We start from the raw sequence: 57,671 nt of genomic DNA on the forward strand, positions 1-57,671 counted from the left end.
ATATCGCATTTTTTAGCAAAACTAGCAATTGAATTATTTTGCATTATCTCGGCAAGTCGATGCTTGAAATTTTGCACACTTTTATTCGTTCTCATTTTTATTTCCTATTCTATTCTTGGTACAAAATGTTAGGAACATCATTATAAATTAATTTTTTATTTATAACTATATGAATATTATGTAAATATTAAAAAAATCATTTTTTTATGAAAATAGTAAATGATTATATTTTGCAATTTAGTTAGCAATTAAAGCGATCGAACCTTTTTCGATGGTTGTCTTTGTAGCGGTATTATCGTTACGATAAATATAAAGATGATGCCGTCAGTGACTAATGAATGGCGATAAATTATGTTATTATTCACTCTACGAACTATAAATAAGACGAGGTTAGCGTGATTGATTTCGACGTTGCTATTGTTGGCAGTGGTATGGTTGGCTTAGCGACTGCTAGTGCTTTATATCGCCAAGGAATGAAAATCGCTGTTATAACGGATAATCAACAATTATATCACCACTTAGATAAAGAACGGGTTGAGATCAGAGCCTCTGCCATCAATCATGCTAGCCAACAATATTTTCAACAAATTGGCATTTGGGATAAATTGCTCCACAGTGGTAGAGTACAACCCTTTGATCAAATTGAAGTACAAGAAGTATCAGGTTTTGCGAAATTAGTGGAAAATTGTTCAGCCTATGCTTACACAAAACTAGGCTATATTATTGAAAATCAACTAATTCAAAATACCTTATATCAAAAGCTTATTGAACAAAAAAATGTTGTTTTTTTTTATCATCAAGTGACAGATCTAACGTTTAGTTCCGACCGTGCTTTTATCAAATTAGCTAATAATGAAAAAATTGCAGCAAAATTAATTATTGCTGCTGATGGTGCAAATTCATTTATACGCCAACATCAGCAAATCAAAATGTTAAAACAACCTTATCGACATCATGCAATTATTGCAACAGTACAGACTGAATTAGCTCACCAAGCATGTGCTAAACAGATCTTCTATCCTGAGGGTATTGTAGCTTTTCTACCATTATGGAAATCACATGAGAGTTGTTTAGTTTGGTCAACCCATCAGCATAATGTCAATGTACTTAACACGATGGCACCCGCTGCATTTGGTCAACAATTAAGTCAAATTACTGCTCGTTACGTTGGACAATGCAAAATAATTAGCGATCGTTATACCTTTCCACTTATCGCCCGTTACTGTATGGATACCGTAAAACCACGATTAATATTGATTGGTGATGCAGCACATACCATCCATCCTTTAGCTGGTCAAGGTGCAAATTTAGGTTTTCAAGATGCACAGCAATTAACAGATACCATAAATCATCTTTATGTTGCTCAGCATGATATTGGACTAGTCAAATTCTATCGCCAATATCAATTGAAACGTCATAAAGATACTTTGATTATGATGGCAGCAATGAAAGGTATTCAGGATATTTTTACTGGTTATAATCCAGTAAAAAGTTTTACCCGAGGAATCGGTATGAATGCCATTAATCATATTAATTGGCTGAAAAAAACAATCGTTGAATATGGAATGAAATAAGCCCAATCAAACTCCCATTGTGGGAGTTTTGATTATCATTGATAACTAATTTTTACAGATTAGAAATCCAAATTAGCTGCTTTTAGAGCATTCTCCTCAATAAAGGCACGTCTTGGCTCTACTTCATCACCCATTAAGGTAGTGAAAAGTTGATCGGCGGCAATTGCATCTTTAATCGAAACTTGTAACATCCGTCGACTGGTTGGATCCATGGTAGTTTCCCAAAGCTGTTCTGGATTCATTTCACCCAATCCTTTATAACGTTGGATTGTTAAACCACGGCGGGATTCTTTAACTAACCATTCAACCGCATCTTCAAATTTACTAACAGGTTCAACACGTTCACCGCGTTTAATGAAAGCACCTTCTTCAATTAATCCTCTAAGCTGCGCACCCAAATGGCAGATATTGCGATATTCATTACTATGAGCAAACGCTAAATCAAGCGGATATTGATTGTCAACACCATGCGTTCTAATCTTCACGACTGGTATATATAACTGTTTTTCTTCGTTATAGTTGATTTCAAAGTGATAAAGATTACCATGTTGTTCTTTTGCCTGTAAAGTATCAACTAATGTCTGTGCCCATTGCTGAGCCAGTTGCTGATTGTGTAAAATCGTTTCCGTCAATACGTCGTGATAAACTAATTCAGCCATCATCGCTTTTGGATAACGGCGTTCCATTTTTTCAATTAGTTTTTCAATTTTCTGATATTCAGCAATCAGTCTCTCCAATGGTTCACCGGCAAGGGCTGGCGCGTGAGGATTAACGTGTAATGAAGCCCCTTCTAATGCTAACGTAATTTGGAATTCCGTCATAGCATCATCATCTTTAATATACTGTTCCTGTTTACCTTTTTTCACTTTATATAACGGAGGTTGTGCAATATAGACATAACCGCGTTCGATAATTTCTGGCATTTGTCGATAAAAGAATGTTAATAATAACGTCCGAATATGTGAACCATCGACATCAGCATCAGTCATGATAATTATGCTGTGATAGCGCATTTTATCTGGATTATATTCATCGCGACCAATACCACAACCTAATGCAGTAATCAGCGTAGCAACTTCTTGTGAAGAGAGCATTTTATCAAACCGAGCTTTTTCAACATTAAGAATTTTACCTTTAAGGGGTAAAATAGCTTGATTTTTACGGTTTCGACCTTGTTTGGCTGATCCGCCAGCCGAGTCCCCTTCCACCAGATAAAGTTCCGACAATGCAGGATCTTTCTCCTGACAATCGGCCAGTTTACCCGGTAAACCACCAAGATCTAATGCGCCTTTACGACGGGTCATTTCACGGGCTTTACGCGCCGCCTCACGTGCTCTGGCTGCATCAATGATTTTTCCTACCACGATTTTAGCATCAGTTGGGTTTTCCAATAAATATTCAGACAACTTTTCAGCCATAATCGATTCAACAACAGATTTAACTTCTGACGAAACTAATTTATCTTTAGTTTGCGATGAGAATTTCGGATCAGGTACTTTTACTGAAACTACAGCGATCAACCCTTCTCTTGCATCATCGCCGGTTGCACTGACTTTGGCTTTTTTACTATACCCTTCATTTTCCATATAGGTATTAAGGGTACGCGTCATCGCACCGCGAAAACCCGCTAAATGCGTTCCGCCATCGCGTTGTGGAATATTGTTAGTGAAACAGTAAATATTTTCCTGATAACCATCATTCCACTGAAGAGCGACTTCAACACCAATTCCATCTTTTTCAGCACTGAAATAGAAAACTTTTGGATGAATTGGATTTTTATTTTTATTCAAATATTCAACAAAAGCACGAATCCCACCTTCGTAATGATAATGTTCACTTTTTCCAGTACGTTCATCAAGTAGTTTGATTGAAACGCCGGAATTTAGGAATGATAACTCTCTTAACCGTTTGGCAAGAATTTCGTATTCAAATTCAATGTTAGTAAAAGTCTCAGGACTTGGCCAAAAACGCACATAAGTACCACTTTCAGTCGTATCAGCAACGACTTTTAACGGTGCTTGCGGTACTCCTAAGTTATAAAGTTGGTGATGTTTTTTACCTTCACGGTAAATAATTAACTCTAATTTATCAGATAGGGCATTAACCACTGAAACACCCACACCATGTAAACCACCGGACACTTTATATGAGTTATCATCGAATTTACCACCGGCATGTAAAACGGTCATGATGACTTCTGCAGCCGATACACCTTCTTCTTCATGAATACCTGTTGGGATACCGCGCCCATCATCACGTACCGAAACCGAATTATCGGTATGAATAATCACTTCAATATGATTACAATAACCTGCAAGTGCTTCATCAATTGCGTTATCCACAACTTCAAAAACCATGTGATGTAGACCTGTGCCATCATCAGTATCGCCAATATACATACCAGGGCGTTTACGAACAGCATCGAGACCTTTAAGTACTTTTATACTTGAGGAATCATAAGAATTAGACATGTATTTCTCGCTAGAAAATTTTATTTTATAGAAAAGACGAAATTATCGGCTAATTATACCAGAATTTATGTGAAAAATCTTGTCATTTTCACTGATCATCGTTTGGATTTGCGATTGATCAACTGCCGTTATAAAAACTTGTGAATGCATTGATTTTAGGCGTTTGGCAAACAGTTCTCGTTTTGTCGCATCTAACTCTGAAGCAAAATCATCAATGAGATATAAACATGATTGCTGATTATGTTTTGCATAAAATTCACCTTGAGCAAGACGTAACGCACAAAGTAGTAATTTCAGCTGGCCACGAGAAAATAACGCTTCAACAGGAATATTATTAACTTTTAGTCTCAATTCAGCTTTATGAGGGCCTATTGTTGTATAACTTACAGCTTTATCGCGATCAAAATGTTCAGATAATAAATTTGCATAATCATTAGAATGCTCCCAACCCTGATAGAACTGACAATCTAATTGATATTCTGGTAAAAAATCCGCCGTTGTATTAAGGATATCATCACGAATTTGCCCGATATAATCAGCACGAATTTCACTGACTTTATTAGCAATCGGTACCAACTCTTTATCCCATGGTAATAATTGTTGATAAGAATTGGCATTTTTCAATAAAGCATTGCGTTGTTTAAGTAACCGTCGCAAATTATTCCATAAACCTATAAATTCCGGATAATGATGAAAACATCCCCAATCAACAAATGCTCGGCGATATTTAGGTCCACCTATTAATAGTTCGAATCCTTCAGGTGTAATTAATTGTAATGGTAATAATTTAGCTAAATCGGTTAGTTTATAACCATCGTTACTATCGATACGGATTTTATTTTCGCCATGACGTGATTTGGATAATCCCATTGTATGGATTTGTTCATGATTACCAATTAATTTACAAAATAATACCAGTTCAGGGTAATGATGCTGAATTACACGACTTGATAACTGATTGCGAAAAGCTCGGCCATGTCCAAGCATATAGATAGCTTCAAGAAAGCTCGTCTTACCACTACCATTATTACCGATAATAAAATTAAACGCCGTAGAAGGCATAATATCAGCACTTTCAATATTACGAAAATGGTGAATTTGGATTTGAGCAATAGTCATAATAGAACATTGATAACTACCAGCATATTGCTTTTTAGAATAAACAATATGCTGATACTACTTTTATAACCGCATTGGCATTACAACATAAGTTGCTGATTCATCATTGATATTTTCAATCTGCACACTTGACGTTGAATCGGTTAATAACATTTGGGCTGTTTCACATCTCAGTGCATTAAGTACATCGAGTAGATAAGTAACATTAAACCCAATTTCTAGTGGTTCGGCATTATATTGAACATCAATTATTTCTTCAGCTTCTTCCTGTTCAGGATTATTCGCCGTGATTTTAATACGATTATCATGAATATACAGACGAATACCACGAAATTTCTCATTGGATAAAATTGCGGCACGGGATAATGCACTTCTTAGCTCCTCACAAGGTGCTTGCAGAATTTTATCTGGATTACGAGGTAAGACCTTACGATAGTCAGGAAAACGGCCATCAATTAACTTTGAGGTAAAAGTTAAATCGGCTAAATTTACCCGTAAATTATTACTGCCAATTTGAATATTGATTAATTCGTCACTATCATTAACCAATTTAGCCAGCTCTAATACACCTTTTCTCGGCATAATAACAGAACAGCTAGTTGGAATTGTTTGCCCAACTGGTAAAGCACATACTGCTAAACGATGCCCATCTGTTGCAACCGTCTTAAGTAAATTATTTTCGGTTTCAAATAACATACCATTTAAATAATAACGAACATCCTGACTAGCCATTGAGAACTGCACTGAATCGATCAAATGCTTTAATGTTTTTTGTGGAACAAAGAAATCTGCTGCACATTGCCAATTTTCTAAATTGGGGAAATCACTGGCAGGTAAAGTTGATAAAGCAAATTTACTTCTTCCTGATTGAATGGTTAAACGATTATCTTCAAGTTTAATTGCAATTTTGGAACTAGCTGGCAAACTACGGCAAATATCTAAAAATTTACGTGCAGGCACCGTAGTTGCTCCAGATTCATTTGTTTCAATCAATGGTATCCGGGTAATCATCTCTATTTCTAAATCAGTTCCCGTCATTGATAATACATTTTCACTAACCTGTAATAACAAATTACCTAAAATAGGTAAAGCTGGCCGACTACTTAATGGCGCACTCACTAGCTGTAATGGTTTGATAAGTTTTTCACGATCAATAATGAATTTCATAATGGTTTCTTTACTTAAAAATAGTTATGTAGAAAGTGTACGAACTAAATTGGAATAATCTTCTTTGATATCATTACTTTCTTCTTTTAATTCAGCAATTTTTCGACAAGCGTGTAACACAGTGGTATGGTCCCGCCCACCAAAACCATTACCGATTTCAGGTAAACTTTTATTAGTTAATTCTTTTGCTAATGCCATTGCCACTTGTCGTGGTCTAGCAACTGAACGGGAACGACGTTTTGATAACAAATCCGAAACTTTAATTTTATAATATTCAGCGACAGTTTTTTGAATATTTTCAATGGTTACTAATTTTTCTTGCAATGCCAGTAAATCTTTTAATGCATCTTTGACAAAATCGATATTAATTGCTTTACCAGTAAAATTAGCGTTAGCAATCACACGATTTAATGCCCCTTCTAATTCTCTCACATTGGAACGCAAGCGTTTTGCAATGAAAAATGCTACTTCTTCAGGCAATTTAATATGATTCTCTTCAGCTTTTTTCATTAATATCGCAACGCGTGTTTCTAATTCAGGTGGTTCAATGGCAATTGTGAGCCCCCAACCAAAACGCGATTTTAAGCGATCTTCAACACCATCAATCTCTTTCGGATATCGATCAGAGGTCAAGATGATTTGTTGATTACCTTCCAATAATGCATTAAACGTATGAAAGAATTCTTCCTGTGAACGCTCTTTATTTGCAAAAAATTGAATATCATCAATTAGTAATGCATCAACTGAACGATAATATTGTTTAAAATCTTCAATGACATTGTTTTGTAAAGCCTTAACCATATCTTGCACAAAACGTTCAGAATGCATATAAATCACTTTAGCATTAGCTTTATTTTGAATAATTTGATTCCCAACAGCATGTAAAAGATGCGTTTTACCTAACCCCGTTGAACCATATAAAAATAATGGATTATAGGCTTTACCAGGGTTCTCAGCGACTTGCTTAGCTGCCGCATTAGCCAATTGATTTGATTTCCCTTCAACAAAGCTATTAAATGTGTGTTTAGGATTAATTCCAGAACGATAAATAACTTCTTCTGTTTTTTTAATTTCTCTAGTTTTTATTGATGGTACTGCTAGTTTTTGTTTTATATTTTGATTAATAATTTTGGCACTGGTATTAGATTGACGAAGTGAACCAACTTCAATGGATATCTTTGGGGACTGACCATTGGTTAATTGGCTTATTTGTGCCGATATTGTCGATAAATATTTGTTTTTGACCCAATCTAATACAAAACGATTTGGCGCGTAAAGATAAAGGTTGTCGTTATCAATTTCCACTTGTAATGGTCTTATCCACAGATTGAATTCAGTAGATGTTAACTCTTCTTGAAGTTGAGATAGGCATTCTTGCCAAACAGTCGCAGACACAATAACTCCAATTTGTTTGATTGTACTAATTATTCACAGGTAAGTGTCGTGAATGAGAAAATTATCAATAATAAAAAAATCATTACGCGTTAATAATCGTGGTGATACTTAAATATTGCATAAATTTGAGAAACAAATCCAGATTATTATTTTAATCAATGTATCTAAATAATCAATAAAAAACCCGGTGATCCGGGTTTTTTATTACTTGTACAGATGCCTGAAGAATTACTTAATATTGTCTTTTCTTTCTTCAACAACATATTCTTCAACAGTTTTAGCTTTCACTTCAACTTCTACACGACGATCTGGTGCTAAACAATCTTTAAGCTTAGCGCCTTTAAGTTCGTTACATTTATTGCCAGTTACTGACTGATTTTTACCTTCACCACGTACTGTGATTAAACCAGCAGGCACGCCTTGCGAAACTAAATAATTGCGAACTGCTTGAGCACGACGTTCTGAAAGTTTTTGATTATAGCTTGCAGAACCGATACGATCAGTATGACCAATAACGATAATCGCACTGTCAGAAGGATTAATTTTAACTAATGTACGGACTAACTCATTTAATGCAGCTTGCCCCTCTGGTTTAATGTCAGATTTGTTGTAGCCAAATAATACATCTTCATTAAATACATAGCGATTTTCACGTACATCACGTTCTACTGGTGCTCTTGGAACATCAGGAGAACCTAAACGATAAGTGACACCTAATGATAACATACCATTGTCTGGACGTGTTGGACCATCATTGCTAATTCGGTTAACCCATTGATACTCTAAACGAGTTGAAAAATCATCATTTAACCGATAATCAAGACCCAATGCAAATACTGGAGACACACCAGTTTCTGTATCACTACTATGATTATGTTGTTTCCATTTAGTGATATGAATAAATGCACCAGCACGCGCATAAATATCTAAATCATCAGAGATGAAACCTAACGGATAACTTGCTTTACCAGTTAAAGATACTCCATGTGCAGTTAACTTACCAGCTTTACTTCTATGGTGTCCTTTATATTCTAACTCACCAAGCCAATCATATCCCAATTCAGCGGCTAAATAAGGAGTAGCTTGAAAGCCAACAAAAGCACCACCACCAACACGGTTATTGGTTACTTTTCTCGCATCTTCTACTTTCTGTGATTTAGTATCAAAGAATTTAGACCAACCTATTTTACCACCTACATAAAATGTATCTTCTGGTAGTGCAGCATTTGCTACAGATGACATACTAGCAATTGCCACTGCTAGTGCTAAAGTCGTTTTTTTCATTTTATCCCTCAACTAAAGTGTTGTTGAAAACATATCCCAGTATTTAATATAAATTTACTGAGAGTTTAATTAACCTCTTTCTTTTTGTAATTTATACGCTAATACTAATTAAGATTATATCACAACATTTTAATATTAAAATGCTTTATCTTTTATTTAAGTTAAAAATATTAATATTTTTAAACAGTTATGATTTCTTCTATAATTTTTTGCATAGATTTAAAAGTATCAGTTAACTGACTGATCATGAGCATAAAATCGGCTTCTAATTTAGCATTGCTTTCTTCTGGTAAAAAATCTTCATTTTTATCCAAAATCGCGTTATCAAATTTAATTCTTTTTAAAGTATAATCACGATTCAAAATGAAACTCATTCCGCGTTCATCAAGTAACTTCAATTTACTGATTTGTTTACCTGAATCAATATGTACAAAAATTTCCTGGCTATTAATTTCTTGATTTTTACACTTTACAACAATACTATCTTCTACCGCATCTTTTAATTCAATTTCATCACCTAATATTATAGGAGGAAAACTCAAAGACTCTTTTACCCACTTAGTTAAAGTTTTTTCTAATGGCGTATCGCTTGCATAGGGCGTTAAAGCTAATGTTCCCATTTCTTTACGTAGTAATGCCAATATATCTTCTGCCTGCTTAAAACTACTACTATCAACAATCACCCGTTTATTTACCGTATCAATCCATAACCAAAAAAATTGATATTTACTAAAAGCACGAGGTAATAAATCAATATAAACTTCATCTTTTAGCGATAATTTTTCAGCTTTCTTTAATTTACGATTAAATAATTGTTCTTGCTGAGTAACCTTTTCTGCTAAAGCTTGTTTAATGACCGAAGAGGGTAAAATTTTTATCTCTTTTTTTAACCGTAATAACATTTGGCCATTATTATCAAGAACTAAGGGATTATCCTGACTTTCACCAAATGGCGAAACCCAACCAGATCGCATGCTGTCAGTATTACCACATGGTACAAACGGACAAGCATTGACCGCATTTGTAATCGCTTGTGTATCAAATAAATTATCTTTGTTTAATTGATAAACAATTGCATTTTTAAACCAAAGCATAGTTATCACTCTTTCCTAACTCATAATTCAATTAAAATAAAACCCCACACTAATGAGATTAATCGTTAAAATACATTAATATCTGGGTAAATAAGGAATAATATTTCTGTTTAAAATTGATAATTAATACCAGCATAGACATTAGGAACCGTACTATTAGCAACCATGGGACTCTTTTTCACATCACCAGTTAGTTGATCGATTCGAAATCCTATAAAACTATTAGCATGTGAAGTTATAGCATAACTAGCCGTCATAGAAATATAAGGTGTAAATGAACTTTTAGCATGATGGTACCGAAGGCCAGAACGAGCTGATTCACGATGAGATACACCAAAATAGTAATTATTATGGTTACCATCAGCCCAATTTATACCAATAGTTTGCACAAAAGTAAATTTGTTATAAAAAATTGGAAACATATAATTGGTATCTACTAGTATACTGTTACTCTCATTTAGAACATCCCCTGATAGACTAGCCGACCAAACACCTATTGGTGTGGTCAATGAATATAACAATTGTGCAACTAATGTTGAATGACGTTTATTTAACTGTTTTAGCTGCCTATTATCACTATCTTTCGGGTTAAACTCATCTGCCAGATAACTTAATCCAATCGAAAGTTCTTGATTATGGCTATTATATACATAAGCACCCAAACTGGTATCATCGATAAAAAAGTTCCCATTATCATAATCAATATGTGGTAAAGGATCATAGGTTGTACCATAACCTTTATACGGAGAATCACTGACATTAATACCTAATCCTAATGACGATGGATCAGCCTGTACCGAATGAGAAACACAAAATAGTGATGACGTCATCAACGTTATAGAAACAATATAATATTTATTCACAAAAATACTCAACAATATATGTATATCGAATTTTTCCATTATAAACCAGTTATGAAAAAATTTCTTTGCATTTAAAATTATCTAAAAATAAACATTAACGTATTGATAATTTTTTATTTCCTAGAAGTTTTGCCAAGATAAAGTTTAATATATTGAAATCTGTTATCATTAGCGAGGTAACGAAAGCATCTATCGATATTATGTAAATGATAATTCGAATTTAATAACATTCCCGAAGCGTAAAAAATTTGCTATATTCACTATTCATTCATACTATACATTTTAAATTAGGGGATTTTTATGAGCGAAGTTGAAGCTCGTCCAACAAATTTTATTCGCCAAATCATTGAAAGTGATTTAGCAGAAGGTAAATATAAAACCATTCAAACACGTTTTCCACCTGAACCAAATGGCTATTTACACATTGGTCATGCTAAATCAATTTGTTTAAATTTTGGCATTGCCCAAGATTATCGTGGCAAATGTAACTTACGTTTTGATGACACCAATCCTGTAAAAGAAGATGTCGAATATGTGGAATCTATTAAGTATGATGTTCAATGGTTAGGGTTCCATTGGGACGGTAATGTGCGTTATTCTTCTGATTATTTCGATCAACTTTATCATTATGCAATTGAACTTATTGAAAAAGGATTAGCTTATGTTGATGAACTATCAGTTGAGGAGATCCGTGAATATCGCGGTACATTAACCCAAGCCGGTAAAAATAGCCCGTATCGTGATCGCAGTGTGGATGAAAACTTATCACTATTTAATAAAATGAAAAATGGTGAATTTGAAGAAGGCAAAGCTTGTTTACGTGCCAAAATCGATATGGCATCACCTTTTATTGTGATGCGAGATCCTGTGCTATATCGTATCAAATATGCAAGCCACCACCAAACTGGGGATAAATGGTGCATCTATCCTATGTATGATTTTACGCATTGTATTTCCGATGCAATTGAAAATATTACTCACTCTTTATGTACGTTAGAGTTTCAAGATAATCGTCGTTTATACGATTGGGTCTTGGATAATATCACCATTTCTTGCCGTCCTCATCAGTATGAATTTTCACGTTTGAATTTAGAATATGCCATTACCTCAAAACGGAAACTGAATTTATTGGTTACGGAAAAAATTGTCGATGGATGGGATGATCCTCGCATGCCAACCGTTTCCGGTATGCGTCGTCGTGGTTATACACCAGCTGCCATTCGTGATTTTTGTCAACGAATTGGCGTAACCAAACAAGAAAATACCGTAGAAATGAGCACGTTAGAGTATTGTGTCCGAGAAGATCTAAACCAAAATGCCCCACGAGCAATGGTCGTAATCGATCCAGTTAGAGTCATTATTGAGAACTTTTCCGCTAATTTGGATGAAGTGCTAACTATGCCAAATCATCCTAATCGTCCAGAGCTAGGTCAACGTCAGGTTGCATTCACCCGTGAGCTATTTATTGATCGCGCTGATTTTCGTGAAGAAGCTAATAAAAATTATAAACGTTTAGTACTTGGTAAAGAGGTTCGGTTACGTAATGCGTATGTGATTAGAGCGGATCGTGTGGAAAAAGATGAAAAAGGTGAAATTACCACTATTTATTGCAGTTATGATCCTGCCACATTAAATAAAAATCCCGAAGATGGTCGTAAGGTTAAAGGCGTTATTCACTGGGTATCAGCTAAATTCGCGTTACCGGCTGAAATTCGACTTTATGATCGTTTATTTAATACACCGAATCCTGGTTCAGCCGATGATTTTTTAGCAACAATTAATCCGCAATCATTGGTGATTAAACAGGGTTTTGTTGAACCTAGCTTACGTGAAAGTAAGCCTGAATCAGCCTATCAATTTGAACGTGAGGGTTATTTCTGTTTAGATAGTAAATATGCCACAGAAGACAAATTGGTTTTTAATCGCACTGTCGGTCTGCGTGATAGTTATGCTGAATAAATAACTTTATTCATTATAAAAAACCGCCAGCCAGGTGGTTTTTTATTTTGGATACTCAAAATAAATTTACTTCGTTTTCATGCAAAATTAAATTTAAATAAAAAAATCAATATCATGCTAGTTTTAATAATAAATAGTTTCGTAAAATAGAGTAATACGATACCATTAAGCAACTTATTATATTAGATAGCAAAATTTATTTCTGCTTAAACAATAACCTATCCTGAACCACCTTGACCATTAGCAGCATAGTCAACCTTAGCGATAATAGCGACATTATTAATAAACACCTACTGACAATGTTTAGCTACATTTTTTAAATTAACTTACCAAATATTCTCGCAAAAAATGAAATATAAATAAAATTATCAATAACTTAATTACAATGATAGTTTGATCATATTTCATAAATCTGCTTATAATTCAATTGGTTAAAATATTTTATTAAACTAGCTTTTTGGGTGGAAAATAATGAAAAAATTGATGTTTGCTTTTATAGTATTTATTTTATCAACTTTTCAAATCAATCAAGCTCTCTCTCATGCAACTGAAAATAAAATATCAACGAAATCATCAGCAAAAAAAATACCTGTGCTCAATTTTCCCGATCAAGTTGATTTTCTTAATATGCCGTTCCGACGAATAGAAATGTTTAAATCACCAAACCCGAAACATCAAAATAATGACAAGCGTCTTTTTCTATATACCAATCATTTTGATAATGCACGCATTTTAATTGTCAATGAAATAGTCGCTAACGATAAAGAAGCAATGAAACTTTTTTTACAGCAAGCCAAAGCTCGAGCTAATAAAAATCCGCAAATCAAACATTTTCATAATGTAGAATACATTGAAGGTACAGATTCTAAAATAAATGGTCGTTATATTATCACTAAAGAATATAATAAAGCTAACAAACATGTTATTTTACGTTCATTAATGTATCAAAAAAATGCCCAAAATCGCGATTTTTATCTTTTGGCTAATAGCTTAAAAGAAGAACAATTGGTGAATCAATTAATCAACTTTGGTAAAAAATAATTGATTAAGTGTGTTAAAAAGCCATTTTTTATTTGATAACTAAAGCATAATTAAATAAACAATTGGCAATAAACTAATTAGCATTACTTATGCAAGTAATAAATTATGTTAATTTGCTCACGACTAATAAGTTGTTGATTTAACGCCATACATACAGGCGAGTAAGTTAAAATTATTCGTAAAATTACCCCCAATGATTGTGCTTAACGTGTTGCACTAACATCGGTGTACTGTTAGTATGCCGGCATTAAAAATATAGAAATAGTACTTATGCAAAATACATTATCTCAAACTTATTATCAACGTTTTGGTGGAATTGCACGTTTATATGGCGAAGCGGCACTCACGGCATTTGCAAACGCACATATCGGTGTTATTGGTATTGGCGGCGTTGGTTCATGGGTAGCTGAATCATTAGCGCGAAGTGGGATCGGTGAAATAACCTTAATTGATATGGATGATGTTTGTATTACCAATACCAATCGGCAAATTCATGCCTTAAGAAATAATATCGGCCAGGCCAAAACTGAAGTGATGGCACAACGCATACAGCAGATCAACCCAGAATGTCGAGTCCACTGTATTGATGATTTTATTACTCAAGAAAATGTAACAGAGTACTTAGGTTCACAACAAGCTCCCAAATTTCAATATATTATTGATGCGATTGATTCAGTGCGTGACAAAGCTGCCGTTTTAGCCTATTGTCGCCGTAACAAATTAAAAGTTATTACTATCGGCGGAGCTGGTGGTCAAAAAGACCCAACTAAAATTCAAATAAGTGATTTAGCTAAAACAATACAAGACCCTCTGGCGGCTAAATTACGCGAACAATTAAAAAACCGATATAAATTAACCAAAGACAGCAAGGGTAAATATGGTATTCCTTGCGTTTTTTCTGTTGAACAATTGACTTATCCTGCGGCTAATGGTCAAACGTGTTTGACCAAAAATCAAGCACAAGGTATCAAAAAAATGGACTGTGCCTCTGGATTCGGTGCAATTACTAATGTAACAGCAACATTTGGTTTTGTCGCTGTTAGTTATGTATTGGAAAAATTATTGCACTAACGTTTAAGTTTAACTCAATATTACAACTTTTTATTTTTAATATAATTATTCAAATGAAACGTAATCAATTGTTACGTTTCATTTTTCGCAAATAACGTTAATGGTGCTGATAGCTATTTTTATCGCATAAAAATATCATCCAAATTCACTAACTCGTCTTATTTGAAAAAGGTTATCCTTTTAGATTATTCAAATCATATTCGCGTGACTTTCTAATTAACGACAAATTGTGCCGATCATATCATTTTAGTATTGAATAGATATAGAAACTGATTTACGATAGCGGCATTCGTCTAAAAGATATAATTAGAATTAAAAACTATTATGGCTAAAAGCCACTACTTTAGAGACGGCCAGATTTAAACTTAAACTTAAATTTAAAATTAGGAGATAGTAGTATGGCAGTAACTAACCTAACAGAGTTGGATGAACTTCTTGTGCGCGTTAAAAAGGCACAGCAAGTTTATGCAACATTTACTCAAGAACAAGTAGATAAAATCTTCGTCGCAGCAGCAACAGCAGCAGCAGCAGCACGAATTCCATTGGCACAACAAGCTGTTGCCGAATCAGGAATGGGAATTGTTGAAGACAAGGTCATTAAAAACCTATTTGCCGCTGAGTATATCCTTAACAAATACCGAAATGATAAAACCTGTGGTATTGTTGCTGAGAATGAACCATTTGGTACCATCACCATTGCGGAGCCACTTGGTATTATTTGTGGAATAGTTCCAACCACTAACCCAACATCTACCGCAATTTTCAAATCGCTAATCAGTCTAAAAACACGTAATGCTATTGTTTTTTCACCACATCCACGCGCTAAAAAATCAACTATAGAAGCGGCACGTATTGTCTTAGATGCAGCAATTGAAGCGGGTGCTCCAAAAGACATTATTGGTTGGATTGATGAGCCATCAATCGAATTATCAAATGCCCTTATGCATCATGATGCTGTTGCAGCAATCTTAGCAACAGGTGGTCCTGGCATGGTGAAAGCAGCTTACAGTTCTGGTAAACCAGCTTTAGGTGTCGGTGCGGGGAATACGCCAGTGATTATCGATGAAACTGCCGATCTAAAACGTGCGGTTGCTTCTGTTTTAATGTCTAAAACCTTTGATAACGGGATGATTTGTGCATCAGAACAGGCAATCGTAGTAGTAGAATCTGTTTATGATGAAGTGCGTCGTCTTCTAACACAATACGGTGCTTATGTACTGAATACTAAAGAAACAAAAGCCGTACAAGGAATTATCTTAAATGATAAAGGTGCTTTGAATGCGAACATTGTTGGTCAACCTGCGACTAAAATTGCCGAAATGGCTGGCATCAAAGTTCCTGCGGGTTCTAAAGTACTGGTTGGTGAAGTGTCTAAAGTTGATTTATCTGAACCTTTTGCTCATGAAAAACTCTCTCCAACTTTAGCCATGTTTAAAGCTAAAAACTTTAATGATGCAGTTGAAAAGGCTGAAAAATTAGTCGAAATGGGCGGTATGGGTCATACATCAGTGCTTTATACTGATCAAGACAGTAATCGTGAACGTATTACCTATTTTGGCAGCAAAATGAAAACATGCCGTATTTTAATCAACCAACCAGCAGCTCATGGCGGTATCGGTGATCTATATAACTTTGATTTAGCACCATCTTTAACGCTTGGTTGTGGATCATGGGGTGGAAACTCAGTATCAGAGAATGTCGGCCCGAAACATCTTATTAACAAGAAAGTTATCGCTAAGAGAGCAGAAAATATGTTGTGGCATAAGTTACCAAGTTCTATCTATTTTAAACGTGGTTCCCTCCCTGTTGCTTTAAATGAAGTTATTGAACAAGGTGCAAAACGTGTTTTCGTGGTAACCGATAAATTCTTATTCAATAATGGGTACTCAAAACAAATTACGGATCAATTAGAAGCAAATGGGGCAATTTGCGAAACATTCTTTGATGTAGAAGCTGATCCAACATTAAGTATTGTACGTAAAGGTACTGAATCAATGAAAGCATTCAAACCGGATACTATCATTGCATTAGGTGGTGGTTCACCAATGGATGCAGCCAAAATCATGTGGGTACTATATGAACATCCAGAAACTAAATTCGATGAATTAGCATTACGTTTTATGGATATTCGTAAACGAACTTGCCATTTCCCACATATGGGTGAAAAAGCAAAACTGATTTGCGTCACAACTACTTCTGGTACAGGTTCTGAAGTGACGCCATTTGCGGTAGTAACTGATGATGCAACGGGTCAAAAATACCCATTGGCTGACTATGCTATCACACCACATATGGCTATTGTTGATGCCAATTTAGTCATGACAATGCCAAAATCTCTCTGTGCTGCTGGTGGTTATGATGCCGTGACTCATGCTTTAGAAGCTTATGTTTCGATTATGGCTAGCGAGTTTTCTGACGGCCAAGCATTACAAGCTTTAAGTATGCTAAAAACCTATTTACCAGCAAGCTATAAAGAAGGTGCCAATAATCCTATTGCACGTGAAAAAGTACACAGCGCCGCAACGTTAGCTGGTGTGGCTTTTGCACAGGCATTCTTAGGGGTATGTCACTCAATGGCGCACAAAATTGGGGCGGCATTCCATATTCCACATGGCGTAGCTAATGCAATGTTAATCAGTAATGTTGTTCGCTTTAATGCTACAGATAAACCAACTAAACAAGGTACATTTAGCCAATATGGTTATCCTAAAGCGGTTAGCCGTTATGCTGAAATTGCCGATCATTTAGGTTTAACCGCAGCATCAGATAAAGATGACAAGAAAGTTGAGAAATTGATTGGTTGGTTAGATCAACTTAGAAAAGATCTTGATATTCCATTCTCAATTAAAGAATTTGGTGTTGATGAAAAAGCTTTCTTAGCTCAAGTCGATCAACTTGCTGTTGATGCATTTGATGACCAGTGTACTGGTGCCAATCCACGTTATCCTTTAATTGCTGAATTAAAACAAATTCTGCTCGATACTTATTATGGTCGCGCTTATCAAGACCACGGTGATATCAGTGAAGATGTGGCAATTAAAACAACTGCAAAAGGCGCTGCCAAAATTTAATCTAGTAAATAGGTTAATATCAAGTTTTCGGTTTTAACCGACCAAAACATAAAACCTAATACAGTAAACTGTGTTAGGTTTTTTTATTATCTGAATATTAAGTTAATTGAATTGTATTATTAAATAAAAATAGATTGATGAATTTATTTACTTGTCGCTAGGATCTCATATAAATTTAATGCTGTTGCCGTTCAATCGCACGATATCCAATATCATGGCGATAAAAACATCCTTCCCAATGAATGCTTTTTGCTAGTTCATAAGCTTGTTGCTGTGCCTCAAATACTGTATCACCTAATGCTGTAACACAGAGTACTCGTCCACCATTAGTATAGACTTTACCGTTTTCTAAAACGGTTCCAGCATGAAAAACTTTGCTATTGGTTGATGCCTGCAGTAGTAACCCATGAATTTCATCATGCTTGGCATATTTACCTGGATAACCTTTAGCTGCCATAACAACACCTAAGGCTGGTCTTGGATCCCATTGCGATTGAATCTTATCTAACTTGCCCTCAACAGCAGCTAAACATAATTCGACTAAATCAGATTGTAAACGCATCATAATGGGTTGAGTTTCCGGATCACCAAAACGACAATTAAATTCAATCACTTTTGGTTGCCCCTGTTTGTCAATCATTAATCCGGCATATAAAAATCCCGTATACGTATTGCCTTCGGCTGCCATACCATTTACGGTAGGATATATGATTTTTTCCATCACGCGCTGAAATACATCGATAGTCACAACCGGTGCAGGAGAATAGGCCCCCATTCCACCAGTATTTAACCCTGTATCATGATCTCCCACTCGCTTGTGATCCTGACTGGTAGCCATGGGTTCAACATGTTTACCATCTACCATAACAATAAAGCTGGCTTCTTCACCGTCAAGAAATTCTTCAATCACTACACGATGACCTGCTTCACCAAATGCATTACCGGCAAGCATATCTTGTACCGCATCTTCAGCTTCTTCAAGTGTCATAGCGACTATCACCCCTTTACCCGCGGCTAAACCATCGGCTTTGATCACGATTGGTGCCCCCTTTTCCCTTAAATAAGCTAAAGCCGGTGCAACTTCGGTGAAGTTTTGATATTCAGCCGTAGGGATATTATGTCGGGATAGAAAATCTTTAGTGAATGCTTTAGAACCTTCCAGCTGTGCTGCTGCCTGAGTCGGCCCAAATATTTTTAAGCCTGCAGCACGAAATGCATCAACTACGCCAATGACTAATGGAGCTTCTGGGCCGACTATGGTTAAATCGATTTCTTCACGTTTAGCAAAATCAACTAATGCATTAATATCGGTTACTGCAATATTAACATTATGTAATTTGTTTTCTAAGGCCGTCCCAGCATTACCTGGCGCAATAAATACATCACTGACCAATGGCGAATGCGCCACTTTCCAACCTAGTGCATGTTCACGTCCACCATTACCAATAATTAAGATTTTCATTGCTCTTCCTTAAATTAGGTTTATTGACTGATACTATTATTTATCTCATTATTAATGACGAAAATGCCGCATTTGAGTAAAAATCATCGCCATATTATGTTCATCTGCCGCTTGAATTACTTCATCATCGCGGATTGAGCCACCAGGCTGAATGACACAAGTCACACCGACTTTAGCGGCAGCGTCAATACCATCACGGAATGGGAAAAACGCATCCGATGCCATAACGGAACCTGCAATAGGTAAATTTTCATCCTGAGCTTTAATGCCCGCAATTTTTGCCGAATAAACACGGCTCATTTGACCGGCACCAATACCGATTGTTGCATGATCTTTAGCATAAACAATGGCATTAGACTTCACAAATTTCGCTACTTTCCAGCAAAAAAGGGCATCTGCTATTTCACTTGGTGTCGGCTTGCGTTTGGTCACGATAGTTAAATCATTTTTGTTGACCATACCTAAATCACGATCTTGTACCAATAATCCACCATTGACACGCTTAAAATCTAAACCGGCCACCCGTTGTTGCCAGAAACCACTGATTAGAACGCGAATATTTTTTTTGTTGGCCAATATTTGTCGCGCATCATCATCAATAGCTGGTGCAATAATCACTTCAACAAATTGTTGATCTATAATAGCTTGAGCCGTTTGTGAATCTAAAGAACGATTAAATGCAATAATGCCACCAAATGCAGAAGTTAGATCTGTTTGATAAGCACGTAAATAAGCATCAAGAATTGTTCCGGCCACCGCGACACCACATGGATTGGCATGTTTTACAATCACACAAGCTGGTTGATTGAATTCTTTAACACATTCAAGTGCTGCATCAGTATCAGCGATATTATTGAAGGACAGTGCTTTGCCTTGTAATTGTGTCGCGGTTGAAACACTGGCTTCTAACACATCTTCTTCAACATAAAATGCTGCGTGTTGATGACTATTTTCACCATAGCGCATATCTTGCTTTTTAATAAATTGTAAATTAAGCGTGCGTGGGAATTGACCTGACAATTTTTCTGTGTCGCCAAAATATGGAGGAACAAGTTGACCAAAATAATTGGCAATCATACCATCATATTGAGCAGTGTGTTCAAATGCTTTAATCGCTAAATTGAAGCGATAGTCAAAGGTTAACGCATTTTGATTATTATCCATCATACTGATAATGTGATCATAATCATCATTATTGACCACAATAGCAACATCTTTATAATTCTTAGCTGCAGCTCGGACCATTGTCGGACCGCCAATATCGATATTTTCAATGGCATCGTTTAAACTACAATTCGCTTTCGCAACTGTTTTAGCAAACGGATATAAATTAACCACTACCATATCTATGGGAGCAATATTATACTGTTGCATAATCTCGGCATCTAAATCACGACGACCTAATATTCCACCATGAATTTTGGGATGTAACGTTTTAACCCGCCCATCCATCATTTCTGGAAAACCTGTGTAGTCGGACACTTCAATTACAGGAATGTGATGTTCTAATAATAATTTGGCAGTCCCACCGGTGGATAGAATTTCGACATTACGTTGTGAAAGAGATTTTGCGAATTCAACAATGCCTGTTTTGTCAGACACGCTAAGCAAAGCGCGTCGAATTATACGATTTTGTTGCACTGTATTTCTCCAAATAAAACTTTGAAGGTTAATTTAAGAAAGCAGTATACAAAAAATGTCAACGAAAGTTTAGCAAATATAACTTATACCGATAAAAAAGGTCTATCAACTGATAGACCTTGTTAATAAAAAAGCTACTTAATTGTTAATTAGCGATAATCAAACGTCCGTGTAATGGCTGGATGGGGCGATTATTATGATGTTTAAATGCATGTTCAAATTTTACTATTTCAGTTTTAGATAATTGAACCGGCTGTTTTAATACAATCCAAGTTACCCCTTCCGAACAAGGTGGTGTAGTTAATGAACCCGAGAAACGATAATAATCATTAACTGGTGGTAAAAAGGAACGAATATCAAGATCATTGATATTGCTTGGCAAATTTTCTTTTTCATTAAGAGCTAGCAATATCTCTTCTGCAGTGGGATTTTCATTACCTTGTTCTAACATAACAGCCATTACCAGCAATTCGCCGTCACCATTCTGATGAACAAAATGGGCTTCCATAGGGTAAGACTGACCATTTATTTGATTTTCACTCGGCGCATGAAAATGAAATTGTGTTAATTTGTATTTTTCACCATCGATAGCAACATAATCATTGGTATTTTTATCATTTATTTGCACAGTATGACCATTATTCACAACATTACCTGATACCAAGCCATAATGGATATCTAAAGCATTAGCCTGTGCATGGATGGTGCCAGCAATATTAACTGGTGATTGATTGCGACCGATATCACACATTTGATAATCAGGTGATAATTTAGCCCAATTTTCAGGTATTTCATCCCCTTCATAGCCCCAATGAGGGCCAGAAATAGCTGGAGTAATAAATCCTATGCCTGCAATTAACATCGGTACTATTTTGATTATTTTTTTCATTCCTAAACACCCATAATAGATTGATTTAATTAAATTATCATCATTTTACGCTGACTATAGGCAACAACAAGTCGTTTTTAAAAAAAACAGTATATATTGTAAAATTATTCATCAAGGGGGTTATTAGAAATAACTTCTGCAAATATAATCGTCAGTATTAGATTTAGCAGCCGATGAGTTTCGGCATATATTTACTGAATATAGGCATGAGTTAAAGTTTCGCTTCAAAGTGATCCAATTGTTGTTGGATATCTAACCAATTGAGTTCTTCCTCTTCTAAATTGGATTTAATTTGATGCTGTTGCTTGAGTAAATCGGTCAATTTTGTTTTATTTTGTGGTTCATAAATTTGCGGATCAACCAACTGTTGTTCAATCATGGTTAATGATAAGTTAAATTGTTCAATCAGTTTTTCTGCTTGTTGCAGCGCCTTTTTTAAAGGTTGCATTTGCGCTCTGAATTCAGCTTCTTTGCGTTTTAACTCTTTTTTCTCTTGAGAAGTAAGATTCTCAACTATAGGGTTTATAAACTCAAGATCGGATTTTTTTAACGCTTTTTGATCATTATTAAGCCATTTTTGATAATCATCTAAATCACCATCAAAAGGCTCAACCTGTTGGTCATAAACCAAATAAAATTCGTCGGTCGTCGAACGTAATAAATGGCGATCATGGGATACCACAACGATTGCCCCTTCGAAATCGATCAACGCTTCGGTCAATGCTTGCCGCATATCCAAATCTAAATGGTTAGTTGGTTCATCCAACAACAGCAAGTTAGGCCGTTGCCAAACAATCAATGCTAAAACTAAACGTGCCTTTTCACCTCCAGAAAAGGTCTTCACTACTTCGTTTACTTTATCACCACGAAAATCAAAACCACCAAGATAATTACGCAGTTCTTGCTCGGTATTTTTAGGATCAGCAATTTGCTTTAAATGCCATAATGCCGATTCATCCGCCCGCAGGTACTCTAATTGATGCTGGGCAAAGTAACCCAATTTAACATCTTTAGCTAAGTGAATATGGCCTGCTTTAGGTTGTAACTCTCCAGCCAATAACTTAATTAATGTTGATTTCCCAGCGCCATTGCGCCCAAGTAGACCAATACGTGAACCCGGTACTAAATTCAATTTAATGTTATTCAGAATAATTTTATCATCATAACCGGCGACAATTTTTTCCATAGTAATAAGTGGACTAGGTAATGCTTCAGCAGGGCGAAAACAAAAATGAAATGGATTATCCACATGTGCCGGGGCAATTTTCTCCATTCTTTCCAACATTTTTAATCGGCTTTGCGCTTGTCTGGCTTTGGTTGCTTTGACTCGAAAACGATCAATATAACTTTGTAAATGTGCGATTTTATGTTGTTGATGTTCATATAGCGATTGTTGCTGGGCTAATTTCATTGCCCGCTGGTTTTCAAATGAAGAGTAGTTACCGGTATATTCAAAGAGATTTTGCTGTTCAAGATGAATAATTTTATCGACTAATGGATCAAGAAAATCACGATCATGTGAAATTAATAATAACGTACCGTTATAACTTTTTAACCATTTTTCAAGCCACATTACCGCATCAAGATCCAAATGGTTAGTCGGTTCATCTAATAACAGCAGATCAGAACGGCACATCAGTGCTTGAGCTAGATTAAGCCGCATTCGCCAACCGCCTGAAAACGATCGCACCGGCAATTGCATCTGCTCTTGACTAAAGCCTAAACCATCCAATAATGTCGCCGCACGTGCCTGTATACTCCAACCATCAATGTATTCTAGTTTACTATGTAATAAAGCAATTTCATTACCATCGTTTTTTTTATTAGCATCGGCTAATTGCTGTTCTAACAAACGATATTCGCGATCCCCATCAATTGCATACTCAATCGCAGCAACATCAAGGGCTGGGGTTTCTTGTTCAACCCAAGCTAATTGCCACTGATGAGGAATCGAAACGTCCCCCGTATCAGTACTTATTTCGCCTTTAATTAACGAAAACAAGGTTGATTTACCTGAACCATTCTTACCAACCAAACCAATTTTTTGTCCCGGATTAATTTTGGCGGATGCATTATCCAGCAAAAGATTAATCCCTCGGCGGATTTGAATGGAAGAAAAAGTAATCATAATTCACCTGTCATTAATATTGAATTGGGTTTGACGCAAAATAAGTTGCCCATAATAACAAACTTATTACTTTTTGTTGAGTTAAACACATGATCAATAGCAATGATTAAACCTTGAACCAGAAAATCACTATATGAAAGCCTAAAATCTAAACTAAATAATCTTTTAAATATGTTTGTGAGATAAACAATCAGGCTAGTTATCTAAACGGTTAAGGTCACATCATTGGCATGTATTATGATATGTATTTTGTTATTTTCTAGCTTGGTAGTTGAATAAACGACCAAGCTAAACGCCCTTATTATAGTAATTTCTCGATATCATTAATGCTTTTACGATCAGGAAGAAAAACAATCAAGTGATCGGCATCTTCAATAATCGTATTATCTTGACCAATTAACACATCTTCACCTCTGATGATGGCACCAATTGTTGCACCAGACGGCAATCGAATTTCATTAACCGTTCGCCCGACTAATTTAGAGGTATCATGATCACCATGAGCAATAATTTCGATCACTTCCGAAGTACCTTGTCTTAACGATACCACTTTGACCACACCTGATTGACGAATATGACTTAAAAGTGCCGAAATAGTAGTTAATTGTGGTGAAATTGCTATATCGATCACGCTTTCATTAATTAACTGTAGGTAGGCTTGACGTTGAATTAAAACAATAACTTTCTTCGCGCCCATTCGTTTCGCTAACATCGCTGACATAATATTGGATTCATCATCATTTGTAACAGCAATAAATAGATCTGTTAATTCCACTTGTTCTTGGGAAAGTAATTCCTGATCGGCCGATTCACCATGCAACACAGTAGTATTGATTAATTGTTCAGCAATATGTTCCGCATTTTGAATATTTTGTTCAATTAATTTTACTTGATAATCACTTTCCAACTGTTTTGCTAACGAAACTGCCACACTACTCCCACCGCTGATCATGATCCGTTTAAATGGTTTTTCTAAACGTTGTAATTCGCTAGTAACCGCTTTAATATTTTGTGGCGTAGTAATAAAATAGACTAAATCACCGGCTTCAATAATTGTAGAGTCAATTGGTCGAATAAACCGTTGTTGGCGATAAATGGCAACAACTTTGGCATCAACATGTGGTAAATGTTCTTTTAATTCGGATAATTCACTACCAACGAGTGCACCACCATAATAAGCAGCTACCATGACTAAGAATACATGTTCATCATAGAAAGAGGCTATTTGTAATGCCCCTGGGTATTGCACTAATTGGCTAATATGTTGGGTAATGAGTTTTTCCGGTGAAATAATATGATTAATCGGAATACCATTATCAATCGAAAATAATTGATAATCATCATCACTATATTCAGCCGCCCGAATACGCGCAACTTTTTGCGGAATATTAAATACAGTATGAGCTATTTGGCAAGCTAACATATTGGCTTCATCAGAATTAGTCACGGCAACTAACATATCCGCATCCTCTGCGCCGGCACTTTGCAATATTTGTGGATAACATACTTTGCCATGAATCACTTGCAGATCAAATCGTTCTTGTAATGATTGCAGTTTATCTGCCGCTTCATCGATTACAGTAACATCATTAGAGTGTTCAGTAACCAGATATTCAGCTAGTGCACTTCCGGTTTGACCTGCGCCAAGGATAATGATTTTCATAATAAAACCTAAATTTATTGAGTCATATGCAGAATAGAAAATAAGGCTAGCGATTACATATCGTAATCATGATATATATCATATCATATATTGTTTTGATCCGTGGAATGGGTGATGCATATAAAAATGAAAAGGCGACATTAAGTCACCTATTATCTGATAAAACCGATAGCATCATAAACTTTTGCTAAAGTTGCTTGCGCTCTTGTGGTCGCTTTTTTTGCACCATCATGCATTATATCTAATAGCAGATCTTCATTATTACGATAATGATAGTAACGTTCTTGCAATTGAGCTAACATACCTGACACTTGAGCAGCCACTTCGGTTTTCAAATGACCATACATTTTACCCGCAAACTGTTGCTCCAATTCAGCAATAGAGATTCCGGTAATTCCCGTCAAAATATCCAGTAAATTTGATACACCTGCTTTATTTTGTACATCATATCGCACAACAGGAGGTTCATCGGAATCCGTAACTGCGCGTTTGATTTTCTTCTCTACCTCTTTTGGGTTTTCCAATAAACCAATCACATTATTGCGATTTTCATCAGACTTAGACATTTTCTTAGTTGGATCTTGTAATGACATAACTCTGGCGCCGGCTTTGGCAATAAAAGGTTCTGGTACTTTAAATATGTCGCCATAAAGTGCATTAAAACGACTAGCTATATCACGCGTTAGTTCAAGATGTTGTTTTTGATCATCACCTACCGGCACTAAATTAGCTTGGTAGAGCAAAATATCGGCCGCCATCAAAACTGGGTAATCAAATAAACCAGCATTAATATTTTCAGCATGACGCGCTGACTTGTCTTTAAACTGTGTCATGCGGCTTAATTCGCCAAAATAAGTATAACAGTTTAATACCCAAGCCAACTCTGCATGTGTGGGGACTTGGGATTGCACAAAAATAGTACTTTTATTCGGATCAATACCACAGGCTAAATAAAGCGCCATCGTATCAAGCGTCGCTTTTTTAAGTTTTTCAGGATCTTGCCTAACTGTTATAGCATGTTGATTAACAATACAATAAATACAGTCGTAGTCATCTTGTAATGTGACCCAATTGCGTAGTGCACCAAGATAATTACCGATAGAAAGCTCGCCTGAAGGTTGGGCACCACTAAAAACAATTGGTTTACTCATAATCAATTCCTGTTATTTAAATTATTTCACTTATTTGGTCGGCGCAAGTTTCGGACATGGTAAAAGTGTCAAAATATCGGCAAATTGATCAAATACATAGTCTGGGTGACTGGTGGTAATTGACTCACCATAGTTATAACCATAGGTTAAACCAACCGTAAAACATTGCGCATTTTTGGCTGCCATAATATCATTTTTTGAATCACCGACAAACAGCAGTTGATCATTGAATAACCCAAAACTTGCCAATACTTGGTAAAGTGGCGCTGGATGTGGTTTTAATTTAATTACATCCCCCCCACCCAATACTAAATCGAAGAAACTATCGATACCTAATGATTTAAGCAATGAAGGTAAAAATTGGCGTGGTTTATTGGTGACTAATGCAATTGCATAGCCATTTTTCTTGAGAGTTTGTAAAGTAGTAAGTACATTAGGAAAAAGTTTGGTACCTTCGTCAATAACTTGATCATAATGGTGATTAAAGGCTGTCTTTGCTTCTGCTAGGTGTGCTTCATCGGCACCAACAGCTTTTAAAATCCGTTGTAACATTACATCAATACCATTGCCCACCCAGTTTTTAACCTGTTCATTTGTTACGGTAGGTAGGGCTAAATCCGTTAACATTCTTTGTGCAGCCAAAGCGAGTCCTGGTACACTATCAACCAGCGTACCGTCTAAATCAAAGGCAATCGCCTGAATATCGTTAGGTTTTTTCATATTTATTTTACCGTTGCAAGTTGCTGTCTCATTGCATCAATTACTGTTTTATAATCCGACGCGCCAAAAATGGCTGATCCTGCGACAAACATATCAGCTCCAGCCTGCGCTATTTCGGCAATATTCTCCACTTTTACACCGCCATCGACTTCAAGACGAATCTCCCGACCTGTTTGATTAATTCTTTCACGAACTTGTCGGATTTTCGTTAGCGTGTGTGGAATAAAAGATTGCCCACCAAAACCAGGATTAACTCCCATTAGCAATATAATATCAACTTTATCAAGAACATAATCTAAATAAGTAAGCGGTGTTGCGGGATTCAAAACAACGCCAGCTGTACAACCATGATCTTGAATCAATTGTAATGACCGATCCAAGTGTTGAGTCGCTTCAGGATGAATAGAAATGTTACTAGCTCCAGCTTTAGCAAACGCTGGGATTAATTCATCAACTGGTGATACCATTAAATGTACATCAATTGAGGCCTTAATACCATAATCTCGTAATGCTTTGCAAAACATGGGGCCCATGGTTAAATTAGGTACATAATGATTATCCATAACATCAAAGTGGATCACATCAGCACCGGCATCAAGTACTTTTTTAGTGTCTTCCCCTAATCGAGAAAAATCAGCAGATAAAATTGAGGGTGCAATAAGAAATCTTTTCATGATGTTAGCCTCTTATTTTTGATGTCAGCAAAATAAACAATCATTAAATATATTAAGCCATTATACACTTTATTAACTATAATCCAATGCTTAGCAAAATGTAATATGAATAATATGGCGGTTAATTTTCTGATATTTTAGCGCAAAAATTAAACTATGATGAATTCTCTTTTTTATTTATTTTGCGATCACAAATGCATTTTTAATGAAATCTATGTTAGATTTTTATTTTAATAAAATAATGTAATCAATATTTGAGATGTGGTTGTTTAATCATATCGTCAATGATTTTTTTGATTTGTTGTTCACATTCATCACCTTTTTTAATAGGCAAGCAAATAATATCCATACATGACCACTCCCGCCAAATAATCCATTTAACCTAACCTATTGAAACATATAAATAATTAAATTTAATAAATAAAATCAATATATTATATTTTTTATTTTATGTTATTTAATAACGGGCGTTTTTAGAATGATTATTTTATGAATCTTTTTGCAATACAGATCGCAAAAATCAATTTTATTTGCTTACGCTTTGTCACAAAGTAATATGCTATGTACCATTGCAAGAATTTATAATGGATAACTAGTAATGAATATTAAATTAACGAAGTGTGATAAATATCAGATTGAAGGTACGGATGATATATATGCAATAGTACAACGTTTATTATTACACGGAAAAAACAATGTACAGCAAAAAGAACATTTTTGGATGATCGGCATAAATCAATCCGGTTATATTATTTATATCGAACTAATTGCCTTAGACGCATTTAACACTGTCGAAATTGAACTGACAAATATTTTCCGTGTTGCAGTATTGAAAAATGCCAAGCATGTTATTGCGATACATAATTCCCTATCGGAACCACTTATCCCGTCTGAGTTTGCCAAAAATATTACCGCTCGTCTTATTCAAATCGGACAGATTTTAAATATCGAACTTGTCGACCATTTAATGATTTCACCTAAAGCTTACATTAGTTTTAAAGCGATTGGTTTAATGGATGAACTCAAAAAAACATGTTAAATGAATATCAACATATCAAAACATAAAGCAAATTAGGGAAGTAAAAAAGGTTATAGCACAAAAAAGTTAACGATTGGCAATAATAAAATCTGCAAAAATAAAACTTTCTAAAAAACAACACAATGAAAAATTGAACAAAATATAATCAGAAATTTACTTAATAATTTGTATGTTATTACTCATTTAAAATTAATGACCCAATTCCGCCAATATTGCTACTAATTTGTTGAAAAATAGATTGAATAAATACTGACTGAATGGGACGATAGTCGGCATGAGGTAGCTAAGTATAACCAGACCAAGTAGCAGTGTTGCCGGATAACCGACAACGAAAATAGAGAGTTGAGGCGTCATGCGGTTTAAGATACCAAGTGCTGCATTAACAATCAGTAATAATGTCATTATTGGTAACGCCAGCATAATACCATTGATAAAAAGTAAAGCACTACTATCAATCATCGTTAAATAGCCATTGCCGTTAAGTAGTGTAGTACTGATGGGAATAATGTCAAAACTTTGCCCGAGACAGTAAAGTAACCATAAATGCCCATCTAAACTTAAGAAGATTAATAAGCCGATAATATTAAATAAACGTGATAACACTGATGTTGCTGGGCCGCCAATCGGATCATAAAAGGTTGCCATACTTAACCCCATTTGCATGCCGATCAATTCTCCTGCAATCCTTAAGGTCATAAAAGCCAATTGCATGGTATACCCCATTACAATACCAACTATAATTTGTTGAATAATGATCCAAATCCCAAGTGGCGATAATACGGTAATGGCTCGGTAGTTATCTGCTGGCGGCAACAGTAACGTTATTATTACAGCTAAAGCAATTTTAACTCGATTTGGCACCTCTTTTTCACCAGTGATAGGTGCAACCATAATTAATGCTAAAACCCGCACAAACGGAAAAAAATATTGTTGGACCAGAACAGAAAAATCGAAATTAAACAAGTTATCCATATTGATATTTGTGTCGTAATTATCACCTGTTTAATGGGTTAAATTAGGAATATCCGTTAATAAAATTCGAATGTAATCAACCATAATCGATAACATCCATGGTCCAGCAATAATTAGGACAAGAACTACTGCTATAATTTTAGGAATGAAGGATAAGGTCATTTCGTTAATCTGTGTTGCAGCCTGTAATAAGCTGATAATCAAACCAGTGATTAAGGCTGCTAATAATAATGGTCCGGCCAAAGAGGCCGCAACTTTGATCGCTTGTATCGCCAATGTAGTAATATATTCTGGTGACATCGTTATCCTTAGCTAAAAAAACTTTGTGCTAATGATCCAAGTAATAGATGCCAACCATCCGCTAACACAAATAACATTAGCTTAAATGGTAAAGAGATGGTCGCAGGTGGTACCATCATCATCCCTAACGCCATTAACGTACTGGCAACCACCAAATCAATCACCAAAAACGGAATAAAAATGGTAAAGCCAATTTGAAAAGCCGTCTTCAACTCGCTAATAACAAAAGCAGGAACCAATACCCTTAATGGTACCTCTTGTCGAGTTTGCAACTCACCAATGTGTGACATATTGGCAAAAAGTGCTAAATCGTTTTCTCGTGTTTGAGTTAACATAAATTCACGCAACGGTTGTGAGGCTTTACTAAGCCCTTCCTGCATAGTAATTTGCTGCTGTGAATAAGGTAGGTAAGCATCTTGATAAATGTTATCAATCACTGGCGACATAATAAATAAAGTCATAAACAATGCAATACCCAAAAGGACTTGATTAGGTGGTGCTGATTGTGTGCCAAGGGCATTACGTAATAAACCAAGGACGATGATAATGCGGGTGAAACTGGTCATTAGCAATAAAATAGCTGGAATGAAAGTTAATAGCGTTAAGAAAACTAACGTTTCAATTGGTAACGACCAACTTTGCCCACCACTTTCCAAAGGTTGCACCATCATTGATGCAAACGGCGTACTAGCCATACCATCATAGCTATAAAATAATAGCCCCATTATTATGACGAAGGTTAATCGCACGACTTATTCCTTTTTAATGCTGACTGCAAAAACTGATAGAATGTTGAGTTACTAGCTGTAGGGTTAGTTATACCGTGCTCAGTTAATAATGCCTGACTATCCGTTTGATTGATTGTATGAAGTAACGTCATTTGCTGTGCTGTTACTCCCACTATTAATAATTGTTGATTAACCTCAATAACGATAATCCGATCTTTGGCGTTAATCATATAACTATCACGGACATTAATTAAACGATGAGTTAAATTTCGCAATCGACTACGTTTCACCAACCAACCTAAAGCCACTATCAGGCCTATCACTAAAATAAATGAAGTAACCATATTAGTGTAAACATTCAATTCTGGCACTGTGGTAGGCTGGTGAACTGCAATTGTGCTGGTTAATGAATTAGCTAAATTATCCGGTATCGGTTGATCACTATCCTTCATTAACGACTTAACCTCCGTACCCGTTCTGACGGAGTGATAATATCAGTAATACGCACACCATAGTTATCCCCAACAACCACAATTTCCCCTTGTGCGATGAGATAACCATTAATCAATATATCCAATGGTTCTCCCGCAATACCTTCCAAACCGATAATGGCGCCTTGTGTTAAATTTAGCAGTTCTTTGATTGTCATTTTAGCGCGCCCCAATTCAACACTCATATTCACGGGAATATCCAAAATCAAATTGATGTCTTGCGGTTGATTTTCCGTTGCATGTGGCGATAACGTAGCAAAGATCGCCTCTTCTGTGGTTGACTCATCAAGCTGTTTATCTGCTGTATTTATATCATCTGATGTGGTTTTGACCTCAGTCATTTAGAATTTCCTCATTCAATTGTTCTAAAACAGGATTGATCACCTGCTCAACTTGAATTGCATACTGTTTATTAACCTTACCATATAAACCTTTTAATACGGGTACGCCGCCGACCGTCACATCAAGCATGGTGGGTTTATCAATAATCAATACATCGTTAACTTTTAATGCTAACAATTTATTGATTGTCGTTTCAATTTCAGCAAAATTAGCCACTAGCTCTATAGTGGAGCGCTTAATTCCGGATGTTAATGTACTTAACCATGCTTTATCATCTTGATAGGGCTGTTGTTCAATTGGCGGTGTAACTAATACTTCCTTAATGGGTTCAACCATTGCATAAGGAATACAGATACAAAATTTTGCTTTAAACTGCCCCACTTCGATAGTGAAACTTGATGTTAATACAATATCTTCTGGCGAACTGGTTATATTGGTAAATTTACTATGCATTTCCGAACGCACATATTCGGTCTCAATCGGGTAGATATCGGCCCAAGCAGTTTGATAAATATTAAGTGCCAGTTCTAGTACTCGCTTAATAATTTGCTGCTCAGTATGGGTAAACTCACGCCCTTCGAGCTCATCAATACGATTAAAACGCCCTTCACCACCAAATAGCGTATCAACGACAATGAAGACTAATTCTGGAGATAAAGCAAATAAACAAGTCCCTCTAAGTGGATTCAAATGTACAAGGTTTAGCTGTGTGGTCGAAGAGTTTTGTGAAAATTCATTAAAAGTCTGCGATTCAATTGGTGCAGTTATCACATCCGTATTACGTCTTAATAAATTAAATAAACCAATCCGAAATTGTCGCGCGAAACGCTCATTAACAATTTCTAAGGCCATTAAACGTTCTGGTATAACATTATGTTTAATCGCCAAATCATATGGTTTTACATCTATTTGTTTAGCATTGGTTTTCAATCCCAATTGTGGATTATTATTGGACAACTCAGTCATTGATACCGAATGCTCATCAGATTGCTTTGTTTCTAAATTATTTGCTGAAGTGACTTCCTGCTTATCAGTCATGACAATCACCGTATGATAAAATCCGTAAACAATACTTCATTTATCTCAATCGGCTGATGATTATCATAACGGCGAGATAATTCTGACTTGATTAATTCTTTAAGTTGCTGTTTACCTGAATCATCTCTAAGTTGATTAATGTCTTGTTTTGATAATAATAACAAAATGTCACTTCTGACTTCAGGTAGGTATTCAAGTAATACCGTTTTTTGTTCTTCGTTGGCTAACCGTAACACCATACCGATATAAATAATTTTATTCACTTCATAACCATTTTTCATGGTTGGTAATGAAATCGTAAAAGGTTTTAATGTTAAAAATATTGGTATTGGACTCGGTTCTTCTATTTTAATTTTCGTTTTGTTTTTCGATTTTTGATGAGATTGTATTAATGACTGATTTTTATACCAAAAATAACCGGCAGCGCTTGACGACAGTAAAGAAATGATAATTAGTATTAAGTTGAAAATACTTACTTTTTTTGGGGTAATCGGCATAGTTTTTATTGTCTCAATAAGGATTAAAAAATATTTAGACCCAATCTGTTATAGTGTATTGATCGGTTAATTGGTTTTAATACGATTTAAATTATTGATTTCAATTAGCTTTACGCGTTTGCACTAAATACCACAAACCAGCTAACCAAAAATCCAGAATGACCATATCCACATGATCTGATTTCAATTTATAACGAATAATAAAGTATTAGCTAAAATTTAATTCGAAGAATAAACAATAAAAATATCATCTATTCATCGTTTTCGGTGCCAGCATGTTCGTCGTTAACAGCATAACGAATGTCTATTTACGCAAACACACTGAGTCCCGAATGACAATTAGTTTGCCGTTGATGCGCCTCATTCATTGGGTCTTCTATCATGGATTGAGTCATTTTTTGTGGTAAAGATGACTGAGTATGCTGCTGAAATGGCGATGATGAATCGTTATCTGCTGTTGCGGTAAAGTCGGTTACTTCGGTTTGCTGTAATTCAATACCTTGCTCTGCTAAAGACGTCCTTAAATAAGGTAATGCTGATGCTAATACTTCTTTTACGACGCTCACGGCGGCAGCCATCTGTAATTGCATCTTACCATTATGCATACTCAATTTAATCTTTAATGACCCTAATTCAGCAGGATCCAAGCGTAATTCAGCTTGTTCAATATTTTGCTGTTTGAACAGGATAATTTGCTGTGAAAGTGCCGTAGGCCATTGAGGATGCTCAATGCTAATCGGTAAATTCACCGTCGGTAACGGATTATTAGTGACAGCTTGTGCCGTCGCTTGAACATGGGGCATGATCCCATCCAATAAAAAATGATTTGATGGCATATCAGCCATGTTCTGATTGGTTACTGAAGTTGCAATGACTGGGCTATGATGGATAACTTGCTGATGATTATGATAAATAAATGTTTTGGTAATTTCATTGCCTGATACAGATTGTGCCGTTAACCGATATTGTTGAAGATCGGTTTGTGTTGGCTTAACACTCAAAGTTTCCATTAATGATGATAATTTTTCATTAATGAGTAATTTTTTTTGTTGCCTATCTGAGTCTTTCCTATCATCATTCACTCTATCAATAATGACATCGGTTAATGATTCGGAATGTTTATTTTTTGTTCCACCTATCTCAGTCAATGAATCTAAGTCTGGCTTATCCTGAACAGAAGGCAAGATCATGATAACTTGACACAATATAGCCTGTTCAGCTGCTTGCTGTTCATGCTCTATACATTGAGCCTGTTCCTGATGTGCATCCTCTGGAACGATTTGATTTTGCGAGATTAACCACGTATCTCCATTTTGTTGCATTAATTGTTGAAATATCCCTTCGTCATTCGAATGCGTCACATTTACATGACTATCGGTTTGCTTAGTTGATATATTCGGAATAGATGTCATCGAATTAAGATTCATACATTGTTCTCCTAACTGATTGTTGCTGTGCAAATTCATCGGTTAATTTTTGTTGTAAACGATTTTGTTGCTCAAGCAAAATCAGGTGTTTCTTTTCGAGTAACGTTTTATAACCATTCAATTTTTTTTGGCATTGAAATAAATGCTGGGTAGCTTGCTTCTGTTTAATACTTAATGACAATAATTGCTGTTGCTGAAGTGATATTGATTTTTCTAATGTACCAATAAAAGCATGTAAATTGGTTAAATCACCGCTTTTAACGCCCTTGGTTAATGAATAGTGCAAGCGTTGTTGATATTCTAAATAATAATCTCTTAACTCATTTAATTGCTGCTGAGCATTGTGATATTTATCATCAGCTTTTTTTAACTTAATGACGGCATCATCCACCGATTTTTGGGCTAATTCCTGTAGCGTTAAAAAAGCGCTATGAGTACGCGAATAATCCATCTTGCTTTACCTCTGATCAGTTAAAACCGGTGCTACAATTTGGGCAAGTTGCTGATAAGCATCGTGATAACTACAATGTTCATGAATTCCTTGTTGTAAAAATTGTTGCAGAGTTGGGAAAAGTTTAATGGCTTGATCTAATAGCGGGTCACTGCCAGCAGCATACGCCCCAACATTAATCAAATCGCGATTACGTTGATAACTTGAAAATAGTTGCTTAAATAAACGGGCTTTTTGCTCATCTTCAGGTGCGGTCAGGTCGGTCATCACCCGGCTAATCGATGCTTCAATATCAATTGCTGGATAATGACCCGATTGTGCAAGTGTTCGCGATAATACAATATGCCCATCTAATATTGCACGCGCAGAATCGGCAATCGGATCTTGTTGATCATCACCTTCGGTTAGCACAGTATAAAAAGCAGTAATAGACCCTTTACCTTGCGCATCATTACCGGCTCGCTCAACTAAGGCAGGTAATTTGGCAAATACTGATGGAGGATAACCTTTGGTTGCCGGCGGTTCACCGATAGCAAGAGCAATTTCTCGTTGTGCCATAGCATAACGTGTCAAAGAATCCATAATTAATAAGACATTAAAACCTTGATCACGGAAATCCTCGGCAATTTTGGTAGCGTAAGCCGCCCCTTGTAAACGTAATAAAGGTGAAACGTCAGCAGGTGCTGCCACTACCACAGCTCGAGCGAGCCCTTGCTCCCCTAGAATATTTTCAATAAAGTCTTTAACTTCACGCCCACGTTCACCAATTAAACCCACAACAATAATATCTGCCTGTGTATAACGTGCCATCATACCCAATAAGACACTTTTACCGACACCCGAACCAGCAAATAGCCCCATTCGTTGCCCTTGTCCAACTGTCAATAGTGCATTAATTGCTCTAACACCAACATCTAATACCTGGTGAATGGGCGTTCGTTGTAAAGGATTAAGTGTTTTATTGGTTAAACCTTGATATTTTATCTGCTCGGGAAGTGGTTTACCGTCTAAAGGTTTACCGGTAGCATCCACTACGCGCCCCAATAGCGCCATCCCAACAGGTAATAGTTTTTGGTTACCTTGCTGTTGTTCATGGTAATTGGTATAAACTCGAGCTCCTGATAAAATCCCATCTGTGGCATCAAATGGCATAAGATAAAGATTTTTAGCATTAAAACCAACCACCTCACATTCTACCGCTTCAATATTATGTAGGCTCTGCCGTTCCACAAAGCAACTTGCGCCCAGTGGTAATGTTAATCCGGTTGCCTCTAATACAAGTCCTGATGCCTTCACCAATCGGCCATAATTTCGCATTAATGACGTAGATTGTAATCGGCAGATTGATTGATCAATTTTAACAGTCCAACGGGATATATAGCTCACCTTAAGTGTTTTCCCTATTCACAGCATCTGTAATCGTTTGCCATTTGCTGGTTAACGTAGCATCAACTTCATTTTTATCCGTTATGAGTTTACATCCTCCTGGTTCAATTAATGGATCTACAACTAATTGCCAGTGGTAATGATTTAGCTCTTTACTTAGAATTGTTTCAACGCAAGCAATATCCTCTGGATTAACATGTAATTGAATCGGATCTACCAATAGTGGAAATTGCTGAATTAATGATTTAATGGTTAAGGATAACTGTTTATACTTTGTTTTAGGTAACTCACCGACCATTTTTTGTGCAGCAACTAAAGCCAAATCAGTTAATTTGGGAATAATCAAATCATCAAGTCCATTTAAAGCCAATTGAAAATTAGCCAGTAAACTTGCCATTGACTGAACCAATTTCATTTTCTCTTCATTGATCTGTTGTTCAGCTTGAAGCAGACCTTGCTTTAATCCAATTTGATAACCCTCATCGTAACCTGATTGTTGTCCAACATTAAAGCCTTCTTGTTGACCTAAAGCATGCCCTTCTTGATAAGCTTGCGCCGATATGGCAGCTTTTAATTGTTCCAACTCAAAATCACTCGGATGTATTGCAATTTCAACTTGACCTTCAGTTGTAGGAACTTGGTCTGGATTGATTAACGCGCTATCGTTTTCCGCTATTATTGATACTGCTGAATTTACCGTGGCAGAAAAATCTTGAAAACTTAATGGTTGCCAAAGCGGGGAATTTGCTTGATTATACATATTCATCATCTCCTCGACTTAAAATCATTTCACCGCTTTCCGCTAACCGACGTGCAATAACCAAAATATTTTTCTGTTCAGTTTCTACTTGTGACATACGGACAGGCGGTCGGTTTTCCAAATCTTCTCGCAAAATAGCTGCAGCACGTTGTGACATATTGTTTAAGAATTTCTCGCGTAATACACTCGAAGCACCTTTTAATGCAATGATAAGTGTTTCATTATCTACATCTTTGAGTAAACGCTGAATACTTCGGTCATCCACTTCCACCAGATTTTCAAACAAGAACATTTCATCAATAATTTTTTGTGCTAAATCATTATCGTATTCACGTAATGCATTAATCACCATCTCTTCTTGTTGACTCTTCATTAAGTTGATGATTTCGGCTGCGGTACTGATACCACCCATATTATTGAGTTTGATATTTTGACCATGTAATAAGGTTGATAACGATTCTGAAAGCACTTGTAATGCTGAAGGCTCTACGCCACCAAAAGTCGCGATACGTAGCATGACATCATTACGTAATTGATCATCAAATAGGTTTAAAATTTCTGCTGCTAAATCACGGTTTAAATGCACTAAAATCGTTGCTATGATTTGTGGATGTTCTTTTTTAACAAGATCGACCGCAGTGTTTGCATCAACATAATTGAGCATATCTAATCCATTTGATGTCAGTTCATTATTGGTCGCTAATAATTCATCTAATAAACGGTTAGCTTTTTCACTGCCAATCGATTTTTCTAAAATATTGCGCAAATATTCATTGGTATTAATATTTAAAATTGCACACTCTTCTATCGTTTTTTGACATTCATCTAACACCATTTTCAGTTGATCTTGCGACATTTGCGGCATAGCGACCATAGAGCTACTAATCAGTTGGACTTCTTTTGGTGTTAAATAACTAAGTACTTTTGCCGCTAAATCCTCACCTAAAGTCATTAAAATTGTTGCGGCTTTTTGTGATTCGCTAAGTATCATTTATTACCACCCTCCTTATTCATCCAACCGCGAATAATGAGTGCTAATACGCGAGGATCTTTGCTTACCATTTCACGGATATACTGTTGTTGTTGCATACTATCTTCAAAAATTTTCTGTTGTTGCTTACTGTATGCTTTAAAATGACTTTCCTCTTCTGAACTATCTACCACATCACTATTACTTTCTTGACTAGGTAATATATGTTTTTGCCATTTTGACCAAATTGGTCTAAGCACTTTACGCCACGCTAACCATCCCATTAGTATCCAAATTCCATATTGCAACAACATTTTCATCAATTCAAAAAAGGCCGGTGTTTGCCAAAAAGCGATGGTTTCATCAGTTATTGCTGGTTGATCATTAAATTTTAGGTTAGCAACTGTTAACGTATCCCCTCTTGCCTGCGAATACCCCATAGCTTGACGTGCTAATGCTTCAATATTTTTTAATACTTCATCATCAAGTTGTTCATATTCTATGGTCAGTGACGGTTTTTCGGATTCATCTGACTCCTCTAGTTCTTCATCTTCTTTCGGTTCTGATACCTTTTCTACCGCTTGATAATTGACTAATACAGCGACTGATAACCGTTTGATTCTGCCTTCAGGGATTTGGCTATGCACTACATGACGATTTACTTCAAAATTGAGCGTATTATTTAATTGTTGACTATATTTATGATTCTCTGCCGTTTCGGCTGATAGTGTCTTATCTTGTTCACCATCAATAGGAGCACCTGGCGTAGGTACCGGTTGATTCGATAATGCACCTGGTACCCCTCCGACACCTTTTTCACTACCCGATTGACGGTTTTCCACTTGATGCTTACTACGAATTGTTTGATGCGCAATATCACTATTCGGATCATAAGTTTCCATTGTGGATTCTTGTCGACTAAAATCAATATCGGCTGTGACTTGAACATTGACATTATTTTTGCCAACCACAGAACTTACAATTTTAACAATTCGTTCACCAATCCGTTTTTCAATTCGTTCAGCAAAATCAATTTGTGATGCATTTAATGTTATATTACGTAGTTGCTCGCCGGTTAATAAATGACCATACTGATCAATAATGGTTACTTTATCTTCCACCATTTCGGGCACACTACTGGCAATCAAATGAACAATAGCATCAATTTGACCTTGGGATAAGGTTCTTCCTGAATGTAAAGTTAGCGTAACAGAAGCAGATGGTTGTTTACGTTCACGTACAAATAATGACGACTTAGGCATTGCCAGATGAACTCTAGCGGTTTCGATGCTGTTAATCGTAGCAATTGTACGGGATAACTCACCTTCCAGTGCACGCTGATAATTAATCTGTTCAGTAAATTGGCTCATACCAAACCGTTCTTTATCGAGCAATTCAAAACCAATTGCCCCACCTTTGGGTAACCCCTGTTGCGCTAAACGTAAACGAGTATCGTAAACTCTATTATCAGGAATAAGAATCGTACTACCACCCGATGAAAACCGATACGGGATATTCATTTTTTCTAGTTGACCAACAATTTCACCACCATCTTTATCATTGATATTGCTGAATAAAACACCGTATTTTTCTTCCTTTAGCCATAATAATGCCATCATGATAATGGCTATGATAACAACACCACTAATTAGCAGTAGCATTTTAGGATTTTGTTTCAATTTAGTGATAAAGGATAAGGCATTATTCGTCTGATCACCTTTATTGCCTACCGTTTGGGTATTCATATTTATCCTGATTCTGATCTCATTAGACTAATTTCATCCTGTATTATCTGAGCATTTGAGGAAATCAATAGCTAAAAAAGCACATTTTTTTTGCCTTAGTTAGCAGCATTAAGCCTATTTAACTGTGATAAATTAGTTTCGTAACCGACCAGAAGAGAATATTTATGACAATCAATGCCTTCGCAACCAATCATCATGTTGCATTGACTAAAGTAAGCGAATCGCTCGACACCACAAAATTAACACAAACCAGCGTTGAGGGCAGTTTTCTAACGGAATTAACCTCAGCATTAGATGCCATAAGTCAAAATCAGATTAATGCCCATAACCAAGCTAAAGCGTTTGAGATGGGTGAATCAGGTGTCTCTTTAAATGAAGTTATGGTGGATATGCAAAAATCAGTAGTTTCTTTACAATTTGGCATTCAGGTGCGCAATAAACTCGTTGCGGCATATCAAGAAATCATGAATATGAATGTTTAACCGATTTGCCTCGGCGCAACGAATAACCCGCATAATTTTATTTCTTCAGGCTTTCCTGAGCGATCATACGGTTAAAATAATAAAGCAACTTGTTGATAGCTATGAATATGACCTCGCTGATTGATCGTTTTACCAATTAATTGACCAATTTTATTGTACTGCTCACGCATTAGCTGGGTTAATTGCTGTTGTTGACACAATGTTTCATTAAAACATGCAGTTAAATTAATTTGTTGCTGTGAATCCAATGTATTAATAATTGTAAGCATATCAAGTGAAGATAAATGTTGAGCCAGCTCAATATACTGGCTTTGTAATCGTGATAATGCTGACCAATTGTCATCCTGTATTGCTGTTGACATGTTTTGCATCAGTTGTTGTAGTTGCTGATACTGTTTTAATACGGTTAAACTCATCTCCATTCCTGTTATTTAAGCAATTTCACGCCAAGATTGAGCAATATTATCAAGTAGTTCATAACTACTGACCAATTTTTCTAAGTCATTATGTAAATTAGCTAAAACTAATTGATGGCTGATATAATGATAAAGATTATCAAGATTAGCAGCAATTTCACCACCTTTTTCCATATCTAAACAGCTTTTTAAACCATTATCAATAATATTAATTGCTTTTGATATTGCCGCACCTTTGCCAGCAATATTGCCTTTTTCTAAATATAATTTAGCCAATTTAATTGCGTTAAGGGCACCATCAAACAACAACACAATTAGTTGATGTGGTGAAGCTTGATTAACACTGGTTTCTAAACTGACTTGCTGATAAGCCTTTGAACCGGCTTGATACATCGAATCACTCCTATTTCAGATTTTTCATCATTTCAAATTGGGTGGTTAAATAATTACTCATACTATCTAACGAACTAATTAATACATCTAGTTGAGTAAATTGGGTACGATAACGATCAAGCGTTTGATCAATTGATTGATTAACTTGATCGTAACGTTTTTCCAATGATTTTAAGGTGCTATTAAGTCCATCGGTTACCGTGTCGATGGTGCCTTCACTGTCAATAAAACCGCTAACTTTAGCAAAGACTTCATTTGCGATACCTGTCGTTTTGCCATCACCTACAAACAATGCGGCCACCGCTTCACTTTGATTATTTAGAGCTTGGGTGAGTTCATTTTCTTTGATGGTTAATGTGCCATGACTGTCCATATTAATACCAATTTGAGCCAGTACACTGATTTCTCCTTCTTGACCTTTCGAGAAAATTGAACGAATACTTTGATCAATATTACGTAAAGTTGCATCTCCCACTAATGGACCATTGCTACTATTTAATTCAGCAGAATTGGCATCATTCGCTGTGAATTGGGTTAAAGATGACATAGTAGATTGCAATTGATTATACGCATCAACCCACTCTTTGATAGCTGTTTGCGCTTGTGAATTATCCGCTTCGATGGCTAAGTTTTGTTCTGTTTCGGTTACTGCCTTTAAAGTAATATCAACGCCGGTTACCACATCTTTAACGGTATTACTGGCGCTCGTGACCGCAATACCATTTAAACTAAACTTGGCATCTTTTGCTTGAGTAACTTCGCTCATTGCACTGGTTTGAGCATCTTGACTATCGAAACTGATTAAACCATTTAATGTTTCATCGGTTGATGAGATAGCTGTAATCGCATTTTGTTCACCGGTTTCTTTCGATGTGATCACTAATTGATAACTACCTGACCCCGATTGTACAATGGCTGCATTCATGCTGGATGAACCTGTGCCACTATTGCCATCATTTACTTTACCGTTGTTGATAGCATTAGCAATAGCTTCTAAAGATGTTTCATCTTTACCTAGAGTAATTTCGAGTTTTTCACCATTAGCTTGTTCAATGGTAATAGTTCGGGATTCGTCAGCGTTACCGAGTAGTGTCGTTTTATCGTTGATCGCGGTTGATGCTACCGAATTAGCCGTAGCAAGTTGATCAATTTTCACGCTGTAATTACCTAAAGTAGCTTTACTATTGGCTTTTGCGGTAAAATAATTGTCACTACCCGTTATCTGGCGACTCTGAAAAAGATCCGCTTTTTGTAATTTTTCCGTCGCTGAATTAAACGTTGTCAGTGCACTTTTCAATTTACCAAAGGCACTGATTTTGGCATTAATTGCTTTTTGCTGTGTTTTAATTGGTGTTAAACGGGTCTTTTCGGCTGCTTCTAACTGACTTAAAACTTCATTTAAATCGATACCAGAACCAATCCCTAATATACTCATTGACATAACTAACTCATCCCATGACAAAATTTTGCTTATTGATTTATCGGCAGCTTCATGCAAAAGTTTAGGATTTTTTTACTCTTTTTAAATAGCTTGATGATTTACCCCAATGACAAATGCAGCAATGAATAAATGGTTCTATCCGTAACTAGTGGTTTATTTTTAAAAAAGGTAAAATTCACATATTGCCATTTATCGGGATTATATATAACGACTCGAGCTAATTGATCCTGATATTCAGTCGTTTGAAAAACAAAGTTTTTTAAATTAGACTGAGGCACAATATCGTGATATTCCTCTAAAACAAATTGGCTTTGGGAAAATTCATCAGTTAACTCCACTTGTAACGGAATACCAATATTAATGGTTTGCCAGCCAAAAGAATCAAGAATATTGTCGAAAAAACCATCAAAAATAAAGTGGTTCATACTTGTCGATTTTTGCCAGATATAAAGTGGGCAATAACTATTAGTCAAACTACCATTTGCTTTTTCCGTGATTAAGTAGGCTTTGAAAAGAAGATCTGGAAAGCGATCAGTTTTATGACCATTATCTTTAATGCGTTTTTTAATAATATTCATATCATAGTCGGACGGTAAGTTGATTTTATATTGCATGGCTGGCATATTTTTTCTCCTAAATTAGTTGGAGTTTTAGTATAGTGATTAAATTGACTAATGAATAATTCTCATTTAAGATGAGGTTATCATTAAATGTGATAACAACTAAGTTAAATGGACTTTAAAGAGCTTTTAATTTTTAAAACAATTTATGAGACCAATTCATTAAATAAAACAGCAAAAATTTTAGGTTCAAGTCAATCGAATATCACCGCTCACTTGAAAAAGATGGAATATACATTAAAAACGGTGCTATTTGTTCGTGGATATGATGGCGTAACGCCAACGCCTGCAGCCAAACAATTCTTTGTATTTGCTACCACAGTATTAAAGCAATTTAGCGATTTAAAAGCTTCATTAATTAATCATCAAACTAAAGTACTTATATCTGAATTATTATTTAGATATATTGTAATTGAGAAGCAGCAACTTTCTTTGGACACGCATCAATTCACCATCAAAAGAACCGATGAAATGAATCAGCTTATTCAACAGGACGATTATGATTATGTGATCAGCTTTACCAAGATGACTCATAAAGATTATCAATTGTTCGAAAAACATCATTTACCGGTTTGTTGTTTAAAAAGTCCAACCGTTAAAGACATTACTGACTTACCAATATTTGTTAATGATGATGTAAATTGCCCATTGAGAGCATTAACCCTAGAACAATGTGACGCTACAATGCACTTGATTACTGTAAACTCATTGAATAATTTGTTGCAGTTAATAAAGACCAGTCGTGGCTATGCGTTTTTACCACATTTTTTAATCCACGATGGTTTAACAATGGTCGATCAGGCGATTTATCCTATCAATTATTATATTCTAAAACATAATTGCTAAATCTTCGCACCGATTACTAGCCAGTAAAGAGTAAGTTTTAAAGCGACATTCTGTTATAAAACACAATCTGAAAAAACATAACCAATTAATTTTATTAATTAAATGTAATTTATCAAATAAATTTATCTTAAAATTCCGAATAAATTTTTAAAAAAAATTAAAGTTTCAAAAATGCCTACCGATAACTTAACTGTCAGCAAAATTAATGATACACAAATAATAAGCTGAATATTTTAACAATTTAAGAGGATATAAATATGGCACAAGTAATTAATACCAATACCATGTCTTTGGTGGCAAAAAACAACCTGAACAATTCACAAAGCGTGTTAGGAACAGCAATTGAACGTCTTTCTTCTGGTATGCGTATCAATAGTGCAAAAGATGATGCTGCTGGTCAAGCAATTGCAAACCGTTTTTCTTCAAATATTAAAGGTCTTACACAGGCTGCACGTAACGCAAATGATGGTATTTCAATTGCCCAAACTACGGAAGGTGCATTGAACGAAATCAATAATAACGTACAACGTATCCGTGAATTAACGGTTCAAGCAGCTAATGGTACTAACTCACAAAGCGATCTTGAATCAATTCAAAACGAAATTGATCAACGCTTAGACGAAATAGATCGTGTTTCTAAACAAACTGATTTCAATGGTTCTAAAGTTCTTTCCCAAGATAAATCTTTAAAAATCCAAGTGGGAGCAAATGATGGCGAAACCATTGAAATCAATTTGAAAAAAATTGATAGTACTGAATTAGGCCTAGCTGGTTTCAACGTATCAGACACACCTACTGCTGATCCATTAAAAACGCTTGACGCAGCGCTTTCTAAAATTGATTCATTACGTGGTGAGCTTGGTGCGGTACAAAATCGTTTCGAATCAACGGTTAATAACATCAACAATACCGTTAATAACTTAAGTTCTGCACGTAGCCGAATTGAAGACGCTGACTATGCAACCGAAGTATCAAATATGACGCGTGGTCAAATTCTTCAACAAGCTGGTACTTCTGTGTTAGCCCAAGCTAACCAAGTACCACAATCTGTATTGTCTTTATTACAATAATAAATCGTCAAAAGTGAACGTAGTGATTTTGTATGATTAAATACCTTCACTAAAATTTGGGGCTATACTTTAGCCCCTTTTTTTATATTTTATCATTTAAATTTATCGACTTGTTAAATTAGTGCGTTTGTTTAACACATCATCAATCAAGATTTACGATCATCAGTTAGTGGCTGATTTTTCGCTCAATACGTTGCTAACACTACTTGAATATTGATTATGACTATTCCCCTTTTTATATTGAGTTCATCCCACCGTTTATTTAAAAGTAACCAGCATTTCACCATCGCTTGATATAAGGTTTATAGTTCAATCGTGAATCTAAATTATAAAATTGCCCCTAATATTATGATTAACCAATAAATTACTTGACCATATTCGTTGTTTTTTGGGCTTTAGATAATTTTATGATAAGCTTGCGAGCTAACTATTTTTTTGGAATAAACTCATGATGTCTTTACCTATGATTGTCACGTTTGCTATCTATATAGTAGGAATGATTGCAATCGGACTATTTGCCTTTTATGCCACTAAAAATTTTGGCGATTATGTATTAGGTGGTCGTAAAATTGGCAGTTTTGTCACAGCATTATCTGCCGGAGCCTCCGATATGAGTGGTTGGCTATTAATGGGCTTACCCGGTGCGGTGTTCCTGTTCGGTATTTCACAAAGTTGGATAGCCATTGGCTTAATCATCGGTGCTTATTTTAATTGGTTATTGATTGCCGGGCGCTTACGCGTTTTTACCGAAGTGAATCATAATTCTTTAACGTTACCTGATTATTTTGCACGTCGTTTTAATGATAAAAGTTCATTACTACGTCTAATATCAGCGATTATTATTTTGGTTTTCTTTACTATTTATTGTGCCTCGGGCGTGGTTGCTGGTGCCAAACTGTTCCAAAGTACTTTTGGTCTCAGTTATGGTTGGGCTATGTTAGCTGGAGCGGGGGCAACGATTGCTTACACTTTTGTGGGGGGGTTTTTAGCCGTTAGTTGGACCGATACAGTGCAAGCCAGCTTGATGATGTTTGCCTTAATTCTAACTCCAATTATGGTGATTATTTCGTGTGGTAGTTTTGGTGACACAATCACATCAATCGCAAATTTAAATCCACAATATTTAAATCTATTTTCCGGTATGGATATCATAACTATTATTTCATTATTAGGTTGGGGATTGGGTTATTTTGGCCAACCGCATATTTTAGCGCGTTTTATGGCAGCCGATTCTCACGAAGTAATGAAGAATGCTCGTCGTATTAGTATGACCTGGATGGTATTGTGTTTAGTCGGTGCAATCACCGTCGGATTTTTCGGTATTGCCTATTTTTCTGCTCATCCTGAGTATGCTTATTTAGTAAGCAATGATAATCATGAGCGTATTTTTATTGAGCTTTCCAAATTACTGTTTAACCCGTGGATGGCTGGTGTACTACTTGCTGCAATTTTAGCGGCAGTTATGAGTACTCTTAGTTGTCAATTATTAGTCTGTTCTAGTGCTATTACTGAAGATTTATATCGTGCTTTTATCCGTCCAAAAGCAAAACAAAAAGAATTAGTCTGGATTGGGCGTTTTATGGTGTTATTGGTGGCAATCATCGCTATTTTATTGGCACTCGATCCCAATAATAGTGTATTGAATCTGGTGAGTCACGCTTGGGCTGGTTTTGGCGCTGCCTTTGGACCATTAATTATTTTCTCGGTCTTTTGGAAACGAATGACCCGCAACGGTGCTTTAGCTGGGATGTTGATCGGTGCGCTCACCGTACTGTTGTGGATTCAATTTGAATGGTTCAATCTTTATTCATTGATTCCTGGCTTTGTGTTTGCTTCCATCACAATTGTCTTCGTTAGTTTACTCGATAAACAGCCAGCTGCAGATGTAATAGCACATTTTGAAACGGCTAGTAAACTTTATCATAATAAAGAATGAATGCGGCTTATAACTAATTAATTAGTTGGTAAAATAAGCCGGATATGCATATAAAAGAAAAATGTGACAACAAAAGACAATATTACAAGAATGCGTTATACTCATCGCGAAAAATGATGAATGTAAAATAAACATTTAACTGAAAATAGGATACAAAATACAAGGTAATATTATGGCAATAAATGTGATCAAACAACTTCAGGAAAGAGGTCTAATCGCGCAAGTTACCGATGAAACGGCGCTAACCGAACAAGTGATGCAAGGTCCAATTGCCTTGTATTGTGGTTTTGATCCCACTGCCGATAGTCTGCATTTAGGTCATTTAGTACCATTACTGTGTTTAAAACGTTTTCAATTAGCCGGCCATAAACCTGTCGCATTAGTAGGTGGGGCAACAGGACTAATCGGCGATCCAAGTTTTAAGGCAGTTGAACGCAAACTCAATACCCAAGATACGGTGCAAGAATGGGCAGATAAAATTAAGCAACAAGTTTCACCATTCTTAGACTTTAACTGTCGCGATAATGCTGCAATTGTTGCCAATAACTATGACTGGTTTGGTGGTATGAATGTGCTAACGTTTCTGCGAGATGTTGGTAAATTCTTTTCCGTTAATCAAATGATTGCTAAAGAATCAGTTAAACAACGCATTGATCGTGAAGATCAAGGTATTTCTTTTACCGAGTTTTCTTATAGTCTGTTGCAATCTTATGATTTTGCAAGCTTAAATAAACAGCATAAAGTCATATTGCAAATAGGCGGTTCTGATCAATGGGGTAATATTACTGCAGGTATTGATTTAACGCGTCGCCTTAATCAGCAACAAGTATACGGATTAACGGTTCCTTTAATTACCAAATCTGACGGAACGAAATTTGGTAAGACTGAAAGTGGTGCGGTTTGGTTAGATCCGAAAAAAACCAGCCCTTATAAATTCTACCAATTTTGGATCAATACGGCGGATGCTGATGTGTATCGTTTCCTTAAATTCTTCACTTTTATGCCTCTGGAAGCTATTGATGCATTGGAAGAAGAAGATAAAAATAGTGGCGTTGCGCCCCGCGCCCAGTATGTCTTGGCCGAAGAAGTCACTAAATTAGTTCATGGCGAATCCGGTTTGATCGCAGCCAAACGTATTACTGAAAGTTTATTCTCTGGCTCACTCAAATCATTATCTCAAGACGATTTTGCTCAACTTGAACAAGATGGTATGCCAACTGTTACGTTAACAGTCGATGCCGATTTACAACAAGCATTAGTTAATGCGGGCTTGGCACCATCGCGTGGTCAAGCCAGAACGATGATTGAATCTAATGCAATTTCAATCAACGGAGAAAAGCAGTCTGTAGCCGAATATAAATTTAGCGAAGCCGATCGTTTATTTGGTCGTTATACATTATTACGGCGTGGTAAAAAATATTATTGCCTATTAATTTGGAACTAAATGTAATCTTATATTACAATGAATTAAGAAAATATTTCCCCTCTTGATGCAATAAATATTTGAGCATACAGCTAATGATAGCGTTGCGTTATTTGCGCGTCAGGTAGGGAAAGTCTATGATCCGTCCATCATAGCTAAATTAATAATAGAACCGTTTTAATACATTAACTTGTGTATTAATAATATTGATCGGAATATTAGCAGATAGATAGGTTGTACTGTGATTGCTTACAGTTTTGTTATCACTAACATTGAAATTATACTCATTTCTGAGAATAATCACCAAAATCAAACAACAAAACAATGATAGTAGCTAGTACAAAAAACTGATTCAGTGATAAAATGTTAAATCTATCAGTGGTTTTGTGCTTGAATAAGCATAGATCATAATAGAAATATCGACAATGCCATACTTTTTCTTTTGTGAGGTGCTCATGAGCGAAGAAAATATCGCTAACCATGAACAAGATGTTTCATTAGGTAATAAATTATCCATTCTGCGAAAAGAATTAAATTTATCTCAAACGGATATTGCTGCTAAAATTTATATCCATTCTGCTATCATTCAAGATATTGAAAATGATGACACTCTCTATATTCCTGATGTTTTTTTCAAGAGCTATATTAAATCCTATGCTGAAATCGTTGGATTACCTCCAGAAGAGTATTTACCATTCTTAAAAATGAAATCAAAGCAAAGACCTAAGCGAAAAATGAAAAATTATTCACAAAAACCGCAGCAGAAACGTTTAGGTAACATTCTTTTCTTCATGACGATCGTAATTATTTTATTTGCGTTAGGCATAACTTGGTTTTCTGTTTGGAAAGATAATAACCAAAATTTAGTTGAAGTTAACCACTATACTGCCACATCAGAATCAACAACTAATATTTAATTAAGGGAATATTTTTTTGCACTTACTGAATTATTCCTTCGAATTTTGCTATTTATATAGAAAACTTAATCAGTATTGATAAAGATCGTAGAATCAGGAATAAAATCAGTGATGACCATTGTGAAAAAATTTGAATGTAAAAACTTTAGATAATACTGATATTTTTCGTTTTCATTTACAGACATTTTTAAGAAATCTTGTTAAGATTAGCCAATTTATTTTATGTTCAGTTTAGGCTAACTTATGGGTCACAAAGATTCCCCGATTAAGCGACGGCAATCTACAAGAATTAATGTCGGAAATGTGCCGATTGGTAATGGTGCACCAATTGCGGTACAATCAATGACCAATACTCGGACAACCAATGTAGAAAGTACAGTTGCTCAAATCAAAGCATTAGAACGCGTTGGCGTGGATATCATACGGGTCTCAATTCCGACGATGGATGCAGCGGAAGCATTCAAATTCATCAAACAGCAAGCCAAAGTACCATTGATTGCCGATATTCATTTTGACTATCGAATAGCCTTGAAAGTTGCTGAATATGGTGTTGATTGTTTGCGGATTAACCCTGGTAATATTGGGAATGAAAACCGAATTCGTGCTGTCGTTGATTGTGCCAGAGATAAGAATATACCGATTCGCATTGGTGTAAACTCAGGTTCGTTGGAAAAAGATATTCAGGAAAAATACGGTGAGCCAACACCGCAGGCAATTGTTGAATCAGCTATGCGCCATGTAGATATTCTTGATCGTCTTAACTTTGATCAGTTTAAAGTCAGTGTTAAAGCATCCGATGTATTTAATGCGGTTGATGCCTATCGTTTATTGGCAAAACAGATCAAGCAACCACTTCATCTAGGTATTACTGAAGCCGGTGGCGCAAGAAGTGGCTCAATTAAATCGGCAATTGGCTTGGGTATGTTATTGTCGGAAGGCATCGGTGACACCTTACGAGTGTCATTAGCTGCCGATCCAACGGAAGAAGTAAAAGTGGGTTTTGATATTTTAAAATCATTACGCATCCGTGCGCGAGGAATTAATTTTATCGCCTGTCCAACCTGCTCACGGCAAGAGTTTGATGTCATCAATACTGTTAATGAATTAGAAAAACGCTTAGAAGATATTATTACACCGATGGATGTTTCAATTATCGGCTGCGTAGTAAATGGTCCTGGTGAAGCCTTAGCCTCGACCTTAGGTGTAGCTGGTGGACATAATAAAAGTGGTTTTTATGAAGACGGTATTCGCATAGATCGTATTGAAAATGATAAAATGATCGAAGAATTGGAAACTAAAATTCGTGCAAAAGCAATGCTTTTAAAAAACCGAATCGAAACTAAAGAATTGTAACGAACTTAAATTAAAATAGTGAACAAAATGGCAGAAAAAAAGATACAAGCTATTCGTGGTATGAACGATTTACTTCCAACTGATTGCATGCTCTGGCAACAAGTTGAAGAAACAGTGAAACGTGTTTTTAATAGCTATGGCTATAATGAAATTCGTACTCCAATCGTTGAAGATACCGCATTATTCAAACGCGCTGTTGGTGAAGTTACCGATATCGTTGAAAAAGAGATGTACACCTTCAATGATCGCAATGAAAATGAGAGTATAACCCTAAGACCTGAACTAACAGCAGGTTGTGTTCGAGCTGGAATTGAGCATGGGTTATTATATAATCAAGAACAGCGTTTATGGTACTTTGGTCCTGCTTTCCGGCATGAACGTCCACAAAAAGGACGTTACCGTCAATTTCACCAATTCGGTGTCGAAGTCTTTGGTCTTACTGGACCCGATATCGATGCAGAATTAATTTTATTGACCGCACGATTATGGAAAGCATTAGGAATTGCTGAACATACCACGTTAGAACTTAACAGTATTGGTTCACTAGAATCGCGCGCCAATTATAAACAAGCATTAGTCAGTTATTTAGAACAGCATCAAGATCGGCTTGATGAAGACTGTAAACGTCGTTTATATACCAATCCATTACGGATTTTAGATTCAAAAAATGCCGATATTCAAGAATTATTAAATGAAGCGCCTAAATTATTCGAATATTTAGATGCGCCATCATATGAACATTTTGAAGGTTTATGCAAATTACTCGACGATAATGGTATTAAATATAATATTAATCAACGTCTTGTAAGAGGTCTAGATTATTATAATCGTACTGTATTTGAATGGGTAACAAGCAGTTTAGGGGCTCAAGGTACCGTTTGTGGTGGAGGGCGTTATGATAGCTTGGTGTCACAACTTGGCGGAAAATCGACTCCAGCAGTTGGCTTCGCCATCGGTGCAGAAAGATTAATCTTACTGATTCAAAGCGTTAATCCTGAATTGAAAAGTAATAATAACATTGATATTTATATGATATCATCAGGAGATAAAACCCTAGCGGTCGCCCAACAATTAGCTGAGCAATTACGTGATGTGATGCCAGATAAGCGTATTATGACAAACTATGGTACCAGCAATTTCAAAAAGCAATTCAGCAAAGCAGATAAACATGGTGCTAAGATCGCGATCATAATTGGTGAAAATGAAATTTCAGCTAACAAAGTGATCATTAAAAATTTACAAAGTGGTGAACAATTTGATGTTGCCCAAAACAGTGTTGCCGAATATTGTATGAACATTATGGATTGAGGAGAATAATGTGAGTCATTCTGATACAGAAGAACAGTTAAACACAATCATTTATTTTTTTAATAGAACATGGAAAATTATTGTTCCTATTGTTATTATCATTTTAATCAGTATAGCAGGTTGGTATTATTGGCAATCATATAAGACCGAACAACTTGCTATCGCATCTGAGAAGTATGAATCTTTAATTAATAAAGTAGACCCAGCAGATCCTAAATCAATTGATGAGTTAGTCGCATTTGCTAATGAAAACGATAATATCTATGGTATTTTTGCGGATTTGAAAGCGGCACAGTTCTATGTTGAAACACTAAAAGATTATGCTGGTGCTGAATCATTACTGATTAATGCGCGTAGCAATACAAACTCCGAATTGATATTAGCCATTATCAATATCCGAATTGCTAAATTACAATATCAGTTGGATAAATATCAAGATAGTTTGGCTACTTTAAATCAAATAAAGAGTCCAAAATGGTCAGGAGCTGTTAATGATATTCGGGGCGACATTTTTATTAAACTTGAAAAATATCAAGACGCATTTAATGCTTATGATGCAGCGCTAGCAAGTTCTGTTCCTGAAAAACTAGCTGAATATATAAAAATGAAACGCAATAACGCTGAAATTTTGCGTGATATACAGAATATTGAACAAGAGAAGGCTGCTCAACAATCTAAAGCAGAATAATAAAGTAGCTTTATTATTGATGAGATATTTCAATTTTTAATATAAATGTTTGCGATGTTTAAAAGTAATATTTGATTGGTTAGAATTAATCTGATCAAGGTTTAAATTTGCTATTATTGGCTTTTATCATCAAAATCATGACATTAAATTTATACTGAATGTTAAATTATGATAAATGAAATTTAACATTGCCATAGGAAAATAATATGAATTTGCGTAAATATTTTTTGGTAAGTGCTATCGTCATTTCGATTGCATCGGTGACCTCTGGTTGTTCACTATTTGGAGGAGAACAAGATACCATTGAAGTGGCACCTTCTCCAGTTATTGATACCGCATTTCCACTTCATCAGCTTTGGCATAATGACTTATCAGGCGATACAAAAATCTATTCATTATTATCGCCTGATGCCTATCTTAATGTGGTTTACGCAGCTAGTCGTAAAGGACAAATTAAAGCTATTGATTTAACCACTGGTAATACCCTATGGAATATTGATGTTTCAACGAGCTCATTATTTAGTAGTCAATCCGCTTTATTGTCCGGTGGTGTTACGGTAGATGAGAAATATGTTTATGTAGGTAGTGAGCGTGCAACACTTTATGTTTTAGAAAAATACACTGGTATGATCATGTGGCAAAAAGAGGCCAAAGGCGAAATCTTAGCTAAACCGATTTTGGTTAATGATAATCTTATTGTTTCAACCTCAAATGGTTACATTCAGTGTTTCAATCGTAATAGTGGCAATGAATTATGGGAAATTACTACTGAAGTGCCAACACTAACATTACGTGGGCAATCAACACCGACGCTGGCTTATGGTGCCATTTTAACGGGCGATAATAGTGGTCATGTAAGTGCTTACTTTGCTAAAGATGGGCAATTAATATGGCAACAACGTATTTCACAGCCAAAAGGTTCTACGGAAATTGCAAAACTAAATGATGTCGATTCTTCACCAGTTATTGAACAAGGTTTAGTTTATTCTGTAGGCTATAATGGCAATATTGTCGCATTAGATTTAAGCGATGGACAAATTATTTGGAAAAAACCTGTCGGTTCTTACCATAGTTTAGTCATGAATCAAAACCATCTGTTTGCCGTTGATCAAAATGATAATATTTATGCTTTAACAAAAAATGATGGTACGGTTGTTTGGAAACTATCTGATTTATTACATCGTCAGTTAACTGACCCGGTTATTTATCATGATTATATTGTTGTCGGTGATTATGAAGGTTATCTCTATCTCATTGATAGTAATACAGGTAATATTACGGCAAAAACTCAAGTGAATAGTAGTGGCTTACTCTCCAAACCGTTAGTTGTTGATAATGATTTAATTATTCAGGCCAAAAATGGCGATATTTATGCATATGGCCTAAAATAATGGAGAATAGTATATTTTTTGATTGATAGTTAACACACTTAAAATAAAATCAATGATATTATTAGGTCGTTTTTACGACCTAATATTTTAGAAATTACAACAATAAAGGTTTGGTTATTAAGTTAATAAGTATTTTAGTTTAATTATTGTTTAAATCGTTAGAACAATATTAATATTAAATAATATTAGTTTAAGCGCATTTTTCATTATCAGCAGAAGCTAAGTTACCTGCGGTTGTAATAGAGAGTGCTCACTAAACTTTATTAGTATAGAACTGAATTTACCGTCAATTTTTATCGATTTAACGATAGAATTGGCGCCATTAATAAGAGAATTGACATGATACCTGTCATTGCATTAGTTGGTCGGCCGAATGTCGGCAAATCAACACTATTTAATCGTTTGACCAAAACCCGAGATGCTTTGGTGGCCGATTTCCCAGGATTAACTCGCGATCGTAAGTATGGTCGTGCTGAAATTAAAGGTCACGAGTATATTGTTATTGATACGGGTGGAATTGATGGCTCAGAAGAAGGCATTGAAAGCTTTATGGCAGATCAATCCTTACAGGCAATCGAAGAAGCTGATATTGTTTTATTTATGGTTGATGCCAGAGCCGGCGTAATGCCAGCTGATCATGCAATTGCCAATCACTTACGTAGTCGCTCAAAACCAAATTTCCTAGTGGTGAATAAAACGGATGGACTTGATGCTGATGTTGTGACAAACGAATTTTATGAATTAGGGCTAGGTTCAGTTTACCCAATTGCGGCCAGCCATGGACGCGGTGTAACTTCATTGATTGAAACAGTCTTAGAACCCATTTTTCATTTTGCAGACACCATCGTAGAAGATAATAGCGACGATGATACAAGTGCTTTACCTGAATCTTATGATGATTCAATATTAGATGATACTCAAGCATTAATTAATCAACCAATAAAAGTAGCTATTGTTGGTCGACCAAATGTAGGTAAGTCAACACTCACTAATCGAATTTTGGGTGAAGAACGCGTGATTGTATATGATATGCCCGGCACCACACGCGATAGTATTTACATACCGATGACTCGTGATGAGCGTGAATACATCATAATTGATACCGCCGGTGTTCGTAAACGCGGTAAAATTAATGAAACGGTAGAAAAATTTTCTGTTATAAAAACCCTACAAGCGATCGAAGATGCTAACGTTGTGATTTTGGTGATTGATGCCAGAGAGGGTATTTCCGATCAAGACCTTTCTTTACTTGGCTTTATTATTAATAGCGGACGTTCGCTAGTGATTGCTGTCAATAAATGGGATGGCTTATCAATGGATGTCAAAGAACAAATCAAATCGACGTTGGATGATCGATTAGATTTCATTGATTTTGCCCGGTTACATTTTATTTCGGCATTACATGGTAGTGGTGTAGGTAATTTATTTGATTCTATACAAGAAGCATATGATTGCGCTACGCGTCGCGTTAATACTGCCTTATTAACTAAAATTATGCAGATGGCGCAAGATGATCATCAACCGCCTTTGGTTCAAGGCCGACGTGTTAAGTTAAAATATGCCCATGCTGGAGGTTATAACCCACCAATTGTGGTTATCCATGGTAATCAAGTCACCGATCTACCTGATTCTTATAAACGTTATTTGATGAACTATTTCAGACGTTCTCTAAAAATCATGGGGTCGCCTATCCGTATTCAATTTAAAGAAGGTGCCAATCCATTTGAGGGTCGAAAAAATAGCTTAACTGCATCACAACAACGTAAGCGCCGACGTTTATTAAAGCATGTTAAAGGACGCCGTTAAAATTTTATGAACAACGAACAGAATTTATCTAATATTGAAGGGGTTTGTCCGGTGTGCCATCAACCAATGAAACGGACTAGCCCTAAAATTTGTTATTGTGAACATTGCCATCAAAATTACGATGAGCAATACCTTTGCCCAGTATGTTCAGCATTTCTACAACAAATTAAGGGTTGCGGAGCAATCAATTATATTTGTCAAAATGATGGATTGGTATCCACTAGCAAAGTTAAATTTCATTATCGCCCTGTTTTGGGTGAATAAATTATAAATAAAAGAGGTTATTGTATAATGCGAATCATTCTATTAGGTGCACCAGGAGCGGGAAAAGGAACTCAAGCTCAGTTTATTATGCAAAAATATGGTATACCACAAATTTCGACAGGTGATATGTTACGCGCAGCGGTCAAAGCACAAACATCGTTAGGCTTGCAAGCTAAAGAACTTATGGATAAGGGTCAATTAGTTACCGATGATTTAGTCATCGCACTAGTAAAAGAACGTATTAGCCAACCAGATTGTAAAAATGGTTTTTTACTTGATGGATTTCCACGTACCGTACCACAAGCTGATGCCATGAAGGCGTCAGGGATTAAGGTTGATTATGTATTAGAATTTGATGTACCTGATGAAGTTATCGTCGATCGTATGAGTGGACGACGTATTCATCAAACATCTGGACGTGTTTATCACGTGAAATATAACCCACCGAAAAATGAAGGTATTGATGATATCACTGGAGAACCCCTTACAATTCGTAAGGATGATCATGAAGATATCGTAAAAAAACGTTTAGTCGAATATCATCAATTAACTAAACCGTTAATTAATTATTATCAAAATGAGAAAAAAGCAGGTAATACTGAATATTTCCGCATAGATGGCACACAACCAGTTGAAAAAGTTACCCACGAATTAGAGAAAATCTTAGGTTAATTAACCATATAATATAATCGCCATGACAGTCAGATAATAAATAAGTTTGGCTGTCATTTTTA

General features: G+C 35.8%; 52 protein-coding genes (1 of these 52 cut by a window edge). 19 read left to right on the forward strand and 33 right to left on the reverse strand.

Annotated features, from left to right (window positions below):
- A protein-coding gene (locus tag FcAc13_RS10045) for a LexA family transcriptional regulator (protein WP_187756085.1) crosses the window boundary here: on the reverse strand, window positions 1–95 show its 5' portion. It extends 589 nt beyond the left edge of the window; only the first 95 of its 684 coding nucleotides appear in the window; it begins with the start codon at window positions 93–95; the stop codon falls past the left edge of the window.
- A 300-nt stretch (window positions 96–395) separates the two neighbouring features.
- Here FcAc13_RS10045 and FcAc13_RS10050 point away from each other — a divergent pair, with 300 nt between their 5' ends.
- Window positions 396–1,574, forward strand: coding sequence for an FAD-dependent monooxygenase (locus FcAc13_RS10050; RefSeq protein ID WP_187756086.1), 1,179 nt, complete (start codon window positions 396–398; stop codon window positions 1,572–1,574).
- Between the two features lie 59 nt (window positions 1,575–1,633).
- Here FcAc13_RS10050 and gyrB read toward each other — a convergent pair whose 3' ends face one another.
- The 7 genes from gyrB to FcAc13_RS10085 all read right to left on the reverse strand — a co-directional run bounded on the left by gyrB (window position 1,634) and on the right by FcAc13_RS10085 (window position 10,967).
- Complete coding sequence (gene gyrB / locus FcAc13_RS10055; protein ID WP_187756087.1) at window positions 1,634–4,045, reverse strand: DNA topoisomerase (ATP-hydrolyzing) subunit B; 2,412 nt, start codon at window positions 4,043–4,045, stop codon at window positions 1,634–1,636.
- 42 nt (window positions 4,046–4,087) lie between these two features.
- Window positions 4,088–5,164 carry a DNA replication/repair protein RecF gene (gene recF / locus FcAc13_RS10060; protein ID WP_187756088.1) on the reverse strand — a complete coding sequence of 359 codons (1,077 nt, stop codon included), beginning with the start codon at window positions 5,162–5,164 and terminating at the stop codon, window positions 4,088–4,090.
- A gap of 63 nt (window positions 5,165–5,227) precedes the next feature.
- Window positions 5,228–6,331 carry a DNA polymerase III subunit beta gene (gene dnaN / locus FcAc13_RS10065; RefSeq protein ID WP_187756089.1) on the reverse strand — a complete coding sequence of 368 codons (1,104 nt, stop codon included), beginning with the start codon at window positions 6,329–6,331 and terminating at the stop codon, window positions 5,228–5,230.
- Between the two features lie 24 nt (window positions 6,332–6,355).
- Entirely contained in the window at window positions 6,356–7,726 is a 1,371-nt protein-coding gene (gene dnaA, locus FcAc13_RS10070) for a chromosomal replication initiator protein DnaA (protein WP_187756090.1), read from the reverse strand.
- A 228-nt stretch (window positions 7,727–7,954) separates the two neighbouring features.
- Window positions 7,955–9,010: a porin OmpA gene (gene ompA / locus FcAc13_RS10075; protein ID WP_187756091.1), complete on the reverse strand. Its 1,056-nt coding sequence runs from the start codon at window positions 9,008–9,010 to the stop codon at window positions 7,955–7,957.
- A gap of 179 nt (window positions 9,011–9,189) precedes the next feature.
- On the reverse strand, window positions 9,190–10,104 hold the full coding sequence (locus FcAc13_RS10080) for a recombination-associated protein RdgC (protein ID WP_187756092.1): 915 nt from the start codon (window positions 10,102–10,104) through the stop codon (window positions 9,190–9,192).
- A 110-nt stretch (window positions 10,105–10,214) separates the two neighbouring features.
- Window positions 10,215–10,967, reverse strand: a complete 753-nt coding sequence (locus FcAc13_RS10085) for a MipA/OmpV family protein (protein ID WP_187756093.1) — start codon at window positions 10,965–10,967, stop codon at window positions 10,215–10,217.
- A 300-nt stretch (window positions 10,968–11,267) separates the two neighbouring features.
- Between FcAc13_RS10085 and glnS the strand changes: the two genes are divergently transcribed.
- The 4 genes from glnS to adhE all read left to right on the forward strand — a co-directional run bounded on the left by glnS (window position 11,268) and on the right by adhE (window position 18,109).
- Entirely contained in the window at window positions 11,268–12,926 is a 1,659-nt protein-coding gene (gene glnS, locus FcAc13_RS10090) for a glutamine--tRNA ligase (protein ID WP_187756094.1), read from the forward strand.
- A gap of 471 nt (window positions 12,927–13,397) precedes the next feature.
- Window positions 13,398–13,967, forward strand: coding sequence for a hypothetical protein (locus FcAc13_RS10095; RefSeq protein WP_187756095.1), 570 nt, complete (start codon window positions 13,398–13,400; stop codon window positions 13,965–13,967).
- 270 nt (window positions 13,968–14,237) lie between these two features.
- Window positions 14,238–15,038 carry a tRNA cyclic N6-threonylcarbamoyladenosine(37) synthase TcdA gene (gene tcdA, locus FcAc13_RS10100; protein WP_187756096.1) on the forward strand — a complete coding sequence of 267 codons (801 nt, stop codon included), beginning with the start codon at window positions 14,238–14,240 and terminating at the stop codon, window positions 15,036–15,038.
- Between the two features lie 398 nt (window positions 15,039–15,436).
- Window positions 15,437–18,109, forward strand: a complete 2,673-nt coding sequence (adhE, locus tag FcAc13_RS10105; protein WP_187756097.1) for a bifunctional acetaldehyde-CoA/alcohol dehydrogenase — start codon at window positions 15,437–15,439, stop codon at window positions 18,107–18,109.
- A gap of 175 nt (window positions 18,110–18,284) precedes the next feature.
- On the opposite strand, the gene purD is transcribed toward adhE, so the two are convergent.
- The 8 genes from purD to rpe all read right to left on the reverse strand — a co-directional run bounded on the left by purD (window position 18,285) and on the right by rpe (window position 28,437).
- A complete protein-coding gene (gene purD, locus FcAc13_RS10110) occupies window positions 18,285–19,571 on the reverse strand; it encodes a phosphoribosylamine--glycine ligase (RefSeq protein ID WP_187756098.1) in 1,287 nt (428 codons plus the stop codon).
- Window positions 19,572–19,622: 51 nt separating this feature from the next.
- On the reverse strand, window positions 19,623–21,212 hold the full coding sequence (gene purH, locus FcAc13_RS10115; protein ID WP_187756099.1) for a bifunctional phosphoribosylaminoimidazolecarboxamide formyltransferase/IMP cyclohydrolase: 1,590 nt from the start codon (window positions 21,210–21,212) through the stop codon (window positions 19,623–19,625).
- Window positions 21,213–21,357: 145 nt separating this feature from the next.
- A complete protein-coding gene (locus FcAc13_RS10120; RefSeq protein WP_187756100.1) occupies window positions 21,358–22,101 on the reverse strand; it encodes a carbonic anhydrase in 744 nt (247 codons plus the stop codon).
- A gap of 211 nt (window positions 22,102–22,312) precedes the next feature.
- Window positions 22,313–24,229: an ABC transporter ATP-binding protein gene (locus FcAc13_RS10125; RefSeq protein ID WP_187756101.1), complete on the reverse strand. Its 1,917-nt coding sequence runs from the start codon at window positions 24,227–24,229 to the stop codon at window positions 22,313–22,315.
- 301 nt (window positions 24,230–24,530) lie between these two features.
- Window positions 24,531–25,892 (reverse strand): Trk system potassium transporter TrkA, encoded by a 1,362-nt coding sequence (gene trkA / locus FcAc13_RS10130; RefSeq protein WP_187756102.1) that lies wholly within the window; start codon window positions 25,890–25,892, stop codon window positions 24,531–24,533.
- A gap of 152 nt (window positions 25,893–26,044) precedes the next feature.
- Window positions 26,045–27,043, reverse strand: a complete 999-nt coding sequence (gene trpS / locus FcAc13_RS10135; RefSeq protein ID WP_187756103.1) for a tryptophan--tRNA ligase — start codon at window positions 27,041–27,043, stop codon at window positions 26,045–26,047.
- A gap of 30 nt (window positions 27,044–27,073) precedes the next feature.
- Window positions 27,074–27,763 (reverse strand): phosphoglycolate phosphatase, encoded by a 690-nt coding sequence (locus FcAc13_RS10140; protein ID WP_187756104.1) that lies wholly within the window; start codon window positions 27,761–27,763, stop codon window positions 27,074–27,076.
- Between the two features lie 2 nt (window positions 27,764–27,765).
- Window positions 27,766–28,437 carry a ribulose-phosphate 3-epimerase gene (rpe, locus tag FcAc13_RS10145; RefSeq protein ID WP_187756105.1) on the reverse strand — a complete coding sequence of 224 codons (672 nt, stop codon included), beginning with the start codon at window positions 28,435–28,437 and terminating at the stop codon, window positions 27,766–27,768.
- A gap of 598 nt (window positions 28,438–29,035) precedes the next feature.
- Here rpe and FcAc13_RS10150 point away from each other — a divergent pair.
- A complete protein-coding gene (locus FcAc13_RS10150) occupies window positions 29,036–29,476 on the forward strand; it encodes a JAB domain-containing protein (protein WP_187756106.1) in 441 nt (146 codons plus the stop codon).
- A 189-nt stretch (window positions 29,477–29,665) separates the two neighbouring features.
- Here FcAc13_RS10150 and fliR read toward each other — a convergent pair whose 3' ends face one another.
- The 13 genes from fliR to fliF all read right to left on the reverse strand — a co-directional run bounded on the left by fliR (window position 29,666) and on the right by fliF (window position 40,583).
- The gene (gene fliR / locus FcAc13_RS10155) at window positions 29,666–30,439 is read right to left on the reverse strand and encodes a flagellar biosynthetic protein FliR (protein WP_223064586.1); all 774 of its coding nucleotides are present in this window, start codon (window positions 30,437–30,439) and stop codon (window positions 29,666–29,668) included.
- 39 nt (window positions 30,440–30,478) lie between these two features.
- Window positions 30,479–30,748 carry a flagellar biosynthesis protein FliQ gene (gene fliQ / locus FcAc13_RS10160; protein ID WP_187756108.1) on the reverse strand — a complete coding sequence of 90 codons (270 nt, stop codon included), beginning with the start codon at window positions 30,746–30,748 and terminating at the stop codon, window positions 30,479–30,481.
- A gap of 8 nt (window positions 30,749–30,756) precedes the next feature.
- On the reverse strand, window positions 30,757–31,473 hold the full coding sequence (fliP, locus tag FcAc13_RS10165; RefSeq protein WP_187756164.1) for a flagellar type III secretion system pore protein FliP: 717 nt from the start codon (window positions 31,471–31,473) through the stop codon (window positions 30,757–30,759).
- A gap of 14 nt (window positions 31,474–31,487) precedes the next feature.
- Window positions 31,488–31,928 (reverse strand): flagellar biosynthetic protein FliO, encoded by a 441-nt coding sequence (fliO, locus tag FcAc13_RS10170; RefSeq protein WP_187756109.1) that lies wholly within the window; start codon window positions 31,926–31,928, stop codon window positions 31,488–31,490.
- A complete protein-coding gene (fliN, locus tag FcAc13_RS10175) occupies window positions 31,928–32,308 on the reverse strand; it encodes a flagellar motor switch protein FliN (protein ID WP_187756110.1) in 381 nt (126 codons plus the stop codon). Before fliN ends, fliO begins: the two co-directional genes overlap by 1 nt.
- The gene (gene fliM / locus FcAc13_RS10180) at window positions 32,301–33,347 is read right to left on the reverse strand and encodes a flagellar motor switch protein FliM (RefSeq protein ID WP_187756111.1); all 1,047 of its coding nucleotides are present in this window, start codon (window positions 33,345–33,347) and stop codon (window positions 32,301–32,303) included. Before fliM ends, fliN begins: the two co-directional genes overlap by 8 nt.
- Before the next feature lie 5 nt (window positions 33,348–33,352).
- Window positions 33,353–33,844, reverse strand: coding sequence for a flagellar basal body-associated FliL family protein (locus FcAc13_RS10185; protein WP_187756112.1), 492 nt, complete (start codon window positions 33,842–33,844; stop codon window positions 33,353–33,355).
- 308 nt (window positions 33,845–34,152) lie between these two features.
- Window positions 34,153–35,271 (reverse strand): flagellar hook-length control protein FliK, encoded by a 1,119-nt coding sequence (locus tag FcAc13_RS10190; RefSeq protein ID WP_187756113.1) that lies wholly within the window; start codon window positions 35,269–35,271, stop codon window positions 34,153–34,155.
- A complete protein-coding gene (gene fliJ / locus FcAc13_RS10195; RefSeq protein WP_187756114.1) occupies window positions 35,261–35,722 on the reverse strand; it encodes a flagellar export protein FliJ in 462 nt (153 codons plus the stop codon). Before fliJ ends, FcAc13_RS10190 begins: the two co-directional genes overlap by 11 nt.
- 6 nt (window positions 35,723–35,728) lie before the next feature.
- Window positions 35,729–37,108: a flagellar protein export ATPase FliI gene (gene fliI / locus FcAc13_RS10200; RefSeq protein ID WP_425499469.1), complete on the reverse strand. Its 1,380-nt coding sequence runs from the start codon at window positions 37,106–37,108 to the stop codon at window positions 35,729–35,731.
- 1 nt (window position 37,109) lies between these two features.
- Window positions 37,110–37,868 (reverse strand): flagellar assembly protein FliH, encoded by a 759-nt coding sequence (locus tag FcAc13_RS10205; protein WP_187756115.1) that lies wholly within the window; start codon window positions 37,866–37,868, stop codon window positions 37,110–37,112.
- Window positions 37,861–38,859, reverse strand: coding sequence for a flagellar motor switch protein FliG (fliG, locus tag FcAc13_RS10210; RefSeq protein WP_187756116.1), 999 nt, complete (start codon window positions 38,857–38,859; stop codon window positions 37,861–37,863). Before fliG ends, FcAc13_RS10205 begins: the two co-directional genes overlap by 8 nt.
- Window positions 38,856–40,583, reverse strand: a complete 1,728-nt coding sequence (gene fliF, locus FcAc13_RS10215; protein ID WP_187756117.1) for a flagellar basal-body MS-ring/collar protein FliF — start codon at window positions 40,581–40,583, stop codon at window positions 38,856–38,858. Before fliF ends, fliG begins: the two co-directional genes overlap by 4 nt.
- A 164-nt stretch (window positions 40,584–40,747) precedes the next feature.
- Between fliF and fliE the strand changes: the two genes are divergently transcribed.
- The gene (gene fliE / locus FcAc13_RS10220) at window positions 40,748–41,065 is read left to right on the forward strand and encodes a flagellar hook-basal body complex protein FliE (RefSeq protein WP_187756118.1); all 318 of its coding nucleotides are present in this window, start codon (window positions 40,748–40,750) and stop codon (window positions 41,063–41,065) included.
- 71 nt (window positions 41,066–41,136) lie between these two features.
- Here fliE and fliT read toward each other — a convergent pair whose 3' ends face one another.
- The 4 genes from fliT to FcAc13_RS10240 all read right to left on the reverse strand — a co-directional run bounded on the left by fliT (window position 41,137) and on the right by FcAc13_RS10240 (window position 43,938).
- Complete coding sequence (gene fliT, locus FcAc13_RS10225; RefSeq protein ID WP_187756119.1) at window positions 41,137–41,481, reverse strand: flagellar protein FliT; 345 nt, start codon at window positions 41,479–41,481, stop codon at window positions 41,137–41,139.
- 15 nt (window positions 41,482–41,496) lie between these two features.
- Window positions 41,497–41,874: a flagellar export chaperone FliS gene (gene fliS / locus FcAc13_RS10230; RefSeq protein WP_187756120.1), complete on the reverse strand. Its 378-nt coding sequence runs from the start codon at window positions 41,872–41,874 to the stop codon at window positions 41,497–41,499.
- 10 nt (window positions 41,875–41,884) lie between these two features.
- On the reverse strand, window positions 41,885–43,315 hold the full coding sequence (gene fliD / locus FcAc13_RS10235; protein ID WP_187756121.1) for a flagellar filament capping protein FliD: 1,431 nt from the start codon (window positions 43,313–43,315) through the stop codon (window positions 41,885–41,887).
- 98 nt (window positions 43,316–43,413) lie between these two features.
- Window positions 43,414–43,938 (reverse strand): DUF4865 family protein, encoded by a 525-nt coding sequence (locus FcAc13_RS10240; protein ID WP_187756122.1) that lies wholly within the window; start codon window positions 43,936–43,938, stop codon window positions 43,414–43,416.
- 108 nt (window positions 43,939–44,046) lie between these two features.
- Here FcAc13_RS10240 and FcAc13_RS10245 point away from each other — a divergent pair, with 108 nt between their 5' ends.
- From FcAc13_RS10245 to adk, 12 genes are all read left to right on the forward strand, one after another.
- Entirely contained in the window at window positions 44,047–44,781 is a 735-nt protein-coding gene (locus tag FcAc13_RS10245; protein WP_187756123.1) for a LysR family transcriptional regulator, read from the forward strand.
- 257 nt (window positions 44,782–45,038) lie between these two features.
- Window positions 45,039–45,851 carry a flagellin N-terminal helical domain-containing protein gene (locus tag FcAc13_RS10250; RefSeq protein WP_187756124.1) on the forward strand — a complete coding sequence of 271 codons (813 nt, stop codon included), beginning with the start codon at window positions 45,039–45,041 and terminating at the stop codon, window positions 45,849–45,851.
- Between the two features lie 448 nt (window positions 45,852–46,299).
- Window positions 46,300–47,787, forward strand: a complete 1,488-nt coding sequence (gene putP / locus FcAc13_RS10255; RefSeq protein ID WP_246415121.1) for a sodium/proline symporter PutP — start codon at window positions 46,300–46,302, stop codon at window positions 47,785–47,787.
- Between the two features lie 172 nt (window positions 47,788–47,959).
- Entirely contained in the window at window positions 47,960–49,231 is a 1,272-nt protein-coding gene (tyrS, locus tag FcAc13_RS10260; RefSeq protein ID WP_223064587.1) for a tyrosine--tRNA ligase, read from the forward strand.
- A 434-nt stretch (window positions 49,232–49,665) separates the two neighbouring features.
- Window positions 49,666–50,127, forward strand: coding sequence for a helix-turn-helix domain-containing protein (locus FcAc13_RS10265; RefSeq protein ID WP_187756125.1), 462 nt, complete (start codon window positions 49,666–49,668; stop codon window positions 50,125–50,127).
- Window positions 50,128–50,370: 243 nt separating this feature from the next.
- Window positions 50,371–51,480 (forward strand): flavodoxin-dependent (E)-4-hydroxy-3-methylbut-2-enyl-diphosphate synthase, encoded by a 1,110-nt coding sequence (gene ispG / locus FcAc13_RS10270; protein WP_187756126.1) that lies wholly within the window; start codon window positions 50,371–50,373, stop codon window positions 51,478–51,480.
- Between the two features lie 27 nt (window positions 51,481–51,507).
- Entirely contained in the window at window positions 51,508–52,788 is a 1,281-nt protein-coding gene (gene hisS / locus FcAc13_RS10275) for a histidine--tRNA ligase (protein WP_187756127.1), read from the forward strand.
- A gap of 10 nt (window positions 52,789–52,798) precedes the next feature.
- On the forward strand, window positions 52,799–53,476 hold the full coding sequence (locus tag FcAc13_RS10280) for a tetratricopeptide repeat protein (protein WP_187756128.1): 678 nt from the start codon (window positions 52,799–52,801) through the stop codon (window positions 53,474–53,476).
- A 206-nt stretch (window positions 53,477–53,682) separates the two neighbouring features.
- Window positions 53,683–54,867: an outer membrane protein assembly factor BamB gene (gene bamB / locus FcAc13_RS10285; protein ID WP_187756129.1), complete on the forward strand. Its 1,185-nt coding sequence runs from the start codon at window positions 53,683–53,685 to the stop codon at window positions 54,865–54,867.
- A 339-nt stretch (window positions 54,868–55,206) separates the two neighbouring features.
- Entirely contained in the window at window positions 55,207–56,673 is a 1,467-nt protein-coding gene (gene der / locus FcAc13_RS10290) for a ribosome biogenesis GTPase Der (RefSeq protein WP_187756130.1), read from the forward strand.
- A gap of 6 nt (window positions 56,674–56,679) precedes the next feature.
- The gene (locus tag FcAc13_RS10295) at window positions 56,680–56,937 is read left to right on the forward strand and encodes a YfgJ family double zinc ribbon protein (RefSeq protein WP_187756131.1); all 258 of its coding nucleotides are present in this window, start codon (window positions 56,680–56,682) and stop codon (window positions 56,935–56,937) included.
- Window positions 56,938–56,964: 27 nt separating this feature from the next.
- Window positions 56,965–57,609, forward strand: a complete 645-nt coding sequence (gene adk, locus FcAc13_RS10300) for an adenylate kinase (RefSeq protein ID WP_187756132.1) — start codon at window positions 56,965–56,967, stop codon at window positions 57,607–57,609.
- Window positions 57,610–57,671: the final 62 nt, after the last annotated feature.

Source organism: Frischella japonica (genome assembly GCF_014489845.1).
Lineage (GTDB): Bacteria > Pseudomonadota > Gammaproteobacteria > Enterobacterales > Orbaceae > Frischella > Frischella japonica.

Coding starts and splice junctions, on each gene's coding strand:
- gyrB (WP_187756087.1), bottom strand. CDS start 4,045: ATGTCTAATTCTTATGATTCCTCAAGTATAAAAGTACTTAAAGGTCTC.
- recF (WP_187756088.1), bottom strand. CDS start 5,164: ATGACTATTGCTCAAATCCAAATTCACCATTTTCGTAATATTGAAAGT.
- dnaN (WP_187756089.1), bottom strand. CDS start 6,331: ATGAAATTCATTATTGATCGTGAAAAACTTATCAAACCATTACAGCTA.
- ompA (WP_187756091.1), bottom strand. CDS start 9,010: ATGAAAAAAACGACTTTAGCACTAGCAGTGGCAATTGCTAGTATGTCA.
- FcAc13_RS10080 (WP_187756092.1), bottom strand. CDS start 10,104: ATGCTTTGGTTTAAAAATGCAATTGTTTATCAATTAAACAAAGATAAT.
- glnS (WP_187756094.1), top strand. CDS start 11,268: ATGAGCGAAGTTGAAGCTCGTCCAACAAATTTTATTCGCCAAATCATT.
- FcAc13_RS10095 (WP_187756095.1), top strand. CDS start 13,398: ATGAAAAAATTGATGTTTGCTTTTATAGTATTTATTTTATCAACTTTT.
- tcdA (WP_187756096.1), top strand. CDS start 14,238: ATGCAAAATACATTATCTCAAACTTATTATCAACGTTTTGGTGGAATT.
- adhE (WP_187756097.1), top strand. CDS start 15,437: ATGGCAGTAACTAACCTAACAGAGTTGGATGAACTTCTTGTGCGCGTT.
- purD (WP_187756098.1), bottom strand. CDS start 19,571: ATGAAAATCTTAATTATTGGTAATGGTGGACGTGAACATGCACTAGGT.
- FcAc13_RS10120 (WP_187756100.1), bottom strand. CDS start 22,101: ATGAAAAAAATAATCAAAATAGTACCGATGTTAATTGCAGGCATAGGA.
- FcAc13_RS10125 (WP_187756101.1), bottom strand. CDS start 24,229: ATGATTACTTTTTCTTCCATTCAAATCCGCCGAGGGATTAATCTTTTG.
- trkA (WP_187756102.1), bottom strand. CDS start 25,892: ATGAAAATCATTATCCTTGGCGCAGGTCAAACCGGAAGTGCACTAGCT.
- trpS (WP_187756103.1), bottom strand. CDS start 27,043: ATGAGTAAACCAATTGTTTTTAGTGGTGCCCAACCTTCAGGCGAGCTT.
- FcAc13_RS10140 (WP_187756104.1), bottom strand. CDS start 27,763: ATGAAAAAACCTAACGATATTCAGGCGATTGCCTTTGATTTAGACGGT.
- rpe (WP_187756105.1), bottom strand. CDS start 28,437: ATGAAAAGATTTCTTATTGCACCCTCAATTTTATCTGCTGATTTTTCT.
- FcAc13_RS10150 (WP_187756106.1), top strand. CDS start 29,036: ATGAATATTAAATTAACGAAGTGTGATAAATATCAGATTGAAGGTACG.
- fliQ (WP_187756108.1), bottom strand. CDS start 30,748: ATGTCACCAGAATATATTACTACATTGGCGATACAAGCGATCAAAGTT.
- fliP (WP_187756164.1), bottom strand. CDS start 31,473: ATGGGGCTATTATTTTATAGCTATGATGGTATGGCTAGTACGCCGTTT.
- fliO (WP_187756109.1), bottom strand. CDS start 31,928: ATGAAGGATAGTGATCAACCGATACCGGATAATTTAGCTAATTCATTA.
- fliN (WP_187756110.1), bottom strand. CDS start 32,308: ATGACTGAGGTCAAAACCACATCAGATGATATAAATACAGCAGATAAA.
- fliM (WP_187756111.1), bottom strand. CDS start 33,347: ATGACTGATAAGCAGGAAGTCACTTCAGCAAATAATTTAGAAACAAAG.
- FcAc13_RS10185 (WP_187756112.1), bottom strand. CDS start 33,844: ATGCCGATTACCCCAAAAAAAGTAAGTATTTTCAACTTAATACTAATT.
- FcAc13_RS10190 (WP_187756113.1), bottom strand. CDS start 35,271: ATGAATCTTAATTCGATGACATCTATTCCGAATATATCAACTAAGCAA.
- fliJ (WP_187756114.1), bottom strand. CDS start 35,722: ATGGATTATTCGCGTACTCATAGCGCTTTTTTAACGCTACAGGAATTA.
- FcAc13_RS10205 (WP_187756115.1), bottom strand. CDS start 37,868: ATGTATAATCAAGCAAATTCCCCGCTTTGGCAACCATTAAGTTTTCAA.
- fliG (WP_187756116.1), bottom strand. CDS start 38,859: ATGATACTTAGCGAATCACAAAAAGCCGCAACAATTTTAATGACTTTA.
- fliF (WP_187756117.1), bottom strand. CDS start 40,583: ATGAATACCCAAACGGTAGGCAATAAAGGTGATCAGACGAATAATGCC.
- fliE (WP_187756118.1), top strand. CDS start 40,748: ATGACAATCAATGCCTTCGCAACCAATCATCATGTTGCATTGACTAAA.
- fliT (WP_187756119.1), bottom strand. CDS start 41,481: ATGAGTTTAACCGTATTAAAACAGTATCAGCAACTACAACAACTGATG.
- fliS (WP_187756120.1), bottom strand. CDS start 41,874: ATGTATCAAGCCGGTTCAAAGGCTTATCAGCAAGTCAGTTTAGAAACC.
- fliD (WP_187756121.1), bottom strand. CDS start 43,315: ATGTCAATGAGTATATTAGGGATTGGTTCTGGTATCGATTTAAATGAA.
- FcAc13_RS10240 (WP_187756122.1), bottom strand. CDS start 43,938: ATGCCAGCCATGCAATATAAAATCAACTTACCGTCCGACTATGATATG.
- FcAc13_RS10245 (WP_187756123.1), top strand. CDS start 44,047: ATGGACTTTAAAGAGCTTTTAATTTTTAAAACAATTTATGAGACCAAT.
- FcAc13_RS10250 (WP_187756124.1), top strand. CDS start 45,039: ATGGCACAAGTAATTAATACCAATACCATGTCTTTGGTGGCAAAAAAC.
- putP (WP_246415121.1), top strand. CDS start 46,300: ATGATGTCTTTACCTATGATTGTCACGTTTGCTATCTATATAGTAGGA.
- tyrS (WP_223064587.1), top strand. CDS start 47,960: ATGGCAATAAATGTGATCAAACAACTTCAGGAAAGAGGTCTAATCGCG.
- FcAc13_RS10265 (WP_187756125.1), top strand. CDS start 49,666: ATGAGCGAAGAAAATATCGCTAACCATGAACAAGATGTTTCATTAGGT.
- ispG (WP_187756126.1), top strand. CDS start 50,371: ATGGGTCACAAAGATTCCCCGATTAAGCGACGGCAATCTACAAGAATT.
- hisS (WP_187756127.1), top strand. CDS start 51,508: ATGGCAGAAAAAAAGATACAAGCTATTCGTGGTATGAACGATTTACTT.
- bamB (WP_187756129.1), top strand. CDS start 53,683: ATGAATTTGCGTAAATATTTTTTGGTAAGTGCTATCGTCATTTCGATT.
- der (WP_187756130.1), top strand. CDS start 55,207: ATGATACCTGTCATTGCATTAGTTGGTCGGCCGAATGTCGGCAAATCA.
- FcAc13_RS10295 (WP_187756131.1), top strand. CDS start 56,680: ATGAACAACGAACAGAATTTATCTAATATTGAAGGGGTTTGTCCGGTG.
- adk (WP_187756132.1), top strand. CDS start 56,965: ATGCGAATCATTCTATTAGGTGCACCAGGAGCGGGAAAAGGAACTCAA.